Here is a 54,915-nt window from a genome sequence, read left to right as displayed (position 1 = left end):
CCGCGGTGACCGCGCCGGCCGGCCCGGTCTGCATCCTGGCCGGCGCCGGGACCGGCAAGACCCGGGCGGTCACCTCCCGGATCGCGCACCGGGCGCTCACCGGGGACATCTCCCCCCGGCACGTGCTGGCCGTCACATTCACCGCCCGGGCCGCCGCCGAGATGCGGGCCCGGCTCACCGGGCTGGGCGTGGGCGGCGTCCAGGCCCGCACGTTCCACGCCGCGGCGCTGCGCCAGGTCCGCTACTTCGCGCCCCGGCTGCTGGAGGGCCGGGCCATGCCCGAGCTGCTGGACAGCAAGGTCCGGGTGGTCACCCTGGCCGCGGCCAAGGTGGGCCTGCGGGCCGACCGGGCCGCCGCCCGCGACCTGGCCGGTGAGATCGAGTGGGCCAAGTCGTCGCTGGTCGAGCCCGGGGAGTACGTGGTGGCCGCGGCCAAGGCGCTGCGCGACACCCCGCACGAGCCGGCGAAGGTGGCGGAGGTCTTCGACGCGTACGAGCGGCTCAAGCGCGGCAACGGCGTGATCGACTTCGAGGACATGCTGCGCGCCGCGGTCTGGGGGATCGAGGAGCACGCGGACGTCGCCGAGCAGGTCCGCGGCCAGTACCGGCACTTCGTGGTCGACGAGTACCAGGACGTCAACCCGCTCCAGCAGCGGCTGCTGGACGCCTGGCTCGGCGGCCGGGAGGACCTCACCGTGGTCGGCGACGCCAGCCAGACCATCTACTCGTTCACCGGGGCGACCTCGTCCTACCTGATCGACTTCCCGCGCCGCCACCGCAACGCGACGGTGGTCCGGCTGGTCCGGGACTACCGTTCCACCCCGCAGGTGGTCGGGCTGGCCAACGCGGTGATCTCCCAGGCGCGGGGCGCCGAGGCCCGGCTCCGGCTGGAGCTGCACGGCCAGCGCCCGCCCGGCCCCGAGCCCGACCTGCGGATCTTCACCGACGAGCCGGCCGAGGCCAATGCCGTCGCGGCCCGTTGCCGGGCGCTGGTCGACGGCGGCACCCCGGCGCGGGAGATCGCGGTGCTGTTCCGCACCAACGCGCAGTCCGAGGCGTACGAGAAGGCGCTCACCGAGGCCGCGGTGCCGTACGTGGTGCAGGGGGCGGAGCGCTTCTTCGAGCGCCCCGAGGTGCGCCAGGCCATGATCGCGCTGCGCGCCGCCACCCGGTCGATCCCGGGCGAGACCCCGCTGCCGGCCGCCGTCGTGGAGGGGCTCGCCGCGGTCGGCTGGGCGCCCGACGCGCCCCCGGCCGGCGGGGCCGCGCGCGAGCGGTGGGAGGCGCTCGCCGCTCTGGTCCAGCTCGCCGAGGAGTACGCGGCGACGCCCGAGGTGGTGCCGATCGGTGAGGCCGCCGCGATCGAACGCCCCGTCACCCTGGGCGACTTCAACGAGGAGCTGGCCCGGCGGGCCGCCCAGCAGCACGTGCCCACCGTGGAGGGGGTGACGCTCGCCTCGCTGCACTCGGCCAAGGGCCTGGAGTGGGACGCCGTCTTCCTGGTCGGGCTGGCCGAGGGCACCCTGCCCACCACGTACGCGAAGACCCCCGAGCAGGTCGAGGAGGAGCGGCGGCTGCTCTACGTCGGAGTCACCCGGGCACGGGAGTGGCTCTGGCTGTCGTACGCGGCGGCCCGCTCGCCCGGCGGCCGGGCCCGGCGGCCGTCCCGGTTCCTGCCCCAGCTGGACCGCTCCGGCGGCGGCGAGCGGGCCGGCGCGGGCCCGGGCGCGGCCCGGCGCACCGAGCGGCGGCGAGCCCAGGTGGTCTCCTGCCGGATCTGCGGCGCCACCCTGCTGGCCGGGGCGGACCGGAAGCTGGGCCGCTGCCCGACGTGTCCGTCCGATCTGGACGAGGAGCTCTACGAGCGGCTGCGCGAGTGGCGGCAGCGGGTGGCCGGAGCGCAGAAGGTGCCGGCGTACGTGGTCTTCACCGACGCCACGCTCACCGCGCTGGCCGAGCGGAGGCCCGGCCGCACCGAGGAACTGATCGCGATCGCCGGGATCGGCCCCCGCAAACTGGGACTTTACGGCGATACGGTGCTGGCCCTGGTGGCCGGTGCGGGAGTGGACGAGGTCTGCCCGCAGAAAAGTTTCGAAATCTAGCCGTAAATCGTTTGCCCTCGCCCCGAGGCGAGGAATAGCCTCAGGACACACCTCGCGAGCGGCGCCATTCTGGCTGCTCACGGGGGACGAGTCCAAGGTCGGCACGAGGAAAGACGAGGAGGTGGCACCCGTGGAGATCTTCACCTATGAGCGTTCGGCGGCGATGCCAGCTGCCGTCGCTCCCCTGTCGTCCGTCCGGGTGGCCCTTGCCGCTCGACCGTCGACTCCGCAGGTGCACCAGGCCCAGGTTCAGGCCGAGCTGAACCGGACCGTGGCGCCGCTGGCGGGGATCGAGGGGACCAGTGGCTTCACGGGCATGGGCATCGATGGCGCCAAGAAGCGCACGGATGTCCGCGGCGTTCCACCTCGAGGTAGACCGGTCTGATCCACCAGACCACCGGCTCACCTCGAGGCCGCGGAACCCGCATACCGGGATCCGCGGCCTCAGTTTTTTTTGCACCGCCGTAGTGCCGTCAGAAATGCGATCCACGAGATCGAAGTGAGAGAGAGGTGACCGGAGGATGAGTCTGGCGTTGGCCCCACTCGACGTGAGCGTCGAGGTGGAGGCGAACCTGCCCTGCCGGAAGTTCGACCCCGACCTGTGGTTCTCCGACTCGCCTGCCGAGCTCGAGCTGGCCAAGTCGCTCTGCGGGGACTGCCCGCTGCGCGTCGAGTGCCTCGCCGGTGCGGTGGAGCGGTCCGAGCCCTGGGGCGTCTGGGGCGGCGAGATCTTCGAGCGTGGCGCGGTCGTCCCGCGCAAGCGGCCCCGTGGCCGTCCGCGCAAGGAGGACCTCGCCCGTGACGCCCAGCTCCGGGTCGAGGCGGAGGCGCGACTGGCGGCCAGTGGGCTGTCCGAGTCGCGGAACTCCGTCCGGCTGGCAGCCTGACACAACCCCGTTCCAACGTCCCCGCCGGTGACCTTCACCGGCCACGAGAAAGCCGAAATCGATGCTGCACCTGCCGAATGGAACCGAGATGCAACTACTCCACGAAGCGTTGTCCCGGGCTCGAATGCGCCGGCCTCAGGCCGGCACCACCACGAGCACTGAGGCGACCCGTTCCGCCCGTACCGTCGCCATGCGTGGCCGCAGCCAGTCGGCCCGCGACCTGGGCGCTCTCTAGATCCCTACACCACAGAAGGGGCGGTGACCGGATGGTCACCGCCCCTTCGGCGTGCGCGTCGGTCAGCTCACCGGGGCGAAGCCGGGCAGCCAGCGCTCCAGGATCGCCCGGTAGGGCGCCTTCGCCTCCAGCTGGCAGAGCACCCCGATCGAGCCGAGCGTCACCCGGTGGATCATCAGGTAGTTCGGCGGCAGGTTGAGCTGCCGGCTGAGCTGGTAGGTGGGGGAGCGCGGGCTGGCCAGCCGGGCCGCCTGGGCGCGCAGCCACGCCCGGGTGAACCGGAACTCGTCCGCGGCGATCGGCTCGAGCATCGGCCGGAGGAAGTCCAGCACCCCCTCGGCGTCGATCGGCTCGGTGGGGCTGACGAAACCCTCGTCGCGCAGCCCGGCGACCACCGCGTCCGCGTCGTCGCGCAGCGCCAGCGCGGCGATCCGGCCGATCGGCTCGGGGGTCCCCGCCGGCATCCGCGCCACCGCGCCGAAGTCGATCACACCGAGCCGGCCGTCGGGGAGCAGCCGGAAATTGCCCGGGTGCGGGTCGGCGTGCAGCAACCCGGCCCGCATCGGCGCGGAGAGGTGCAGCTCGGCCATCAGCCGCCCGGCCTCGTCGCGCTGCTCCTCGGTGCCCTCCCGGATGATCTGCGACAGGGGGGTGCCCTCCACCCATTCGGTGATCAGCACCCGGGGCGCGGCGTCGAGCACCTCGGGGATGTAGATGTCCGGGTCGCCGGCGTACGCCGCCGCGAAGGCGCGCTGCGACTCGGCCTCCAGTTCGTAGTCCAGCTCCTCGGTGATCCGCTCGCGCAGCTCGGCCAGGAGCGGCTTGACGTCCAGCCCGGGCTGGATCGCGCGGAACATGCCGCCCAGCCGCGAGAGCTGCTTCAGGTCGGCGAGCAGGGCGTCCCCGGCGCCCGGGTACTGGATCTTCACGGCCACGTCCCGGTGGCGCGGGCCGCCGTTCGGCCCGTACCCCGGGTCGCGCCAGATCGCGCGGTGCACCTGGCCGATGCTGGCGGCGGCGGCCGGGGTGTCGTTGAACTCCACGAACCGGTCCCGCCAGTCCGGCCCGAGCTGCTCGGCGAGCACCTTGTGCACGGTCGCCGCCGGCAGCGGCGGTGCGGCCTCCTGGAGCTTGGTGAGCGCCTGCCGGTAGGGAGCCGCGATCTCCTCGGGCAGCGCCGCCTCGAAGACCGACAGGGCCTGCCCGAACTTCATCGCCCCGCCCTTGAGCTGCCCGAGCACGCTGAACAGCTGCTCGGCGGTGCGCTGCTGGATCTCGGCGGAGATGACGTCGGACGCGAGCCCGGTGACCCGCTTGCCCATGCCGAGGACGGTCCGACCGGCGAAACCGAGCGGCAGAGCGGCGAGCTTGGCGGTCCGGGACACGGCCCGGCGCGGGATGTCGGTCACCCGGTCATTGTTACCGACTCGGCGGGCCCGCTGCTGCTGTGCGGCCGGGAGCGGGTGCGTCGAACCGGATCGGGCGACGCCCGGAGCACCCGCAGGAGGGGTGCGGCGGCCACCGGCGATGCCGGAACCTGCCCGGCTGCCCGATTTCGACCGCGCAACCGAGCGTTTCCGGGGTGCCCCCGTCGAGGTGGGTCAACGCCTCGGCCGCCGCGTAGGCCGCCGCGGCCAGCCGGGTGGTGGTCGCGCAGACCGGCTCGCCGTCGCCGGCCGCGAGCTGGGCGGCGAGGGCCGGCCAGTCCGGGTCGCGGTCCGTGCGGTGCAGGTCGAGGCAGTGCAGGCAGGGGCCCACCGGCGGGCGGACCAGCGGGCCGATCACCGGCACGCCGCCGCGCAGGTCGACCAGGAGGTGGGGCTGACGGCGGCGCGCGTAACCCGTGGCGAGCAGAGCCGCCGGGCGGTCGGCGCCGAGCTGGACGACCAGGTCGGCCCGGCCCGGCCGCAGCGGCGCGGTCGCGGTGCCCGGCGCGCACCGGGCCAACGCCGCGCGGACCGCCGGCGCCAGCGGACGGCCCAGCTCCGCACCGGTGAGGCCGGTGCCCACCAGGTCACCGGGGCGGACCGGGCCGGCCAGGTCGGGTACGACGTGCCCGACCCCGGCCTGCGCCAGCGCCACGGCGATCGCCGCGCCGAGCCGCCCGGCCCCGCTGACCAGCACGCGCGCGGCCCGCCGGCGGCGCAGCAGCCGGGCCGGCGTGCCGGGCAGGGTGGGCGCGGCCAGGGCCAGGGCGTCGGCCTCCCCGGTGAGCCGGGCCCGGACCGGCCCGGTGAGGTCGCGGGGGAGCAGGCTCTGCGCGGGTACGACGAGAGCGGCGGCCCGGAGCGTGTCGAGCAGCATCCGGGCCTCGGCCGGTGGGACCCGCGCGGCGGTGGCGGCGGTGAGAATCTCCCGCTCGCTACGGGTGCCGTCGAGCAGGTCGAGCAGGCGGGCGGCGCCCGGGCTGGTCACCTCCAGCAGCACGGCCCGGCCGGGTTCCACCCCGAGCTGGAGGGTGTGCCGGTCCCGCCACAGCCGGGTCAGGCCGGGCAGCAGCGTCGGACGGGCGAGGGGCACCGGTTCGGTCACACCACGCATCGTGACCGCGTCCGCGCTGTCCGTCGATCGTTGTCCACAGGTGCGCCGGGCCGTGGCCAGCGTTGTCCACAGGAAAACCCGGGTTGTCCACAACCCACCGGTAGCCGGTGTCGGCTACACGACGAGGGAGGGGTGGCGACCGCCACCCCTCCCCCGTGCGACCCGGACGGGTCAGACCTTGGCCTTGCCGAGGATGCGGTTCACTGTTGTGCCGCACACCGGGCACTTGCCCTTGGCCATGTTCATGCCGGTCTTCGAGACCTCCACGCGGCCCTCGAAGTCCCGCTTCTCCTTGCACTTCACGCAGTAACCGTTGTAGGTCTGGGCCTGGTCGGCCACGGTAGCCCTCCTCGTCTCGTCCACCGGACGCCTCCGGCGGGTTTCCCTGCGGCGGGCCACGGGTGGCGCCGGCGCCGGGGGTTCTCCGCGATCACGCACGTGACCGCTGGTTGGCGGACCCTACCCAGGTCTGGGCGGTTCCATGTCAGCTGTGCGTCGACTCTGTGAGTAAGTCGACGTCGAGAGTGTGCATGCCGCGTTACGTCGGATAAGTCAGTTTCGCGGGGACACGCCGGGTGAATGCCCTCAGATCCCCCTTCGGGGCGGCCCCACCGCGACAACTCGTCCGTAGATCACCTAACGTTGACAGGGGCCCGCAGGTGATGGTCAACTGCCGCCGCAAAGATTTTTTTCAGGACTCCTGACGACCAACCACCATTTTCCGGGCGCGTGTCGTCGTGTTGACTCTTGCGGACCCCTGGTCAGTACGCATTAGCTTTCCCTCGTGACAGTCAGCCGAGGCTGCGCGGACCAGTGATGGCCGGGACGCGGAAGCCCGTCGTCGAAGTACGGCGCAGCCAGCGCCGGCGACGCACGGTGTCCGCGTACCGCGACGGTGAGCGCGTCGTCGTGCTCATCCCGGACCAGTTCTCCCGTGCCGAGGAGAGCGAGTGGGTCGACCGGATGCTGGCCCGGCTCGCCGCCCGCGAGGGCCGGCTCGCCCGCTCCGACGCCGAGCTGCTGGCCCGGGCCACCCGACTGATCAACCTCTACCTGTCCGAGCACGGTCGGCTGGCTGCCCCGGCCAGCGTCCGCTGGGTGACCAACCAGAACGGCCGCTGGGGCTCCTGCACCCCCGCCGACCGCACCATCCGGATCTCCCACCGCATCCAGGACATGCCCGAGTGGGTGATCGACTACGTGCTGCTGCACGAGCTGGCCCACCTCATCGTGCCCAGCCACAACGCCGCGTTCTGGGCCCTGGTCAGCCGCTATCCGAAGTCCGAACGGGCCCGCGGCTACCTGGAGGGCGTAGCCGCCACCTCCGGCGTCCCCCTGACCGACTGACGCCCAGCCCCGCCTCCCAGTTCTCGCCGGGACGCACGGCGGCGCGGCGGCATGGCGGTTCGGGGCGTCTGGGTGGAACGGGTGGCGGGTTAGGGTCGTCGGGTGGCTCGACGTGTGGTGGTGGCGTTGCTCGGCCCGGTGGGCTGGGCGCCCCCGGGGATCGACCCGGCGCGGTGGCGGAGCGCGCTCGCCGAGGACGTGGTCGACCTGCTGGCCACGCTGAACGAGGTCGAGACCGCCGTGGCCGTGACGCCGGAGGACCGCTGGCTGGCCGACGCGGTGGTCTGGCCCGGCACGGCCGTGTACGAGGTGCCGGAGCTCACCGTCGCTGCGGTGTTCGCCGCCCTGACCGGGTTCGACCAGGCGGCCGTGGTGGTCGCCGACGCGCCCGACGTGCCGGGGCTGACTCTCGGCAAGCTGCTCCGGCCGCTGACCAGCCGCCCCGTCGCGGTCGCCCCGGTGGAGGGCAGCGGGGTGGGGCTGCTCGGGGTGGCGGCCCGGCTGCCCGCACCGGAGTGGTTGCCGGCGCTGGACCTGGACACCGCGGCGCCGGCCGAGGTGCGTGCCGCCGCCCCGCGCCCCGGGGACGTGGCGGTCACCGCCGGCTGGCGGCGGCTGCGCGGCCCGGCCGATCTGGCCACCCTCGACCCGGCCTTCGAGGGCTGGGAGGCGACCCGGGCGCTGCTCTCCGGCCAGCCCGGCTGACGAGCGCCGGAAGCTGCGCCGGGGTCCACGAGCGCCGGAAGCTGCGCGGGGGCCCGCACGGCGTGCGTGCGGGCCCCGGCGACGTGCGGTGTCAGGACTTGTCGTCGTCCTCGCCCGGGGCCTGCTCCTCCGGCGCGCCGGGTGCGGTGAAGTCGAAGTTCGCCAGCTCCTCGTCCAGGTCGCTGGTGGTCGCGGCGAACGCCTCCGGGTTGGCGAAGTCCTCGTCCGACGGGAGCAGGTCGGGGTGGCCCCAGACCGCGTCCCGGCCGGCGATCCCCCGGTGCTCGGTGAGCGCCGACCAGAGCACGGTCGCCTCGCGCAGCCGGCGCGGCCGCAGTTCCAGGCCCACCAGGGCGGCGAAGGTCTGCTCGGCGGGGCCACCGGCGGCCCGGCGGCGGCGGAACGCCTCGCCGAGGCGGACCACGTTCGGCAGCCGGTCGCCCGCGGCGCTGTCCACGACGTGGCACACCCAGCCCTCGACCAGGGCGAGCACGGTCTCCAGCCGGGCCAGCGACGCCTTCTGCGCCGGGGTGTCCTCGGGCGTGAAGATGCCCTCCAGGGCGATGGCCTGCATCGACTCCGGGTCGGTCGGGTCGACCCGGCCCATCGCCTCCTCGATCGCCTCCCGGTTGACCCGGATGCCCGCGGCGTAGTTCTCCACGGCGGCGAGCACGTGCCCGCGCAGCCACGGGACGTGCTGGAAGAGCCGCTGGTGGGCGGCCTCGCGCAGGGCGACGTAGAGGCGGACCTCGTCCTCGGGCAGTTCCAGGCCCTCGCCGTACGCCCGGATGTTGGCCGGGACGAGCGCGGCGGTGCCGGCGGGGCCGAGCGGCAGGCCGATGTCGCCGGCGGAGAGCACCTCGGCGGCGAGCGAGCCGAGCGCCTGGCCGAGCTGGCCGCCGAAGAGCGCGCCGCCCAGCGTGGCGACCATGGACTGCATCGGGCCGAGCTGGGCCCGGGCCTCCGGCGGCACCAGGTCTCCCATGGCGCCGACCATGCGGCTGGCCACCGGGTCGCAGAGCTTGCGCCACACGTCGAGGGTCTTGTAGATCCACTCGTTGCGGTTCCAGGCGACCGAGGTGCGGATGCCGGTGGGCCACGAGGTCGCCGGCTCCAGCCAGAGGTCGGCGATGCGCAGCGCCTCCTCCACCGCGTTGCGTTCGAACGGCGAGACCGCCGGGTCGCCGGCGGCGGCGAGCTGGCTCGCGGCGACCTGCCGGGCGAGGTCCCAGTTGACCGGCCCGCTGCCCGGCGCCGAGAGCAGGTGCTGCAACTGCGACATGAACTGCTGCATCTGCGCGGGATCGTTGGGGTCTGGTGGTTGCCCACCCGGGAGCGCGAAGCCGAACGGAATATCAGGCACGACGTCTACGGTACGCGGGCCGCGCCGCAGGTCGTGCGCGTCGGCGTTGCGCTGAGGGCGAAGTCCTGCGGTCACCGCGCCGGACGTTCCGGGCCGGATCGGTACGCTCTGGCGCATGAGACGTCGCGGCGTGACCGTACTCCTCGGTGCACTGCTCACCGCCCTGCTCAGCGTCGGCGTGCTGAGCGTGCCGATCCCGTACGTGGTGCTCGGTCCCGGCCCGACCGTCAACACCCTGGGCAGTGAGAACGGCAAGGAGATCATTCAGGTCTCCGGCCGGGCGACGTCCACCTCGGCCGGGCAGCTCCGGCTGACCACGGTGGGTGTGCAGCCCACCGTCCGGCTGCGCTCGGCGCTGGCCGGCTGGTTCTCCTCCGACGAGGCGGTGGTGCCGCGCGAGCTGGTCTACCCGCCGGGGGAGTCGCAGGAGGAGGTCGAGCAGCGCAACGCGGAGGACTTCCAGAACTCGCAGACCAGCGCCGAGACGGCGGCCCTGCGGGAGCTGGGCTACCCGATCCGGGTGCTGGTCAAGACGGTCACCGCGGGCGGCCCGTCGGTCGACGTGCTCAAGCCCAACGACGTGATCACCTCGGTCGACGGGCAGCCGGTGACCAGCGCGGCCCGGCTCACCGAGCTGATCCGCGCCAAGCCCGCCGGCACGGCGCTGAAGATCGGCTACACCCGGGCCGGTGCGCCGGCCACGGCCACGGTCAGGAGTCGTGAGCAGGACGGCCGGCCGCGGATCGGCATCGAGATCGACCAGCAGCAGCCACACCCGTTCACCCTCAAGATCGACCTCGGTGACATCGGCGGCCCCAGCGCCGGGCTGATGTTCGCCCTGGGCATCGTCGACAAGCTGGAGCCGGCCGACCTGACCGGCGGGAAGGTCATCGCCGGCACCGGCACCATCGACGACGAGGGTCGGGTCGGCCCGATCGGCGGCATCGCGCAGAAGCTGGTCGGCGCCAAGGAGGCCGGGGCGAAGGTCTTCCTGGTGCCCGCCGACAACTGCGCCGAGGCGGTCCGCAACCCGCAGCCCGACCTGCCGCTGCTCAGGGTGGGGTCGCTGGACGACGCGTTGACGGCCCTGGAGAAGCTGCGCGCCGGGGGGCAGCCGACCCGCTGCTGACCGGGCCGCGCGGGGCCACCGGACGATCGTGACGTGACCTTGACCCGACGTGTTCAGGAACACCCCGTACTCTGGGTGCCTGGTCGGAGCCGATCACATCGAGCGTGCGGAGCCAACAGTGGTCATGCGGAGCAGCCCCCTTCCGAGGATGAGCCGGCGCGGACGCGTCACCATCGGAGTTCTGATCGGGGTGTTCGTGCTCTTCACCCTGCTCGGGTGGGGGGTCAACGCGTGGACCGACTGGCTCTGGTTCGACGAGGTCCGCTACACCCAGGTCTTCACCGGCGTGCTCGCCACCCGGCTGCTGCTGTTCCTGGTGATCGGGCTCGGCATGGCGGTCATCGTCGCCGGCAACCTGTGGCTGGCCTACCGGCTGCGGCCGCAACTGCGCCCGCACTCCGCCGAGCAGGCCACGCTGGAGCGCTACCGGATGCTGCTGAGCCCCCGGCTCGGCACCTGGATCGCCCTGGCCTCCGCGGTCATCGGCCTCTTCGCCGGCCTCTCCGCGCAGAGCCGGTGGAGCCAGTGGCTGCTGTTCCGCAACGGCGGCAGCTTCGGTGTGAAGGACCCGGAGTTCAACGTCGACATCGGCTTCTACGTGTTCCAGCTGCCGTTCTGGCGCTACCTGCTCGGCGTCGGCTTCACCGCGGTGGTGCTCGCCCTGCTCGGTGCGCTGGCCGTGCACTACATCTTCGGCGGGGTGCGGCTGCAGGGCGTCGGGGACCGGATGACCAACGGCGCCCGGGCCCACCTGAGCTCGCTGGTCGCGGTCTTCGTGCTGCTCAAGGCCATCGCGTACGTGCTGGACCAGCGGGCCATGCTGCTGGAGTACAACGAGGGCGCCAAGCTCTACGGCGCGGGCTACGCCGACATCAACGCGCTGCTCCCGGCGAAGGAGATCCTCGCCTGGATCGCCGTCGTGGTGGCCGTCGCGATCATCGTGTTCTCCAACGCGTGGATGCGGAACCTGGTCTGGCCGGGCATCGCGCTCGCCCTGCTCGGCGTCTCGGCGGTGGCGATCGGCGGCATCTACCCGTGGGCGGTGCAGACCTTCGAGGTCAAGCCGAGTGCCCGGGACAAGGAGGCGCCGTACATCGACCGCAGCATCAAGGCGACGAGGGCCGCGTTCGGGCTGACCGACACGAAGAACACCGGCTACGCGGCGAACAATCTCGTCCCGCCGGCCAACCTGGCCACCGACACCTCGGTGGTGCAGAACGTCCGGCTGCTCGACCCGCAGCTGGTGTCCGAGACGTACACACAGCTCCAGCAGGTCCGCGGCTTCTACGACTTCGGCCCGAAGCTGGACATCGACCGGTACGCGGTGGGCGGCAAGACCTCCGACTACGTGGTCGGCGTACGGGAGATCAACTACGGCGAGCTGACCTCGCAGCAGAGCAACTGGATCAACCGGCACACCGTCTACACCCACGGGTACGGGCTGGTCGCGGCGCCGGCCAACCAGGTCTGCGGCAACGGCACGCCGTACTTCGTCTCCGGCTTCCTCGGCGAGGCGAGCAAGGAGACGCAGGGCTGCTCGTCGCCGTCGGAGCAGATCCCGGCCCAGCAGCCGCGGATCTACTACGGCGAGCGGATGGAGGCCGACGACTACGCGATCGTCGGGCAGACCGGGGACCGCAACGTCGAGTTCGACCGGCCCACGTCCACGGGCGGCGAGCAGTACTACACCTACACGGGCGAGGGCGGCGTCGAGATCGGCTCGTTCCCCCGCCGCCTGCTCTACGCGATCAAGGAGCAGGAGTCGAACTTCCTCCTGTCCGAGGCGGTCAACGACGACTCCAAGCTGCTGTACGTGCGCAACCCGCGGGACCGCGTGGAGAAGGTGGCGCCGTTCCTCACCCTGGACGGCGACCCGTACCCGGCGGTGGTGAACGGCCGGGTCCAGTGGATCGTGGACGGCTACACGACGGCCGCGACCTACCCGTACGCGGAGCGGGTGAACCTGCAGGCCGAGACGGCCGACGAGCTGACCGGCCGCGGCACCTTCCAGCTGGCCCGGGAGAACGTCAACTACATCCGCAATTCGGTGAAGGCGACGGTCGACGCGTACGACGGCACGGTGAAGCTGTACGCGTTCGACGACACCGACCCGGTGCTCAAGGCGTGGAACAAGGCCTTCGGCGGTGACCTGGTGCTGCCCAAGGGCGACATTCCGGCGGAGCTGGCCGAGCACTTCCGCTACCCGGCCGACCTGTTCAAGGTGCAGCGCAACCTGCTCGCCCGGTTCCACGTCACCGACCCCGGCGACTTCTACTCCGGCCAGGACTTCTGGCAGGTCCCGAACGTGCCGGACGCCCCGGACAGCGGGGCGAAGCAGCCCCCGTACTACCTGTTCACCCAGTTCCCGGGGCAGGAGGGGCCGCGCTTCCAGCTCACCTCGGCGGTCACGCCGAACCGCCGGGAGAACCTGGCCGCGCTGATCTCCGGGTCGTACGTGGACGGGCGCCCCCAGCTGGAGGTGCTGGAGCTGCCGGACCAGACCCGCATCTCCGGGCCGGTCCAGGTACACCAGCAGATGACCAACAACGGCGACATCCGGCAGCAGCTCAACCTGCTCTCCTCGGGTCAGTCCCAGGTGCAGTACGGCAACCTGCTGTCGCTGCCGTTCGGCAACGGGATGCTCTATGTCGAGCCCGTCTACGTGAAGAGCAACAGCCAGAACGCGTTCCCGCAGTTGCAGAGGGTGCTGCTGTCGTACGGCGACGGCGGCTCGTACGTGGTGCTGGCGAACAACCTCAGCGACGGCATCAAGCAGCTCGTCGAGCAGGGCAAGCGGGCCCCCGGCGGCCCGCCGCCGCCCACCTCGGGCGGGACGAACCCGCCGACCGGCGGCACCAGCCCGCCGGTGCTGAGCGGGGAGCTGGCCCAGGCGGCCGGCCGGGTGCAGAGCGCGATCATCGAGGTCAAGGCCGCGCAGGCGTCCGGCGACTTCGAGCGGTACGGGCGGGCGCTGAAGACGCTCGACGAGGCCATGGCCGCGTTCCAGGAGGCGCAGGGGGCGGCGAACCCGTCGCCCGGTCCGAGCCCCAGCGGCAGCCCCGCGGCGTCGCCGCCGGCGTCGCCCTCGTCGTCCCCGACACCGAACGGCTGACGCCGAGCCGACCACGCGAGCCCGTGGTCCGTGACCCGTAGCGGTCGCGGACCACGGGCTCGTGTCGCAAACCGGACGGAACACCCGCAACCCCGAGCCCGCTTCCACCGTCATCAGAGCAGGTGGGCGTGAGGGGAGGCGGGAGTCCAGATGCGCGATGTGAACACGTTCGACGACTTCTACCGCAGCACATCGGGGCGGGCGCTCCGGTACGGCCGCGCGGTGGCTGACGACGCCGGTGACGCCCAGGACCTGGTCCAGGAGGCGTACGCCCGCGCGTGGCGGCAGTGGGGGAAGCTGGCCGCCCACCCCGCGCCCGAGGCCTGGCTGCGTCTGGTGATCAGCCGGCTGGCCACGGACCGGTGGCGGCGGCTGCGCGGCTGGCGGCTCGCCGCCAGCCGCACCGGCCCGCCGGCCGACGTCGGGCCACCCGGCGAGGACACCGTGCTGCTGGTGGGGGCGCTGCGGCAGCTGCCGGCCCGGCACCGGCAGGCCCTCGCCCTGCACTACCTGTTCGACCTGTCGGTGGAGGAGATCGCCCGGGAGGCGGGGGTCCCCACCGGCACCGTGAAGTCCTGGCTGTCCCGGGGCCGGACCCGGCTGGCCGAGCTGCTGCCCGGCGTGGCCGCCGAGGAGCTGGAGGTCAACGATGTCGCGTGAACTGACCCGCCTCTACCAGGCGCTCGCCGCGGAGACCGACGAGCGCGTGCTCGCGGCCCCGGACCGGGTGCGCCGGGGTGCCGACCGCCGGGCGCGGCAGCGGGCCGCGGTCGGTGCGCTGGCCGTCGCCGCGGTGGTCGCCGGCACCGCCGCCGGGGCGCAGCTGGTGCTCGCCGCCGGACCGGACCCCGAGCCGGCGCCGGCCGCCACCACCGACAGCGCGGCGCCCACCCCGACCCCGCCCGCGCCGCTGCCGAGCCACACCTCCCCGGCGCCCTCCGCGCGTACCCCGGACGCGCCGCCGAAGACGAGCGGCCGGCCGCCGGCCGCCGGCCCGACGAGCATCCCGGACCGGGCGTTCTTCACCCTGGCCGCCGCCAACGACACCGGCGTCGGCGACGAGTTCATCCCGGGACCGGTGCTGCCGGCGCTCTGCGGCGCCAGGCCCGGTGAGGCGGGGACGGTCACCCGCCGCGCCCGCAGCCTGGCCTTCAAACTCACCGGCACCCCGAAGGGGTACGTCCCGGACGGCAGCTACCGGCACAGCATCACCGTCTACCGTCCCGGGCGGGCCGACGACGCGCTGGCCGCGCTGCGGACGGCCGTGCGGGACTGCCCCGAGCAGCCGGTCCCGGACTCGTCGGGGGTGACGCAGCGCCAGCGACTGCTCCGCGACACCGGGTACGGCGACGAGTCGGTGCTGTTCGAGACCCGGACGCTGTCCCGGGACGTCAACGGCGACCCGACCGGCGGCGACGAGGTCCACCTGGTCCGCGCGGTCCGCTCCGGTGACGTGGTCACCGTGGTCTGGGAGCAGGGTTGGGAGGGCACCTCGACCGAGCGCGCCCAGTTCGACGCGGACAGCCGCCGGGCGGTCGAGGCGATCCGGAGGTGGCTGGCCTGACGGGCCGTTTTGCGCCTCGTGGGGCCCGTACGCTACGGTTAACGAGCCGACGCGGGGTGGAGCAGCTCGGTAGCTCGCTGGGCTCATAACCCAGAGGTCGCAGGTTCAAATCCTGTCCCCGCTACTTGTTCACGAAGGGCCCCGGAGTTCACTCCGGGGCCCTTCGTCATGCCGGGCGCGGCCCGGCGCGGCGGATCGGGTAACCCGGCTGATCTCCACGGCGGACATGAGATAGGCTGTACGAGCCGACGCGGGGTGGAGCAGCTCGGTAGCTCGCTGGGCTCATAACCCAGAGGTCGCAGGTTCAAATCCTGTCCCCGCTACTCGTTCACGAAAGGCCCCGGAGGGAACTCCGGGGCCTTTCGCTTTCTCCGGGCGACGTGATCCGGCCCGTCCGTCCTGCCGCGGTTGCACTTCTCGGCGAGGATGGGTGCATGTCTGGTTGGAACAGATGGTGGGGCCGCCTCAGCGCGGTCCTCGGTGCGGTCGTGCTCTCGGTGTTCGTGCCGGTCGCGGCCTGGGCCTCCACGGGTACTGGCGAGCTGGTGGTGGAGGCCGCCCGGCGGCGGTCCCGGGGCGGCTTCGGCTTCCTCGGGCTGCTCTGCTGCCTGGTGGTGGTCGTGGTGATCGTGCTGCTGGTGCTGCGCCTCATGCGTGGCCGGCGCGGCGGCCCGCCGCGCTGACGGAACCGGTCCGCCCGCCGCGCCCCCGGGGCGCGGCGGGCGGCCTTTCACTGGGCCAGGGCGGCGGTCGCCTGCGCCATGAACCGCGAGGTCGCCGTCCGGGCGCCCGAGCGCTTGGCGCGGATGCTCTCGGCCGCGTCGATGAGCAGGTTACGCACCTTGGCGTGCCCCTTGGGCGGTGGCGCGGGCGCCGGCCCGGCCAGCTCGTCCAGCTCGGCGCCGAGGGCCACCACCCGCTTCTCGGTGCGGTCGGTCACGCCGTCGACGACGTACGTGCGGACCGGCACGGCGGCGTTCAGGCCGCGCTCGATGCCGAGGATCCGGCCCGCGGCCACGTTGGTGGTCAGGAAATTGATCACGTCGACCACCACGCCCGGGTGGCGGCTGCCCCGGTAGGCGGCCCAGTACATCGACGCCCGGGGCCACTGCGCGGCCGGCGGGCCCGGGAAGGCCGCCAGGCCCAGCTCGTCGTCGGTGAGCCGTTGCAGCTCCGGCAGCTGGTGCGACCAGGCGAACGACGCGGCCGCGTGCCCGGTGACCACGAGCTGGCGGGCCAGCTCGCCGCTGTCGGCCTGCTCGACCAGCGCGGCGCTGGGGGTGGCCCGGTCGTAACGGGCGACCTCCCAGAACTCGAACCAGTCGAGCAGCTCCCCGGAGCTGAAACCGAGCTGCCGCCCCTGGTACAGCTCGCCGCCCTGGCCGCGCAGCCAGAGCCACAGCGCCCGGTAGTCGCCGGACGGGTCCATGGTGCCGGCCACCCGGTTGCCGGACGTGCGGGTGACGCGAGCGGCCCACCGCGCGTACTCCCGCCAGGACATGCCGGTGTGCGGCTCGGGCAGCCCCAGCCGGCGCAGCAGGTCGCGGTTGTAGACCAGCGCGGCGCTGGTCTGCGCGGCGGGCACCGCCACGGTCCGCTCGTCCACCCGGCCGTACCGGGCCAGGTGCTCGGGCAGGTCGCGCAGGTCGAGCCGGTGGTCGGCGACCCAGGCGCTGAGGTCGAGGACGATCTGCCGGCGGGCGTACTCGGTGAGCAGGGTGTCGTCGATCTGGAACAGGTCGGGCACGTTGCCCCCGGTGGCCTGGGTGGCCAGCCGGTCGTAGTAGCCGCTGAGCCCCTGCCAGGTCACCCGGAAGCTCACCCGGGGGTTCTGCTGCGAGTAGAGGCGCAGGGCCTTCTCGGTGGCCTCGGCCCGCCGGGTCCCGCCCCACCAGAACACCGACAGCTCGATCGGGCCGTCCTCGACCGGGGAGCCCTCCTCCTCCGGGCCGCAGCCGGCCAGCCCGCCGGCGAGCAGCGGCAGCCCGGTCAGCGCGCCGAGCAGCCGCCGCCGGCCGATGCCGGGACGGGGTACGGACTGCGGTGCGCGCACGGGTCTCTCCCGGGGTGCGGGCGGCTGCTGCGGACGGATCATTTACACAGTCCCCGGGCTCGGGTGTCAACGCCGGCCGCCCCGCACCGCCCACGGCGCCGGCCCGGAGAGGCCGGCGCCGCGGGCGGAGATCAGAAGGGCCACTGATCGCGGGACCCGGCCTCCAGCAGCGGGATCATCGCGAACGCGGCGTCGGACAGACCGCCGAACGTGTGCCGGTTGCCGGCGGTCGGCGTGTGCCCGACCCGGTATCCGGCCAGGTTCCAGGTGTACACCGGAACCCGTGCGGGCACCGCGGCCGCCACGTCCGTCGAGCCGTGCCAGTGGGCCTGCTCGTCGGTGAGGATCACCACCCGGTCGTGCCGGTCGTAGTGCGTCCGGACCGCCTTCTCGGTCTCGGTCCCGCCGCCGTAGAAGTAGCCGCCGTCCTTGAACCGGCGCACGGCAGCCAGCACCGACTCTCCCGCCACGGTCGGGAACACCCTGCTGGCGTTGGAGAACGACACCACGGTCGGGTCCTGCGCCCGGGCGCCCAGCGCGAGGCCGAACACGGTGGCCGCGTCCCAGCAGCGAAGCGACCCGTCCTTGCTGAACCCGCTGGTCATCGACCCTGAGGTGTCGATCAGGATCAGCGTCCGGCCGTCCAGTGCGGGCACGTTCGCGAGCGCGTGCTGCAACGCCTTCTCCAGCGGGTACGACCACCGCAGGCTCGGCGCGGCGTTGTACGCCGACAGGAAACGCATCGGCAGGACACGCGACCTCGCGACCTCGCCGGGATCGGACAGCTTCGTCGCCACCGTCTCGGCGACCGCGTCACTGACACCGGCCCGGTCGAAGTTGCGCAGATTCCGCAGCAGCGCCAGGTAGCCCATGGTCGGTACGACCGCCTCCCAGGCGGCGGCGTCCATGGTGGTCTGCCGCCAGCCGGCGAGCGCCTCCCACGTCATGCCGGCCGCGCCGAGCACCGCCGGGTCGGTGACCTCCCGGCGCCGCTCGACCGGCAGCGCCATCAGCTCGGCCCGGGCCGCCAGCACCGTGAGGGACGCCGGCAGCGGGTTGTCGCGCTGGTGCCGCCGGTCGAGTGCGTGCCGGAACAGGTCGCCCTGCCGCTCGTCCTTCGCCGTCGGGTGGGTCAGATCGACGACGTCACCGAACCGCACGGCGCTGCCCTCGGAGTCGTACTTGAGCAGACTGCGCTCGTGATACAGCCGCACGACGGCATCCGCGATGCCGCGCTTGACCGGCTTCGGCAGCGCCCGGCCGTAACGCCCCAGCCAGTACGCCAGCGCCTCGCCCGGCTCGTCGGCACGCTGCAAGGCGGCGTCCACGACGGCCCGTGAGCCCGGGATGCCCGCCGCGACCTGCGCCCGTGCGCCCTCCAGGGCCGCCACCACCGACGCCGACCGCAGCATGGCACCCGTGCGCAGCCACCGCACGAACCGGGCGAACCAGTCGGGGTCGGCGACCGCCACGGCGGCGACCAGATCACGGAACCGGGCATCCCGGTCGGCAGCGCCCTCGTAGAAGGTGTCCTCACCGACCATGTTCGACACGCTCAGCAGGAAAAGCTCGGCGCGCGGCTCGCGGGTGAAACCCGGCGCGCCCTCGGCGGTCCGGGTCCCGGCGGCCCCGTGCCGGTTGCGGGGCAGCTTCAGGTTGAACTTGGCCATCGGGTCCCCATGGCGGTCGCAGCCGGGAGGACGCCACCGCACCGCACACCCGAGGTCGAAGTCGGTGACGGACTGTCCGCCGCTCTGTCCGATTGAGCCATCAGCCCGAGGGCCTCGGGGGACTCGAACCCCCAACCTGCGGATCCCGAAGTAGCCGTCGCCTGCGCACCGGGTGTGCGGCGTGGTGGCGCCTCCCGAGATCGGAAGCCGGCGACGGACGGGCTCTTCACCGGGGTCGTGGACCCCTCCAAGATGTAACCGTCACCTTCGCACCGGGAGGTGCGCGCACGACGCTAGGTGCGGTAGCGGTAACGGGCAACAGGGTTTGCCATCTCGTGATCATGAGCGGGGATGACGATCACGCCGCATACCCGAGATCAAGATTGGCCACGGCGTCAGCGGGCTCGAACCGCAGGGCCTCGACGGCCCCTCACCGAAGAAGTAGCCGTGGCCGTCGCACCGGGTATGCGGCGTGAAGGCGCATCTCCCGAGATCGGAGCGGCGACGGCGACCGGCCCTTGCGGGCCGTAGGTGACCTGGGCCACTGGTCGACACCGCCGGAAGGCGGCGGCGGGATTCGAACCCGCGTCTCCCCGTTATGAGCGGAAGTAGCCGTTGCCTGCGCACCGGGAGGTGCGGAACGGACGGTAGGGGACGTCTCGCATCTCGGCAAGCCAAAATCCCCGTCGGTCGGGGTGGCCGGTGGCCGGGCCGGGCACCCCGCTCACGCATGGTGTACTAGCGCCGTGGAACTTCTGCACTCGGGCAAGGTTCGGGACGTCTACGCCGACGGCGAGGACCTCATCCTGGTCGCCTCCGACCGCGTCTCCATCTACGACGTGGCGCTGCCGACCCCGATCCCGGACAAGGGCCGCCTGCTCACCGCGCTGTCGCTGTGGTGGTTCGAGCAGCTGGCCGACCTGGTGCCGAACCACGTCATCTCGGCCACCGACGTGCCCGCGGAGTTCGCCGGCCGGGCCATCCGCTGCCGGCGGCTGGACATGGTCCCCGTCGAGTGCGTCGCCCGGGGCTACCTCACCGGGGGCGGCTTCGCCGAGTACCGGCGCACCGGCGCGGTCTCCGGCGTCGAGCTGCCGCGCGGCCTGGTGGAGGCGTCGATCCTGCCCGAGCCGATCTTCACCCCGTCGACCAAGGCGCCCAAGGGCGAGCACGACGAGCCGATCACCTACGCCGAGGTGGTCGACAAGGTGGGCGCGGAGACCGCCGAGCGGCTGCGGCAGATCACCATCGACGTCTACCGGCGGGGTGCGGAGATCGCCGCCGACCGGGGCATCCTGATCGCCGACACCAAGATCGAGCTGGGGTGGGCGCCGGACGGCACCCTCGTCCTCGCCGACGAGCTGCTCACGTCCGACTCGTCCCGGTTCTGGCCGGCCGAGTCCTACCAGCCGGGCCGCGCCCAGTTCTCCTTCGACAAGCAGTACGTGCGGGACTGGGCCACCGGCGGCGGCTGGGACCGGCAGCCGCCGGCCCCCGAGGTGCCCGCCGAGGTGGTCGAGGCGACCCGGGCCCGGTACGTCGAGGTCTACGAGAGGCTCACCGGCAACCGCTGGGCCTGAGGCACGCGGGAGGTCCAACGCGGCGCCCCGGTCCACCCGTACGATCGGCAGACGTGCGTGACATTGCCGTGTTCAGCGGGACCGCCCACCCGGACCTCGCCGCCGAGATCTGTGCCCACCTCGACGTTCCCCTGCACCCGGTGCGGGTGTCCCGGTTCGCCAACGACTGCCTGGAGGTGCAGTTGCAGGCGAACTGCCGGGAGCGCGACGTCTTCCTCATCCAGCCGCTGGTGCCACCGGTGCAGGAGCACCTGGTCGAGCTGCTGCTCATGATCGACGCGGCCCGCGGCGCGTCCGCCGGCCGGATCACCGTGGTGCTGCCGCACTACGCGTACGCGCGGTCGGACAAGAAGGACGCCCCGCGCATCTCCATCGGCGGCCGCCTGGTAGCCGACCTGCTCACCTCGGCCGGCGCGCACCGGGTGCTCGCCATGACCCTGCACTCGCCGCAGGTGCACGGCTTCTTCAGCGTGCCGGTGGACCGCCTGCACGCGCTGCGCGAGCTGGCCGCCCACTTCAGGGGCCGCGACCTGAGCAACACCGTGGTGGTCTCGCCGGACCTGGGCAACGCCAAGGAGGCGGCGGCGTTCGCCCGGATGCTCGGCACCCCGGTGGCGGCCGGGGCGAAGCAGCGGTACAGCGACGACCGGGTGCAGATCAGCACGATCATCGGTGACGTGGCGGACCGGGACGTGATCGTGCTGGACGACGAGATCGCCAAGGGCAGCACGGTGGTCGAGCTGATGAGCCACCTGCGCGAGCGGCAGGTGCGCTCGATCCGGCTGGCCTGCACCCACGGCCTCTTCTCCAGCGGCGCGCTGAAGCGGCTGAGCGAGCAGGACGGGGTGCTGGAGATCGTCTGCACCAACACGGTGCCGATCCCCGAGGAGAAGCGGGTGCCGAAGCTGGAGGTGCTGTCGGTGGCGCCGGCCCTGGCCGAGGCGATGCGGCGGATCCACAACGGCGAGTCGGTGAGCGCCCTCTTCGGCTGAGCCTGCGCGCGGCCCGCCCGGTCAGTCGTCGGTCGGGCGGGTGACGGGCTGGGCGGCCAGCGCCGCGGTGATCCGGACGAGGGTGCCGGCCTCGCCGGTCTCCACCGCCATGGTGTCGCTCAGCTCCCGGGCCAGCCAGAGCCCCCAGCCGCCGGCCGTGTCCGGGGCCGGCCTGGCGCGCTCGCTGAGCCGCCGCACGCTGATCCCCTGGCCGTGGTCGGCGACCTCGCAGACCAGCTCGGCGGGGCGGCGCCACAGCCGCAGCCGGCCCTGGCCGCCGCCGTGCCGGACCGCGTTGGTGATCAGCTCGTTGACCGCCAGCACGAAGTCGTCCAGCCGTTGCCCGGTCAACCCCGCCGCGTGCGAGCACGAGGTGACCGAGTGCCGTAGCGCGGTCACCTGGGCCTGGTCGAAGGCCTCGGCGATGAGGAGGGAAGGTTCGATGGGCACAACCGTACGCGGTGCGGGGGGTTCTGCGTTTGTCATGGCCCTGTCCCGGCGCTGGCGTGCGGTCATTTTCGCGGCATTTCCACCGTACGTCAGGGTTTCTCGCGCCGCACCTCACGGCCCGCCCGTGCACGTCTGTGGCAGGGTGTCCGGCATGCCGTCGTCCCCGGGTGGCCTGGAGGTCCCGCTCTGGCGGTCCATCGCGGTGTTCCGCTTCGCCTCGCTGGCGTACGTGGGTGTGCTGGTGCTCCGCGACGCCGACCGCTACGCCCACCCGGTCGCCGCCGGCGGCGTACTCCTGGGGATGCTGGCCTGGTCCGGGGCGACCACGGCCGGCTACGCGCGCCCGGCCGGACGGCGCTGGCCGCTGCTGCTGGCCGACCTCGGCGTGGTGCTGGCGATCATGCTGGCCACGCCGTGGGTGGTCGGCCGCGCGGCGCTCGCGGCCGGCGTGCCCACCCTCACCGTCGCCTGGCTGGCCGGGCCGGTGCTGGCCTGGGCGGTCTCCGGCGGCCGGCGGCGCGGGGCGGTGGCCGCGCTGGTGCTCGGCGGGGCCGACCTGGCCACCCGGGAGCGGATCAGCCAGTCCTCGCTCACCGGGGTGATCCTCATGCTGCTGGCCGGCGTGGTGGTGGGGCACGTGGCCCGGCTCGCCGTGGAGGCCGAGGCGCGGCTGCAGCGGGCGGTGGAGCTGGAGGCGGCCACCCGGGAGCGGGAGCGGCTGGCCCGGGACATCCACGACTCGGTGCTCCAGGTGCTGGCGCTGGTCCGGCGGCGCGGGGCGGACCTGGACGGCGAGGCCGCCGAGCTGGCCCGGCTGGCGGGCGAGCAGGAGGCCGCGCTGCGCACGCTGATCGGCCGGGCGGGCGCCGCGCCGGACGGCCCCGGCGACGCCCGGGACCTGCGCGACCTGCTCGACCGGTACGCCTCGACGACCGTCCAGGTGGCCGCGCCGGCCACCCCCGTGCCGCTGCCCGCGCGGGTGGCCGGGGAACTGGCCGCCGCCGTCGGGGCGACGCTGGACAACGTGGCCCGGCACGCCGGCGGGCGGGCCTGGGTGCTGATCGAGGACGAGGGGGAGACGGTGACCGTCTCGGTACGCGACGAGGGGCCGGGCATCCCGGACGGGCGGCTGGCCGAGGCCGCCGCGCAGGGCCGGCTCGGGGTGGCGCAGTCGATCCGCGGCCGGGTGGCCGACCTCGGCGGCGAGGTGCGGATCATCTCCGCCCCGGGCGCCGGCACCGAGATCGAGCTGACCGTGCCGAGGGGTGACCGGTGAGCATCCGGGTGATGGTGGTCGACGACCACCCGATGTGGCGGGAAGGCGTGGCCCGCGACCTCACCGAGGCCGGTCATCTGGTGGTGGCGACCAGCGGGGAGGGGCGGCAGGCGGTCCGGGTGGCCGCGGCGGCCCGCCCCGACGTGGTCGTGCTCGACCTGCAACTGCCGGACGTCTCCGGCGTCGAGGTGGTCCAGGGCCTGCGGGCCGTGCTGCCCGAGGTGCGGGTGCTCATGCTGTCGGCCAGCGGCGAGCCGCAGAGCGTGCTGGACGCGGTGAAGGCCGGCGCCACCGGCTACCTGCTGAAGTCGGCCGCGCCGGCCGAGTTCCTCGACGCGGTGCGCCGCACGGCGGCCGGCGAGCCGGTGTTCACCCCGGGCCTGGCCGGCCTGGTGCTGGGGGAGTACCGGCGGCTGGCCGCCGCGCCGGCCGCCCCGCACGACGAGGCACCCCGGCTCACCGAGCGGGAGACCGAGGTGCTGCGTCTCGTGGCGAAGGGGCTGTCGTACAAGCAGATCGCCGAGCGGCTCGGCCTGTCCCACCGGACGGTGCAGAACCACGTGCAGAACACGCTCGGCAAGCTCCAGTTGCACAACCGGGTCGAGCTGACCCGGTACGCGATCGAGCGGGGCCTCGACGACTGAGGCTCAGCTCGCCTCGGGCGGCCGGGTCTCGTGGATGGCCAACTCCTCCGCGGTCGCCCCGCCACCGGCCGCTCCGGCGTCGTACGCGACGTTGTCGGTCTCCTGGTCGGTGTGCGCGCCCTCGTCCGGCTCGACCAGCCGGCCCACCTCGTGGTCGGCGACGGTGCCGAGCTGGCCGTGGTCGTAGACGGAGACCGGGGAGTTCGGGTCGGAGGTCGGGCCCGGGTCGATCACGTCGGCGTCGAGCTGGGCCTGCGCGGCGGCCTCCTCGCTGTCCGCCTCGGCGGCGATGTCCGGGTCGACCGTGCCGGCCAGCGGGTCGTCGGCGGGTCGCTCGTACTGTTCGCGCTGGAGCTTGTAGTCCAGCGACTCGCCGTCGAGCTGCTCCTCGGCGGTGGTGCCGAAGCGGTCCACGGCCACGGGGGTGCGGTCGCCGGGCAGCGGGGCCGGCTCCGGCCCGTCCGCCTCGCGCCCGGTCAGGACGTCGTCGTTGGCGCTCGAGTCGTCGTCGGCGGTGTCGGGCAGGCCCTCCGCCTCCGGGTCGGACACGGGGGTGGGGAACTCGTTGTCGCGCATGACGGGGAACTACCCACTGGGCAGGCCCGACTAACCGCAGCCGACGGGGTGGATCGGGAGGAACGGGGCGAAGAGGGCGGTCAGTTCCGGAGCCCGGCCTCGTCCTCGGCGTGCAGCACGCACCAGACCACCTTGCCGTCCGGAAGCGGCGTGCTGCCCCAGCGCCGGGCCACCGTGTCGATGAGCAGCAGCCCCCGGCCGCCCGTGGAGGTGACGGGGGCCAGCCCGGCGTACGCCGGCCGCCGCGCCGAATGGTCCCGGACCGCCAGGTGCAGGGCGCCGTCCCGGGGCGCCACCCGGACCGTCATGGGCGTCCCGGCGTGCGCCACCACGTTGTTGACCATCTCGGTGACCGCGATGGAGGCCGGCTCGGCCAACTCCGGCACGCCCCACCGGGCGCAGCCCTCCGTCACCAGCGCCCGCGCCTCCCGGGCCGCCGCCACCACCGGGGGCAGGTCGGCGGCGAGCACCGCGGCCAGCGGCGCGTCGCGCAGCGCGGCCCGCGCCGAGTCGAGGGACCGGTGGACGGCCGCGCCGCCGTTCGGCTCGCCGGCCGGATCGCACACCAGCAGGCCGGCGGCGGGCCAGTCGACGGCCGCGCGGTGCACCTCGTCGAGCAGGCCCCGGGCAGCCGGGTCGGCGATCCGCACCCGGGACAGGTCGACGATCGCCGCGCCCGGACGCTGCCAGAGCCGGGCGAGCAGCGCGCCCCGGACCGCGTCCAGCCCGGCCAGGTCCAGCACGCCGGTCAGCCGGACCACCGCGGAGGACTCGTCGGTCTCCACCAGGCAGCGCACGTCCGTCGGCATGATCGTCCCATTGTGCATGGCCGCCCCCCGTCGCGCATCAGTCCGGTCGGCGGGACTCATCAGCGGTCCGTCCGGGAACGCCGGCTCATCGCCGCCATGGTGCCGACCGCCGTGCCGGCCGCCGCCAGCCCGAAGGCCGCCGTCAGCCGGAGAAGCTGCCCCCGCCGGCCCTGCCAGCCGTCGGTCCGCTCGGCCCCCGCGTCGGCGTGGAACACGTTGCCGGTGGCGTCCAGGCGTACCCCCGGGCCGAACTGGGTGCGCGCCGTGTACCAGCCGAGCGCCCGCTCGGCCAGCGCCGGGGCGAGCCGCCACTGGAGCCCCATGAGCCGGGCCGCGCCCCCGGCGTACGCCTCGCGGCGGGGCCGGCGCAGCAGCCGGACGATCGTCTCGGCCACCAGGTCCGGCGGGTAGACCGGTGGGGGCGGGGTCAGCTCCCGCCCGGTGTGGTTGGCGGCGTGCCGGAAGAACGGCGTGTCGATGCTGGCCGGCAGCACCGTGCAGAGCGAGATGTGGCCCCGGCCGGTGACCCGCAGCTCCTGCCGGACCGTGTCGGCCAGCCCCCGGATGGCGTGCTTCGTGGCGTTGTACGCCGACTGGTACGGCATGGCCACCTCGGCCAGCACCGAGGCGTTGTTGACCAGCACCCCGCCACCGGCCGCGTCGAGCCAGGGCAGCGCCGCCCTGGTCCCGTGCACGGTGCCCAGCAGGTTCACCTCGACCACCCGGCGGAACTCGGTCACCGGGATCTCGTCGAAGAGCCCCACCGTGCCCACCGCCGCGTTGTTGACCCAGGCGTCGATCCGCCCGAACTCGGCCGCCGCCCGCGCCGCGAGCCGCTCCACGGCCTCCGGGTCGGTCACGTCGGTCGGCACCACCAGGGCCCGCCCGCCCAGCTCCCGGCAGCGGTCGGCGACCCGGCGCAGCGCCTCCTCGGTCCGGGCGGCCAGCACCACGTCGGCGCCCCGCCGGGCCAGCGCGTACGCGGTGGCCGCGCCGATCCCGCTGGAGGCGCCGGTGATCACGACGGTGGCGTCGTCGAGGCTCCGGGTGAGAGGCATTCTCCGCCCGTACCCCCGGTCCGGCCGGGTCATGCCGCCGGAGTCGCCCGGATCACGGTTGCCGCGCGCCCGCCCGGGGCAGAGTGTGACCAACCCGACCGGGCCACGCGCTGTCACATCCGTGCGACGGTGCGCCGGTCCGCTCCCGATCTGCCAGGTTTCGGCGCACCGGGGCCGGGTTAATGGGACCCTCTGACCGGAGGACCCACTGCTCGCGAGAACGCATGGAGGTGCACCATGCGCGTCGGCCTTGTGTGCGCGCACGCCGGCCCGTCCGTCGACGGTCCCACCGTCGGGACGCACCAGCACATCGCGCGGGTGGCGGCCGAACTCGCCGCACGGGGCCACGACGTCCGGGTGTACGAGCGCCGCGACGCGCGGGGCCAGGAGTCCGTGGACCTGGACGGCTACCACCTGGAGCGGGTCCCCGTCGGCCCGCCCGCCCCGCTGCCCACCGCCGACCTGGTGCCGTACGTCACCGAGTTCGGCCGCTGGCTGGCCCAGCGGTGGTCCGACGACTGGACCCCCGAGGTGGTGCACGGGCACTACTGGGTCGGTGGGCTCGCCGCCGCCCACGCCGTGCGCGAGACGGACATCCCGGTGGTGCAGACCTTCCACTCCCTCGGCGTCGAGCAGCTTCGCCACCTGGGCGGGCGGTACGACGGGCCGGGGGAGCGGATCCCGCTGGAACGGGCGCTGACCCGGGCCGTCGACATCGCGGTGGCCCAGTGCAACGACGAGGTCGACGAGCTGACCCGGATGGGACTCCAGCGCACCTCGGTGGCCATGGTGCCGACCGGGGTGGACACCGCACAGTTCCACCCCGACGGCGAGGCGGCACCTCGCGACCAGCGGGCCCGCATCCTCTCCGTCGGCGGGCTCGCGGCCGGGCACGGCCAGGAGGACCTGATCCGGGCCATGCGGCTGGTCGGCGACGCCGAGCTGGTGATCGCCGGTGGCCCGCCGGCCGAGCAGCTCGCCGACCACGCCGAGGCGCGCCGGCTGCGCGAGCTGGCCGAGCGGACCGGGGTGGCCGACCAGGTGAAGCTGGTCGGCGCGGTCCCGCACGACCAGATGGCCACCTGGTACCGCTCCGCCGACGTGGTCGCCTGCACCCCGCACTACTCGTCGGCCGGCCGGGTGTCGCTGGAGGCGATGGCCTGCGGCGTCCCCGTGGTCGGCTACGCCATGGGCGGCATCGCCGACGCGGTGGTCGACGAGGTGACCGGCAAGCTGGTGCCGCCCGGGGACGTGCGCACCCTCGGGGTCACCCTGCGCCGGATCCTCGCCGACAACGCCGGGCGGTTCGCGTACGGGCACGCCGCCGTGGACCGGGTCCGGTGCAGCTACACCTGGGAACGGACCGCCGGCGCGCTGGAGCGGCTCTACGAGCGGGTGATCGGGCGCCGGAAGCCGCCCGAGCCGGTGGTCGAGGTCACGCGCCCCGTCGAGGTCGCCGCCGACCAGCGCGGACCGGTCGAGGCGGCCTGACTCAGCGCCGGGCGCGGACGGCCGACCCGGCGCCGATCATGGAAGGCTCCCGGTTGCGCGCCACCGCGTGGTGGTGCTGCGGCTCGGCGTACCGGGTCAGGCCGACCACCGCGGCCAGCGTGGCCAGGAAGCCGACGCCGGCCAGCCACTCCCGGCCCGGCCAGATCCGGTCGTTGAGCAGCAGCAGGCCGACGATCGCCGCGGGCACCGCCCCGGCGGCGTCCATGGCGGCCACGGCGGCCGTGGTCGAGCCGCGCTGCATGGCCAGGCCGAGCAGGAGCTGGCCGACCACCGAGTGGGCGATCAGCAGGTAGAGCAGCGGGTCGCGGACGAACGCCTCCGCCGAGTCGGCCGAGGCGAGCGGCCGGGCCGCCACCGCGGCGGCGGAGAACGCCATCCCGGCCAGCGAACCCAGCGCCACCGAGCCGGGCGCGCCGTGCAGGCGGGCGGCGAAGAAGCCGAGCACGGCGATCACCCCGAGCGCCACCGCCAGGCCGACCAGCCCGGCCGTGCCGAGCTGCCGGGACGGCGCCGGCTCGGCGGCCAGCACCAGCGCGATGATCCCGCCGAACAGGAGCACGAGCAGCGCCACCTCGGCGGCCGGTAGGCGCCACTTGAGCACCAGCACGCCGAGCACGGCGGTCACTCCCAGCCCGGCCGCCACGCTGGCCTGGACCAGGAACAGCGGCAGGTCCCGGCGGGCCAGGAAGGCCAGCACGAAACCGACCACCTGGCAGGCGAGCCCGACCAGGTAGGTCCGGTGGCCGGCGAGCCGGAGCAGCAGCCCCGGGTCGAAGGTGTGGTGCACGGTGGTCCGCGCCGCGGCCACCGACTGGAGGAGATTGGCGAAGCCGTACGCGACGATCATCGCCGCCAGGAAGCACCAACCGGAGGACACCACCTGGCGAGGATAGAGGTTACCGGCGGGTCAGCGCGCGGCCGGCCGGCCGAGCCGGGCCAGGATGTCGTCGTGCAGCGCGCCGTTGCTGGCGACGGCGCTGTGCTCGCCCGAGCCGTCCCCGGCCGGGGCCGGCCGCCCGGCCAGGTCGGTGACCGTGCCGCCGGCCTCGGTGACGATCGGGACCAGCGCCGCGATGTCCCAGAGCGACAGCTCCGGCTCCACCATCACGTCCAGCGCCCCCTCGGCCAGCAGCATGTAACCGTAGAAGTCGCCGTAGGCCCGGCTGCGCCAGGCGTCCCGCATGATCTGGAGCACGGCGTCCAGCCGGCCGGCCTCCTCCCAGCCGGTCAGCGAGGAGTAGCAGAAGCTGGCGTCGGCCAGGGTGGTCACCCCGGACACCCGGATCGGCACGCCGGAGGCCGCGTCCGGGCCGGCGAAGGCGCCCGCGCCGCGGGCCGCCCACCAGCGCCGGTGCAGGGCCGGGGCGGACACCAGGCCGAGCACCGGCCGGTCACCCTCCAGCAGCGCGATCAGGGTGGCCCACACGGGTACGCCCCGGACGAAGTTCTTGGTGCCGTCGATCGGGTCGACGACCCAGCGCCGCCCCCCGGGGCCGGTGGCGGGCTGCTCCCCGTACTCCTCGCCGAGCAGGCCGTCCCCGGGCCGGTGGGCGGCCAGCAGGGCGCGGATCTCCCGCTCCACGGCCGTGTCCGCGTCGGAGACCGGGGTCAGGTCGGGCTTCGACTCGACCCGCAGGTCGAGGGCGCGGAACCGGGCCGTGGCGACCGCGTCGGCGGCGTCGGCGAGCCGGTGGGCGAGGGCGAGGTCGTCGGCGTACCCGGTCATGCCGGACACGCTAGCGGCGCCCTCGCCACCCGGACGGGCGGGTGGCCCGGGTTCCGCCGGTCAGGAACCGGCGAGCGGGTCGCCGGGGTTCCGCTCCGGCTCGCGCGCGTCGCCCTCGCCGCTGCGGGAGGCCAGCAGCCGGCGGTACGAGGCCAGCCGGCGCTGGTCCGCCTTGCCGGCGGCCACCCAGGCGTCCAGCGCGCAGTCCGCCTCCTCGGCTGTGTGCTGGCAGTTGGCCGGGCAGTCGACCGTCGCCTCCACCAGGTCCGGGAAGCCGTGCAGCAGGCTCTCCGCGGAGACGTGCGCCAGCCCGAAGCTGCGCACGCCCGGGGTGTCGATGATCCAGCCCGGTGCGTCGTGCGAATCGCGGTGCGGGGGCAGCCCGAGCGCCACGGCGCTGGTGGAGGTGTGCCGGCCCCGGCCGATCGCGCTGACCGTGCCGACCGCCCGGTCGGCCTCCGGCACGAGGCGGTTGACCAGCGTCGACTTGCCCACCCCGGAGTGCCCCACCATGACCGAGACCCGGCCCGCGAGCAGCGCGCGCAGCGCGGCCAGGTCGGAGTCCGGCCGGATCAGCACGTACGGCAGCTCCAGCTCGGTGTAGTAGCCGAGCACCGCCTCCGGGCCGGCCAGGTCGGCCTTGGTGAGGCAGAGCAGCGGCTCGATGTCCGCGTCGTACGCGGCCACCAGGCAGCGGTCGATGAACCCGGTGCGCGGCGGCGGGTCGGCCAGCGCGCTGACGATCACGAGCTGGTCGGCGTTCGCCACGACCACCCGTTCGAGCCGCCCCTCGGCCGTGGTGGCGTCGTCCTCCGCCGTCCGCCGCAGCACCGAGCGGCGCTCGGCGATCCGGACGATCCGGGCCAGCGCGCCGGGGGCGCCCGAGGTGTCGCCGACCAGGCCCACCCGGTCGCCCACCACCACCGACTTGCGGCCCAGCTCGCGGGCCCGCATGGCGGTCACGGTCGGGGACCCGGGCCCGGCGTCGGGGAACACGCAGGTGTAGCGCCCCCGGTCGACGGCGATCACGAACCCGTCCACGGCGTCCTCGTGACGGGGCCGGGTGCGCGTGCGCGGGCGCGACGACCTGCCGGGTCGGACCCGGACGTCGTCCTCGTCGTATTCCCGCCGCTTCGTCGCCAGGACGTCCCCCCGTCGTCAGCTCTTGCCGGTCACCATCCCCGACCATAGTGCCGGGAACTCCGGCATGGTCTTCGAGGTGCACGACACGTCGTCGACCTCGATGCCGGGGACCGCCAGCCCGGCCACCGCCGCGGCGTGCGCCATCCGGTGGTCGTCGTAGGTGCGGAAGGTCCCGCCGCGCAGCGGGCGGGGCCGGATCTCCAGCCCGTCGGTGGTCTCGGTGAGGTCCGCGCCCAGCGCGGTGAACTCCTTGGCCAGGGCGGCGACGCGGTCGGTCTCGTGCCCCCGGATGTGCCCCACGCCGGTCAGCCGGGACGGGGAGTCGGCCAGCATGGCCAGGGCGGTCAGCACCGGGGTCAGCTCGCCGACGTCGGAGAGGTCGGCCTCCAGCCCGCGGACCGTGCCGGTGCCCCGCACGGTCAGCCCGGCGGTGCCCAGCGTCACCTCGCCGCCCATCCGGTGCAGCAGCCCGCGCAGCTGCTCGACCGGCTGGAGGCTGCTGCGCGGCCAGCCCTGCAGGGTCACCTCACCGCCGGTGACCAGGGCGGCGGCGAAGAACGGCGCCGCTCCCGAGAGGTCGGGCTCGATCTCCCAGCCGCGCCCGGTCAGCGGGCCGGGCTCGACCGCCCAGACGTCGGGCGTGGTGTCGTCGACCGCCGCCCCGGCGGCGCGCAGCATCTGCACGGTCATCCGCAGGTGCGGCGCGGACGGCACCGGCGGCCCCTCGTGCCGGACCACCACGCCGCGGTCGAAGCGCGGCCCGGCCAGCAGCAGACCGGAGACGAGCTGGCTGGAGGCGGAGGCGTCGATGACGACCTCACCGCCGGTGACCCGGCCGGCGCCGAGGACGACCAGCGGCAGGCTGCCGGCCGGCGGGGCGTCGATGCGGACGCCGAGGGAGCGCAACGCGCCGATCAGCGGGCCGAGCGGGCGGGTCCGCGCGTGCGGGTCGCCGTCGAAGGTGACCCGGCCCTCGGCCAGGCCGGCCACCGGCGGCAGGAACCGCATCACCGTCCCGGCCAGGCCGACGTCGACGTGCGCCGGGCCGACCAGCGGGTGCGGCCGGACCAGCCAGCGGTCGTCGTCGGAGATGGACATGTGCGCGCCCAGTTCGCGCAGGCCGCCGGCCATCAACTCGGTGTCCCGGGCGCGCAGCGGCCGGTCGAGCGTCGACGGGCCGGTGGCCAGCGCGCCGAGCACCAGGGCCCGCGCGGTCATCGACTTGGAGCCGGGCAGGCGCAGCGTCGCGGCGACCGGGTCGCTCGCGGTCGGCGCGGTCCACGGCAGCGGCGGCCGCGTCGCGGTCAGATTCCCCACGCTCACATTCTGCCAACTCCGCGGGCCGGTGGAACCGCCCGTCGCCCCTGCTCCCGGTTGGCGGGACAGCCGGAACGCCGGCGGCGGGTTAGCGTTGGCGCATGTGCGGGAGGTACGCGACGACCCGGAGCGCGGGCGACCTGAGCGCGCTGTTCGAGTCGTCCGACGAGACCGGCGGGGTCGGCCCGGACTTCAACGTCGCCCCCACCGATCCCGTGCCGCTCGTCCGGCTGGCCCCGGAGGGGCACCGGCTGCTCTCCGTCGGCCGCTGGGGGCTGGTGCCGCACTGGTCCCGCACCGCCGCCGGCGCCGCCCGCATGATCAACGCGCGGGTGGAGACGATCGCCACCAGCCGGGCGTACGCCCCGTCGTTCGCCCGCCGGCGCTGCCTGGTTCCGGCCGACGGCTGGTACGAGTGGGTCCGGCAGGCCGACGGCCGGCGGCAGCCCTACTTCATGACCCCGCGCGACGGCTCGGTGCTGGCCCTCGCCGGCATCTGGTCGGTCTGGGAGCCGGCCGGCGAGGCCCGGCTCACGTTCAGCGTGCTGACCACCGCGGCGGTCGGTGAGCTGGCCGAGGTGCACGACCGGATGCCGCTGCTGCTGCCCCGGGAGCGCTGGGCGTCCTGGCTCGGCCCCGCCGCCGAGCCCGCCGAGCTGCTCGCGCCGCCCGCCCCGGCCTGGTTGGCGGGCCTGGAGATCCGCCCGGTCTCGCCCGCGGTCGGCGACGTCCGCAACGACGGCCCGGAGCTGACGGCCCGGGTTCCCCTGGCGCGTGCGGAGGCCGACACGGAAATGACGCTGTTCTGATCACTCTCAGCACATTGTCGTGTGCTGATTTGCCGGGATGCGCCTGAAACGTCGCCCGGCCGTTTAGCCATGTTTACCGGAGGCCCTTGTCCCCGCCTGCGCAAGTGCGATAGAACACAGCGCCGGTGTTGGGCGTCTGTTCGCACGGGGCGGATGACACCCATCGATCATTCATGATCTTTGCCGGTCCCACGGGGGAGGTGGGTGTATTGACACGGGCACGCATGCCCCGCCCGCACGAGGTGGCCGCCGCGCGGCGAGATCCGCGACTGCTGCGGGCCCTGCGCGAGCGGCGCCACGACGAGGCGTGGCGGACCAGAGGAACCTGCCAGAGCGTGGATCCGGAGACGTTCTTTCCGGCGCCCAACGAGCCGGCCGACGCGGCCGTGGCGCTCTGCCGCAGTTGCGACGTCCAGGGGTCCTGCCTCGCGTGGGCCCTGGAGGTGGGCGACTGTCACGGCGTCTGGGGCGGCACCACACCGCGCGAGCGGCGGGCCATGCTGGTCGCCTGGCGCAGTGAGGTGCAGCCGGATCCGGACGCGCTCGACGAGGCCGGCCCGCCGGTCCGCGACCGCCTGCTCACGCTGGTGCCGTCGAGCTGATTCCGTTCGACCGTCGCCCGCGTCTCCCCGTCGGGAAACGCGGGCGACGGCGTTTCCTGGTCCCGGCGACTGTCCCGCACGGGCCGGACGCAGAATGGGCCCGTGCGGCACAGCGACGAGATCGGGACACCCCGCGGCCCGGCCCGGGTCCACACCGACCCACCGGTGGCCGGCGGCGCCACCGTGCTGGTGCTCGGTCACGGAGCCGGCGGCGACGTGGACGCCCCGGACCTGGTGGCGGTCCGGGACGCGCTGGTCGACGCCGGGGCGGGTGTGGTCCGGGTGACCCAGCCGTACCGGGTCGCCGGACGGCGCGCCCCCGCCCCGGCGGGACATCTCGACGAGGCGTGGACCGCAGTGCTGGCCGAACTCCGCGCCCGGCACCCGGAGGCGGCCCGATGGGTGGTCGGCGGCCGTTCCAGCGGCGCCCGGGTCGCCTGCCGCACCGCCCACGCGGTCGGCGCGGCCGGCATCGTCGCGCTCGCGTTCCCGCTGCACCCACCCGGGCGGCCGGAGCGCTCACGGGCCGATGAGCTGCGCACCGGCCTGCCCACGCTGGTGGTCAACGGCGACCGGGACCCGTTCGGGGTGCCCGAGGCCGGGCCCGGCGTCGAGGTGGTGACCCGTCCGGGCGAGCGGCATGACCTCCGCGGCGACCCGGCGGCCACGGCAGCCGTCGTGCGCGACTGGCTCCGCGCCCAGGGCTGGCTCCCGGCCTGACCTCGCGACACTCCGGGGTGGCGGCGGGGTGGCGTGACCGTCGGTGGCGGCGGGTCGTTGCTACGGATGGTGTCGGGCGCCCGGTTCGGGCGTCCGGGGCCACCCTCCCAGGCCCTTCCTGGTCCCAGCGTCGGTCGCGGCCGAGGCCGGGACCAGGAACGGGTGGGCGGCGTGGAATGTCCGGCCCGGCGGCGAGCGTTACTACCCCCGGATGCATTTTCCAGCCGAGGGGGGGTGACCGGTGCCGACCGAGACACGGAGCCGGGAGCGGGACGAACGGGACGCGCGGCAGCTCAAGCGGCTGCTGGACGCGCCGGACTGGCCCGCGACGGCGTCGGCCGTGAGCACCAGCACAGAGTCCGGAAGTGAATCTGCCGACAGGTGGGTACGCGTATCCTCGGCGGGAAAGCATCCGACGCGAGGGGACGTGCGGTTGACGACCGAGAAGACGGACGAGCGCAGGGCCCGCTTCGAGCGGGACGCGATGCCCTTCGTCGACCAGCTCTACGCTGCCGGGCTGCGGATGACCCGCAACCCGGCGGATGCCGAGGACCTGGTCCAGGAGACCTACCTGAAGGCGTACGCGGCCTTCCACCAGTTCGAGCAGGGCACGAACCTGAAGGCCTGGCTGTACCGGATCCTGACCAACACCTACATCAACTCCTACCGGAAGCGGCAGCGCCAGCCCGTGCAGGCGCCCACGGACGAGATCACCGACTGGCAGCTCGCCGAGGCGGAGTCGCACACGTCCAGCGGGTTGCGCTCGGCGGAGACCGAGGCGCTGGACCGGCTGCCGGACAGCGACGTCAAGGAGGCCCTCCAGCAGCTGCCGGAGGAGTTCCGCATGGCGGTCTACCTGACCGACGTCGAGGGCTTCTCCTACAAGGAGGTCGCCGACGTCATGAACACGCCGATCGGCACCGTGATGTCGCGGCTGCACCGCGGCCGTCGTAATCTGCGCAAGCTGCTCGAGCAGTACGCGGCGGAGCGGGGTTTCACCTCCGCGCCGTCGAAGGGTTCGACCGCCGCCGCCAGCCGGGAGGTGTGACCGTGAGCTGTGGACAGCCGCACGAGACGGACTGCCGTGAGGTGCTCGCGGAGGTCTACCTCTACCTGGACCTGGAGTGCGGTGAGGAGCGCCGCGTCCTCATCCGGGAGCACCTGGAGGAGTGCGGGCCCTGCCTGCACGAGTACGGCATCGAGCAGGAGGTGAAGGCGCTGGTCGCCCGCTGCTGCGGCAACGAGACCGCGCCGGAGCAGTTGCGCGAGCGGCTGCGGGTCCGCCTGACCGAGCTGGTGGTCTTCGAGACCACCGAGTCCCGTGAGCTGGCCGACTGACGGCAGCGGGAAACGAGCTGTAGACACCGGTGGCCCGGGTCCGTCTGGACCCGGGCCACCGGTGTGTCCGGCCTTGGGGCCGGCGCCGACTCCGATCCGCCGGATCAGGAGTTGGGGCGCTTGCCGTGGTTGGCGCCGCTCTTCTTACGGGCCTTCTTCTTACGGGCCTTCTTCGCCATGCTGTGCCTCCTTGTGCTGGTCACGGTCCGGCCGCGGGCGAGCGCGGCGGAGGTCGCGTGCCGGTTCCCGGGCGCCGGGAGCCGACCGCGCTGATGCTAGTGCCGACGGCGGTCGCGGGGGACCGGCGGGGGCGGAAACCGGCGTGCCGGGCGCGCTGTGCCGGGGCGTGAGCGGGCTCATGGTTGGATACCGTTCGCAGGAACAGCGGTGGAGAGGGAGGGCCCGGAGATGGCCGAGGAGATCCGCGCCGAGATGGTGGCGAACGTCTGGAAGGTCGTCGCGTCGGCCGGGGACACCGTGTCCGAGGGGGACACCCTGGTGATCCTGGAGTCGATGAAGATGGAGATCCCGGTGATCGCCGAGTCCGACGGCGTGGTGCAGCAGATCGCGGTCAACGAGGGCGACGTCGTGCAGGACGGTGACCTGATCGCGGTGATCGGTTGAGCGGGCTGCGGGTCCGGCGGGCCGAGCCGGCCGACTTCCCGGCGGTGGCCCGCCTGACGGTCGCCGCGTACGAGGCCGATGGACAGCTCAAGGGCGAGACGGGCTACGCGCCGGTGCTGGCCGACGTGGCCACCCGGGCGGAGAGCGGTGAGGTGCTGGTCGCCGTCGACGAGGTGACCGGCGAGGTGGTGGGCGCCGTGACGTTCGTGCTGCCCGGCACCCCGTACGCCGAACTCGCCGGCCCGGGTGAGGCCGAGTTCCGGATGCTCGCGGTCGACCCGGCCGCGCAGGGCCGGGGCGCCGGGGCGGTCCTGGTCGGGGCGTGCGTGGCGCGCGCCACCGAGCTGGGCTGCGCGGCGGTCGTGATCTGCGTCCGCAGTGGGATGGCCGCGGCGGCGCGGCGGCTCTACGGGCGGCTGGGCTTCGTGCGGGCGCCGGAGAAGGACTGGGCCCCGGTGCCCGGGGTGGAGCTGCTCGGCCTGCGCCTGGACCTGACGCGCCCGGCCTGACCGGGGCCGTCGACGCGGGCGGGGCCGGTCAGGAGCCGTCGGCGATCTTCGCGAGCAGCTCGTCGGCGACCTCGAGGGCGATCTTCTTGCGCTCGTCGTCGCTGATGCCGGGGGTGCGGACCGCGAACCAACTGCTGTGCACGGCGAACAGGGTGAGTGTGGCGCGCAGCTGGGCGGCCGGGGAGTCGTCGCCCCGGCACAGCTCGTGCGCCAGCCGCATCATCCGGTCGCGCATCTGCTGCCCGGCGGCGAGGCTCTTGAGCACCGTCTGGTTCTGCTCGAAGAACCGCATGACCGTGGGCAGCTCACCGGCGAACATCGCGTCGGCGTACCGGCTCAGCAGCGCGCGCCGGGTCGCCAGCGTCGCCGGCTGGGTGCCGGCCCACTCGATCAGCTCGTCCATCCGGCGCAGCCGGTCGTCGACGAAGCTGCTGACGATCTCGTCCTTGCTCTTGAAGTGGTAGTAGAGGGCGGCCTTGGTCACGCCGAGTCGCTCGGCGATCTCCCGGAGCGAGGTCTTCTCGTACCCCTGCTCGGTGAAGAGCTCCAGCGCGACGGCCTGGATGCGTTGCCGCGTGCCGCCTGTGCTCTCCCTCACCCGCACACCACCCAATTCGCTTGACGGTTCCTACTGACCAACTTACCGTCCGGCTAGTAAGGTAACTAGCCGGACGGCAAGTAAGTAGGTCACAGATCTTCGGGGGAGCTTACCCATGAGTCAACCAGCCCAGGTGGCGACCAGACCCAATGTCCGGGTCGTTCTCTTCGGCCTGATGATCGCGATGATGCTCGCGATGCTCGACAACATGATCGTCAGCACCGCGCTGCCGCGGATCGTCTTCGAGTTCGGCGGGGCCGACCACTTCACCTGGGTGGTCACCGCGTACGTGCTGGGCACCACGGTCTCCACCCCGATCTGGGGCAAGCTCGGTGACCTGTACGGCCGCAAGACCGTCTTCCTGACCTCGGTGGTCGTCTTCCTGGTCGGCTCCGCGCTGTGCGGCATGTCCGGGTCCAGCGTCTTCGGCGGCGCCGACACCGGCATGATCGAGCTGATCGCCTTCCGGGCCGTCCAGGGTCTCGGCGCGGGCGGCCTGATGGTCGGCGTCATGGCGATCATCGGTGACCTGGTGCCGCCCCGTGAGCGGGGCCGCTACCAGGGCATGATCGCCGGCATCATGGCCATCGCCATGGTGGCCGGCCCGCTGGTCGGCGGCTTCATCACCGACCACCTCTCCTGGCGCTGGGCGTTCTACGTCAACCTGCCGCTCGGCGGCGTGGCCCTGCTGGTGCTCGCCACCACCATGCACCTGCCGAAGTACCGCACCGAACACAAGATCGACTGGCTGGGCGCCGCCCTGCTCTCCGTCGGCATCACCGCGATCGTGCTGGTCACCACCTGGGGCGGCAACGAGTACGACTGGACGTCCCCGCAGATCCTCGGCCTCGCCGCGCTCGCCCTGGTGTCCCTGGCGGCGTTCGGTCTGGTCGAGCGGCGCGCCCCGGAGCCGATTCTGCCGCTGAGCCTGTTCGGCAACCGGAACTTCGCCCTCATCTCGGTCATCGGCTTCCTGCTCGGCTTCGCCATGTTCGGCGCCATGAACTTCCTGCCGCTCTACCAGCAGACCGTGCAGGGCGCCTCGGCCACGAACAGCGGCCTGCTGCTGCTCCCGCTGATGTTCGGCATGCTGGTGGTCTCGCTGGTCGTCGGCCGGGCCATCACGAAGACCGGGCGCTACCGGGCCTTTCCGATCATCGGCGGCGTGGTGATGACCGCCGGCATGGGCCTGCTGACCCAGCTCGACCTGGGCACCAGCAAGACCGTCTCGTCGCTCTACATGGTCGTGCTCGGCGTCGGCATGGGCTTCCTCATGCAGACCTCGATGCTGATCGCGCAGAACAGCGTGGAGCAGAAGGACCTGGGCGCGGCGAGCGGTGCGGCCACCTTCTTCCGGTCCATCGGCGGCTCGTTCGGCGTCTCGCTGTTCGGCGCGATCTTCGCCAACCGGCTCGCCGACTCCGCCGCCGGTCCGGCCTTCGCCGGGGGCGGCGGCGAGGGCGGCGCCATGAACCTGGAGAAGCTCAAGGAGCTGGCCGGGCCGGTGCGGGAGGTCGTGCTCGGCGGGCTCTCCGACGCCATCTCGCACGTCTTCTTCTGGGCGGTCTTCTTCACCGTGGCGGTCCCGGTGCTCGCCTGGTTCATCAAGGAGGTCCCGCTGCGCTCGGCGAACGAGGCCCCGCCGGCCGACGCCACCCCGGAGGACCAGGCCGAGGCCGCTCTCGGCAAGTCGCCCGTCGCCTGACCACCCGCCGCGGCCACGCCGACCCGTCCTCGGGTACGGCGTGGCCGCGCCGGGTCCGGGGGTCAGGCGCGGCGGAACAGCGCCGTGAGGCGGCGCCACAGGCGGCCGAGGGCTCCCGCCGGAATGGCCGGGGCGGGTCCGGCGCTGAGGCTCTCGGCCACGGCGCGGGCGGACGGGTCGAGGTCCGGGGTGGCCAGGGCCAGGTGGGCCAGCGACACGGCGATCGGCACCGGGCGCTCCCGGGCCACGGCCGCCACATCGGCGAGCCGCTCGGCCGCCACCCGGGCCACGTCGGTGCGGACCGCGGGATCCACCCAGGCGGCGGTGACCAGGGCGAACATGGCCGCCTCGGTGATCCAGTCCTCCACGCCCCAGAGCAGTTCCAGCAGCACCCGCCGCCGGGTGGATCCGTCCCACGGCTCGTCGGTGCGGTGGTGCAGCAGGCCGAGGCAGGCCCAGACCTGCACGCAGCGCACCCACAGCGACGGGTCCTGGCCGGCGAGCACCCGCCCGAGGGCGGTGGCCGGCGCGGCCGGCGGGTGCAGCAGCACGCCCAGCAGGTCGGCGAGGTCCAGGGTGGCCAGTCCCACCGCGGCGTCGTACGCGGCCGGCGGGTGCGGCCAGGCCGGGTGGGCGAGCTGCCGGATCCGTTCCGCCGCCTCGGCCGACGGGGTGGGCAGGGTGGGCGCGGCCACCGTGCCGTCGTACCGCCAGAGCTGGCAGGTGGTGGCCCGGCGGGGTTCGCGCGGATCCGGGTCGGCCACCGCGGCCACCTCGACGGCCAGCCCCGGCGCGGCCACGGCCGCGGTCCGCATGGCGCTCGGCGGTTCCAGCCCGTCGAGGCGTACGGCCACCGGGGCGTCGGCGGCGAGCGCCTGGCGCAGCGCGTCCAGCACCGGGCCGCCGGCCGGGGTCACCTGGCCCAGCCACGGGCGGCCGCGGCAGCACTCGGCCAGGTCGCCGTGCTCGTGGGTGTCGTCGGGGTGGTCCCGCACGAAGTCGGCGAGGGCCACCAGGTGGGCCACGTCCCCGTCGCGCTGGAAGCGCAGCCGGTGCGCGGTGTGCACGGCGCAGTCGAAGGTCGGGTCCTTGGCCAGGGCCCGGTCGATCCAGTCCAGCGCCTCGTCCAGCCGGCCGTGGTCGGCCAGCGTGCCGGCGATGTCGGCGTAGACCGCCAGGTCGTCGGGGTCGAGGGCGACGGCCCGTTGCAGCGCGGCGAGCGCGTCCCGCGTTCGGCCGGCGCTGCGGTACGCGTAACCCAGCCACACCTCGCCGAGTTTGGTGGGCTGTGCGCGTACCCCTCGGGAGGCCCAGGTGACGGCGAGGGCGATCTCGCCGAGGCGCCGGGCCAGCGCGGACGCCGCGCCCAGCAGCAGCGGGTGGGCCGGGTGCACGGCGACCGCGTTGCGGGCCAGGGTGAGGTACGGGCGCAGTGGGTCCCGCAGCCGGCGGGGAACCGGGTCGGGCGCGGTCGCGCAGACCTGCATGAGGATCCGGGCGGTGCGCTCCGGGTCGAGCCGTTCGGGCAGGTCGGGCGCGGTCACCCAGGGCACGGCGGCCCATTCGACGGCGGGGGCGTAACCGGTGGCCGCGGCCAGCAGGTCGAGCCCTTCGGCGGGCCGGCCGGCGGCGGCGAGCAGGTGGGCGCGGGCCACCACCGCGCCGACGAAGGCGTGGTGGCCGAGCGGGAAGAGGTCCAGGTCGCCGCCGCTGGCCGCGGCGAGCCGGGCGAGCGTCTCGTGCACCTCGGGCAGCGTGGGGGCCCGGACGAGGGCGGCGGCCACGTGTTCGGCGGCGTGCCGGAGGTCCCCCTCGGCCAGCGCCAGTCGGGCCAGCGCGAGTTCCTCCTCCGCCGAGAGCGCGGGATCGTCCTCGGGCACGTCGTCCTCTCGGGTGGTCGGTCCGTCAGCCGGGCAAGCCTAGGGGATCATGCGGCCAGATGGTGATCCACTGCGCACTCCTGCTCGTTCCATTGCTCGCTACGGCCGAAAGGTGCAAGACTGAGCACCGAACGCGCGGCAACCGCGCAGGAGGGGGTCTTCCGTGACGCGTCCAGGGGCCGGGATGGCCGCCGACATCGACGAGCAGCCGGCCGGCTACGACCGCCTGCTCTCCGCCGAGCACGCCGGGGCGATCGCCCGGGTCGCGGCGGTGATCGCCGAGCGCCGGCCCCGCCACGTGGTCTTCACGGCCCGGGGCACCTCCGACCACGCGGCGCTCTACGCGGCCTACCTCACGGAGATCCGGCTCGGCCTGCCCGCCGGGCTCGCCTCGCCCAGCGCCGTCACCGTCTTCGGCGCCCGGCCCGACCTCTCCGACGCCCTCGTGGTCGGGGTCAGCCAGAGCGGCGGCTCGCCCGACCTGGCCGAGGTGCTGCGGGTGGCCCGGGAATCCGGCGCGCTCACCCTGGCCGTGACCAACAACCCCGAGTCGCGGCTCGTGGGCACCGCCGAGCTGAGCGTGGACATCGCCGCCGGGCACGAGCGGGCCGTCGCCGCCACCAAGACCTACACGGCCGAGCTGCTCGCGCTGCTCATGCTCATCGAGGGGGTACGCGCCGGCGACGGCGTGCTCCCCGCCGAGGAGCGGGCCTGCCTGGCCCGGCTGCCCGAGCTGGCCGAGCGCACCCTCTCCGACGCCACCCCGGCCCAGCTCGCCCCGCGCTACCGGTTCGCCGGCCAGCTCGTCACCACCGGCCGGGGCTACGCGTACCCGACGGCCCGCGAGGCGGCGCTGAAGCTCATGGAGACCTCCTACCTGCCGGCGCTCGCCTTCTCCGGCGCCGACCTGCTGCACGGCCCGCTCGCCATGACCGACCCCGACGTGCCGGTGCTCGCCGTGGTCGGTTCCGGTCCCGGTGGGCAGTCGATGCGCGAGGTGCTGCCGCGGCTCGGCGAGCGCCGCGCCGACGTCGTGGTGGTCGGCTCCGCCGACGTCGAGGCGACCGCCCGGATGGCCGTGCCCGAGGTCGACGAGCGGTACGCGCCGCTGCTCGACATCCTGCCGCTCCAGCGGCTCGCCCTGGCCCTGGCCCTGGCCCGGGGCGAGGACCCGGACGCCCCGCGCGGCTTGAAGAAGGTCACGGCGACGATGTGAGGCCCGGCGTGGCACGCTGTTCAGCGTGTCCACCCTCCGTGACCTCGCCGAGGAGCACACCGCGCTCCGGCCGGCCGACATCGACCACCTGCACCGCATCGCCGGCGACTGGCAGCTCCTCTCCGACCTGTCCTTCGCCGACCTGCTGCTCTGGGTGCCCGTGGACGGCGACGGCACGTTCCTCTGCGTGGCCCAGGTCCGCCCGACGACCGCGCCGACCGCGTACCTCGACGACCAGGTCGGCCGGATCGTCGGCGGGCCCGAGGTGGCGCACCTGGAGGTCGCCCACCGGCAGGGCCGGATCTGGCGGGAGGGCGACCCGGTCTGGTACGGCGACGTGCCCGCCCGGCACGAGGCCATCCCGGTGCGGCTGCGCACCGCCGACGGGGAGTCCGGCGAGGTCGTGGCCGTGGTCGGCCGGGACACCAACCTCTCCACCGCGCGCACGCCCAGCCAGCTCGAACTGAACTACCTGACCACCGCCGACGACCTGGCGCAGATGATCGCCGACGGCACGTTCCCGCCGCCCCGGCACCCGGGCGAGACCACCTCGGCGCCCCGCGTCGGCGACGGCCTGGTCCGGCTCGACGCCAACGGCAAGGTCACCTACGCCAGCCCCAACGCGCAGTCCGCGTACCGCCGGCTCGGCTACGCCTCGCACCTCGTGGGGGAGGACCTGGCCAAGCTGCACCGCAGGCTCGCCAGCGACCCGCTGGAGGGCACCGACGCGGCGAACGCCGTGCTCGCCGCGCTGCGTGGCGACGCCCCGCCCCGGCGGGAGATCGACGCCCGGGGCGCCACCATGCTCACCCGGGCGCTGCCGCTGATGCCCGCGGGCGTGCCGATCGGCGCGCTGGTGCTGGTCCGCGACATCACCGAGGTGCGCCGCCGCGACCGCGCCCTGATCACCAAGGACGCCACCATCCGGGAGATCCACCACCGGGTGAAGAACAACCTCCAGACCGTCGCCGCGCTGCTCCGCCTCCAGGCCCGCCGGGTGTCCATGCCCGAGGCCCGGGTCGCCCTGGAGGAGTCGGTACGCCGGGTCGCCTCCATCGCGCTGGTCCACGAGACGCTCTCCCTGTCCAGCGACGAGGCGGTCGAGTTCGACGGCATCGTCGACCGGGTGGCCAGCGCGGCCACCGAGGTGGCGGCCACCGAGGTGACCGTCGGCATGCGCCGCCAGGGCAGCTTCGGCGTGCTGCCCGCCGAGATCGCCACCTCGCTGGTGATGGTCCTCAACGAGTTGTTGCTCAACGCCGTCGAGCACGGCTTCCCGCCGGCCGGGGAGGAAAGCGCGCCCGGCCCCGCCGAGGGCGCGCCGGAGCCGGCCGTGGTGGTCACCGCGCACCGGTTCCGCAAGCAACTGCACGTCTCGGTTGCCGACAACGGCCGGGGCCTGCCCGCGCACTTCGACGCCGAGAAGGGCGGCAACCTCGGCCTCCAGATCGTCCGGGCCCTGGTCACCGGCGAGCTGCGCGGCACCATCGAGCTGCGCAACGGCGCCGAGGGCGGCACCGAGGCCATGCTGGTCGTCCCCCTGGCCCGCGGCACCGCCGACCGCCTCGCCGGCTGACCGCACCCGGTCACCGGGTGAGCAGGGCGACCGTGAGGCCGGGGCGGGGCCACACCTGGCGGACCGTGAAGGCGTCGCGCAGGGCGTCGCCCTTCGCGCCGGGCACCGCCGCGAGCGGGTCGGCGCGCCGGCCGGTGACCACCAGCCAGACCCGGTCCACGCCGGCCAGGCACTCCGCCGGGCGGTCGCACTCGGCCGCCCAGAGGTCCGCGCGCTGCCGCTGGTCGCGCACCACCAGCACGTCGCGCGGCCGGCGCGCCCCCAGGTGGTACGCCAGCCCGAGGTCCGGGAAGAGCCAGCTGTCCCGGGGCGAGTAGACGACCGCGTCGCCCGGCTGCTGCTGGTCGGCGACGATCCGGGCCACGCCCGCGTAGTCCACCGGGGCGGTCCGCGGCCACTCGTGGGTGCGCCGCAGCGCCGCCTGGTCCGGCAGCCCGAGCAGGCCGGCCAGGGTCACCACGGCCAGCGCTGGCGCCAGCCGTACGCCGGCCAGCGCTGCCCCGGCCAGCAGGCAGGCGAACGGCACCGTGAAGGTGAGGTACCGGGTCACCCAGAGCGGCACCGCCGAACCGGCGGCGAAGAGCAGCAGCACCGGCAGCACGAGGGCGGCCCCCGGCAGGAGCGCCCGCCGGCCGAGCCGGGCCGCCCCCAGCGCGGCGAGGCCGACCAGCAGGCCGCCGACCACGCCGCTCTGCGCCAGCGCGCCGGGCAGCGCGGCCAGGTCGTCGACGCGGACCAGGCGTACCCAGTCGAGTTGGCGGCCGCGCTGGCCCCGGGCCACGAGCACCAGCGGGGCGACCAGCACGGCCGCCGGCAGCAGTGCCACCAGCCAGCGCCAGAACAGGCCCCGGCCCGTCGGGCCGGCCCGCAAGGTGTCGACCCGCGCTCCGGTGTCCGGGGCGGCCTCCCGGGCTCTGGTGTCCGGGGCGTCCTCCGGCGCGCTGGCGTCCCGGGTCAGGTCTGAGCCGTCGGGCAGCGGCTCCAGGCCGGCCGCCCGCCGGCCCCGTACAGCCGCCAGCAGCACCACCAGGGCGTGCGCGGCGAGCAGGGTGAGGGCGATCAGGTGGAACAGCCCGAGGGCGGCGACGGCCACGGCGTACCCGGCCCAGCGCCGCCAGGCCGGCCGGCGCAGCGCCCCGACCAGCAGCAGCGTGGCGAGCACGGCGAACAGGGTGGCCGGCGCGTACGGGCGGGCCTCCTGGCCGTACCGGGAGGTGGCCGGCAACACGGCGAGGAGCAGGCCGGCGAGCAGCCCGGCTCGGGGGCCGACCAGTTGCGCGCCGAGCCGGGAGGTGAGTGCGGCCGCACCGGCCATGGCCAGTGCGGACGGCAGCCGCAGCGCCGTCGGCGAGGTCCCGGCGAGCGCGGTCCAGCCGTGCATGACCAGGTAGTACGGCCCGGTGGCGGCGTCGATGGTGCCGGCCAGCCGGACCAGGTCGGGGACCGGGCGGCTGGCCGCGCTCCAGGTCGCCAGCTCGTCCCGCCACGGCTGCGCGTGCCCGATCCCGGCGAGGGTGACCGCCAGCGTGAGCAGGCCGGGGATCGCCCACACCGGCCAGTCCCGGCCGCGGGGCGGCGTGGGCTCGGCGGACGGGATCACATTCCGCAGCGTCACACGGCGGCGGCGCCCGCAGGGCCGGTCCGCCGATTTGTCTCCACCCCCGGCTGCTGTCGCCACGCTGCCGGATCCCGGACAGCCTTCGCCGTGCCGGCGTCCCGCCACCTCGGAGATTGGTGTTGGGCGCCTTTCGAGCTGAGTCGCTGGTGATGTCACCCCCCGCGATCGGCCTTGCCACGCCTCGCCGCCCGGGACGTCACCTGGTGATCCGCGGCCTGGCCCCTGCCGTCCCGGCCTTCGCCGTCCGGGCCCTTCGCCGTCCGGGCCTTCGCGGTCCGGGGTGTTCGCGGTCCGGGGTGTTCGCGGTCCGGGGTCTTCGCGGTCCGGGGTCTTCGCGGTCCGGGGTCTTCGCGGTCCGGGGTCTTCGCGGTCCGGGGTCTTCGCTGTCCCGGGCCTTCGCGGTCCGGGGTCTTCGCTGTCCCGGGCCTTCGCTGTCCGGGCCTTCGCTGTCCCGGCCCTTCGCCATACCCGCGGGCCTCGTCGTGCCGGCGGGCTTTGTCGAGCCGGCGAACATCCCGCCGTCCCGCCCTTCGCCGTCCCGCGATCGTCGACGGCGATTTCCCGCGCGGCGCGGTGGCACCGCTGAGTCGTCTGAGACGTCAGCTCGAAAGGCGGTCGCGAGGTCGCCTAAGCCCGGGCGGGCCCCCGGACTACGCCTTGACGGTGATCCCGTGCGCGTCACACGCCGTGACCAGGCGGGGGACGGCCTCGTGCAGCGAGCGCCGGTACGACTCCGCGCCCGGCCCGGTTCCGCCGACCCGCTGGCTCAGGCCGACCGCCAGCACCCCGCTGGTCTTCAGGTCCTCGTGGGCGGAGTCCTCGAAGAGGCCGCCCACCCGCCTCAGCTCGGCCGGGTCCACCCGCTCACCCCGGTCGGCGCGGACCACCACCTCGGCCGAGCGGCAGGCCGTCACGCCCGGGTCGTCATCCGTCGTGCCGACCAGGCGGTATGCCAGCACGCCGCCGGCGGCGAGCACGAGGAGGCCGATCAGCACGGCGAGGAGGACCGGCCGACGGCTGCTTCGCGGTCGGCCTACGGTGGCGGGAGCCTCGACGGGCTGCTGCGTCACGGCAATCTCCAAAGTTGATGATGAAAGGCGGCGGACGGTACCACCCGGCACAGCCCGGCTGGTGCCCGTGATGTGGGATCACGCACTCGGTCATTGGCCGGTCATCGACGGCTGTGGGAGCATGTGGCCTATGACCGCCGCTGTCATCCGCCGCTTCGTGGCCCGTCGCCACGTCGATTACGGCCGTGTCCGCAGCGCGATCTGTCCGGCCCACTGACGACGCCCGACCCATCCGTCTCGGGCGCGTTCCGCGCCGGCCGTCATCGACATCGCCGTCCTCGGCCCTCACCCAGGGCCGGCCGCCGCGTCCGCGCTTTCAGGCACAGCAGACATCGGAGGACGCCGCGATGGCGGTCAGCAGCACTACCACGACCCGGCCCGACGCCCCGGCACCGGCAGCGCGGGCCCCCCGCCGGCCGCGTGGTGAGGGCCAGTGGGCGCTCGGGCACCGCGAGCCGCTCAACCCCAACGAGCGGATCAAGAAGGACGACGACCCGCTGAACGTGCGGGCCCGGATCGAGAACATCTACGCGCACCGGGGCTTCGCCTCGATCGACCCGCAGGACCTGCGCGGCCGGTTCCGCTGGTGGGGCCTCTACACCCAGCGCAGGGCCGGCATCGACGGCGGGCGCACGGCGGTGCTGGAGCCGCACGAGCTGGAGGACGAGTTCTTCATGCTCCGGGTGCGGGTGGACGGCGGTGAGCTGAGCCTGGCCCAGCTCCGGGTCGTCGCGGACATCTCCCGGGAGTTCGCCCGGGACACGGCCGACATCACCGACCGGCAGAACATCCAGTACCACTGGATCCGGGTCGAGGACGTGCCGGAGATCTGGCGCCGGCTGGAGGCGGTCGGCCTGCAGACCACCGAGGCGTGCGGCGACTGCCCCCGGGTCGTGCTGGGCAGCCCGGTCGCCGGGGTCGCCCGGGACGAGGTGCTCGACCCGACGCCCGCCGTCGACGAGATCGTCCGCCGGTACGTCGGCGACAAGGCGTACTCCAACCTGCCCCGCAAGTTCAAGACCTCCATCTCCTGGCTGGTCGACACCCCGTACGAGGCGAACGACATCGCCTTCCTCGGTGTCGAGCACCCCGACCACGGTCCCGGCTTCGACGTGTGGGTGGGCGGCGGTCTGGCCACCAACCCGATGCTGGCCAAGCGCCTCGGCGTCTGGGTGCCGCTGGCCGAGGTGCCGGACGTCTGGGCCGGGGTGGTCGGCATCTTCCGTGACTACGGCTACCGCCGGCTGCGCAACCGGGCGCGGCTGAAGTTCCTGGTCGCCGACTGGGGCGTGGCGAAGTTCCGCGAGGTGCTGGAGAAGGAGTACCTGGGCCGGGCGCTGCTCGACGGCCCGTCCGCGACGCTGCCGGCGAAGCCGGTCGACCACATCGGCGTGCACCCGCAGCGCGACGGCGGCAACTACGTGGGCGCCGCCCCGGTGGTGGGGCGGGTCTCCGGCACCCAGCTCGCCCGGCTCGCCGACGTGGCCGAGGCGCACGGCAGCGGCCGGGTGCGGCTCACCCCGTACCAGAAGCTGCTCGTGCTCGACGTGGCCCCGGAGCGGACCGACTCGCTGGTGGCGGAGCTGCGCGGGATCGGCCTGGAGGCCCGACCGTCGGCCTGGCGGCGCGGCACCATGGCCTGCACCGGCATCGAGTTCTGCAAGCTCGCCATCGTCGAGACGAAGCGGCGCGGCGAGGAGCTGGTGGCCCGGCTGGAGGAGCGGCTGCGGGACTTCGACGCGGACATCTCCATCCACCTCAACGGCTGCCCGAACGCCTGCGCCCGCACCCAGGTGGCCGACATCGGCCTGAAGGGCCAGCTCGTGGTGGGCCCGGACGGCCGGCAGGTGGAGGGCTTCCAGGTGCACCTCGGCGGTGGCCTGGGCATGGCCGCGGGGCAGACCGCCGGCTTCGGCCGCAAGCTGCGCGGCCTGAAGACCACCGCCGACGAACTTCCGGAGTACGTGGAACGGCTGGCCCGCCGCTACCTGGCCGGCCGGAGCGAGGGCGAGAGCTTCGCCAACTGGGTGATCAGGGTCGACGAGGAGGAATTGCGATGAGCGATGCCCGATCTGCGCCTCTCTACTGCCCGTACTGCGGGGAGGAGGACCTGCGGCCGCACGAGGCCGGGCACAGCGCCTGGGAGTGCCACGCCTGCGCCCGGGTCTTCACGGTCCGGTTCACCGGCCTGCTGAGCCGGGCGGTCAACCGATGAGCCCGCTGCGCTCCGCCACCGGCCTGGGCCTGGTCGGGGTGGGCGGGGCGGCACCGGCCGACCCGGCCCGACGCGACCCGGAGGAGCTGCGCGCGCTCGCCGAGCGGGCCGGCCGGGAGCTGGAGGGCGCCCCCGCGCTGGAGATCGCCCGCTGGGCCGCCGAGACCTTCGGCGACCGGTTCTGCGTGACCAGCTCGATGGCGGACGGGGTGCTCGCCCACCTGGTCTCCCGGGTCGCCCCGGGGGTCGACGTGGTCTTCCTGGACACCGGCCTGCACTTCCCGGAGACGCTCAAGGTCCGCGACGAGGTGGCCCGGCGGCTCCCGGTGACCGTGCGCTCGATCCGGCCCCGGATGACCGTGGGGCAGCAGGACGGCCAGTACGGCCCCCGGCTGTTCAGCAAGTCCCCGGACGACTGCTGCCAGCTGCGCAAGGTGGAGCCGCTGGAGCGGGCGCTGACCGGCTACGACGCCTGGGCCGCCGGGCTGCGCCGGGACGAGTCGCCGACCCGCGCGAACACGCCGGTGGTGGCCTTCGACGCGCGGCGCGGCAAGGTCAAGGTCAACCCGATCGCGGCGTGGAGCCAGCGGGACGTGGACGCCTACGTGGCCCGCTACGACATCCCGGTCAACGAGCTGTTCGCCCGCGGCTACGGCTCGATCGGCTGCTGGCCCTGCACCCGCCGCACCCGGGCGGGGGAGGACCCGCGGGCGGGCCGCTGGGCCATGTTCGAGAAGACCGAGTGCGGCCTGCACACCTGACCGCCGAGCCGCCGGTGGTGCTGGTCGCGCACGGCAGCCGGGACCCGCGGGCGGCGGCGGCGACCCGGGCCCTGGCCCGGGCCGTGGCGGCCACCCGTCCCGGCGTCCCGGTGCTGCCGAGCTGGCTGGACCACACCGACCCCGGTCCCGCCGCGGTGCTGCGGGACCTGGCCGCCGCCGGCCACTCCCGGGCCGTGCTGGTGCCGTTGCTGCTGACCGCCGCGTACCACCGGAAGGTCGACGTCCCGGCGGCGGTGGCGGCGGCCCGCGCGCAGGGCGCGGACATCGAGGTACGGGTGACCGACGTGCTGGGGCCGGCGGACGGGGTGGTGGACGCCCGGCTGCTGGCGGGGCTGCGCCGGCGGCTGGCCGAGGCGCAGCCGGGCCGATTCGACGGCGTGGTGCTGGCGGCGGCCGGCACCCGGGATCCGCGGGCGCGTGGTTCGGTGGGGCGGGTCGCCGCCGCGCTGGGCGCCGAGATGGGCGTGCCCTGCCAGGTGTCGTACGCCTCGGCGGCGCCCCCGGGGGCCGCCGTCGCGGTGTCCCGGCTGCGCGCGGCGGGTGCCCGCCGGGTGGCCGTGGCCGCCTACTTCCTGGCCCCGGGCCTGTTCCACGACGCGGTCCGCGCGTCGGCGGAGCGGGCCGGCGCCGTGGCGGTCGCCGACCCGCTGACCGACCTGCCCGAACTCGCCGACCTGGTGCTGCGCCGGGTCGACGCCGTGCCGGTCGGCAGCCCGGTGTGACGCGGGTCGCCATCATGATCAGCGGGGGTGGCGGCCGGGTAGCCGGGGGATCGTGTGCGGACAGCAGAACGCCCCGGCCGGGATCCGGCCGGGGCGTTCGCGTGCGTGCGAATCAGGCGGAGTGAGCGCGCAGCACCCGGAGCCCGCCGCGGCGCTTCACCGCGCGGCGCTCCTCCTCGCTCATCCCGCCCCAGACGCCGGCGTCCTGACCGGACTCCAGCGCCCACTGAAGGCAGTGGTCGGTCACCGGGCAGCGCCGGCAGACGGCCTTGGCCTGCTCCACCTGCAGGAGGGCCGGGCCGGACGTCCCGATCGGGAAGAACAGCTCCGGGTCCTCGTCGCGGCAGACGGCATCGTGGCGCCAGTCCATGGCGGCAACACTCCTCATTCTCAAAATGGGTGGCCAGATTACGCTTCGTTGCTATTCCTATATGCATCCGCATTGCCGATCAGTGACGGTCAGCATCCATCAATTCGGCGCTGCGTGAGCAGGCTTGCGACCCCGTGGACCTGCTGGAACAGCTCAACCTGCCGAGCATATCCAGGCAATGTCCCGGTAACACGACTTCGCTTGTGAATACTTTCACGAACTGTCTCGATGTCAAGGGTGGCGCTCGGAAAAACTCCGAACAGTGAGCGGGCTCACCACCCTTTTGTCCGGGTTTCAGAGCGCTCTGGTTACCCGGCGTGCCACAGTCGAGGATCAATATAGTACGGTCTGCGTGACGTTGCTGACATTTCCGGCACCTTCCCTCGGCGTGGCGGCCTCCGCACGAAGCGGTTGCGGTGGCCCGCGTCAACCGACGGCAGTACCCGAGACCTAGCAGATTACTCTCAGTGCGGCAGGGATGGATGCGAATCTGACTTTTTCCCGCTCGCCGAGGTAGTCACCGTCGAGCTGGAAGGCCAGCGGACGGGCCGAGAGCAGGGTGAACTCCGCCACGTCATGCAGCCGGAGCACCTGCCGGCCGTGCGGATCGGGTTCCCGGGCAAAGAACTGGGTCACCGTGCGTGTCGTGCTCGCCACCTTGAGCTGCCGCATCGCGAGCACGTCCAGCCCGAGGTCGAACGACGCCTCCGGGTTCGGGTTGATCTCCCGATCGCCCAGGTAGGTCCACGGGGCGGTGTTCTGGATGATGACCGTCCCGAGGTCGGTCTCGGCCGCCTCCCCCGGGCGCTCCAGCGAGATCGACGGATGGCGCCGATCCGAGGCGAGGAAGTACTGGCTCACCGTGGAGCGGAAGTAGAGCGCCGGCGTGGACACCCGGCCCCGCTTGCGGGCCCGCTCGACCCGCTGGATGACGGCCGCGTCGATGCCGAAGCCCGCGCAGAAGGTGAAGTAGCGGTCGTCCGCCCGGCCCAGCCCGATGGTGCGGGAGCGGCCCAGCCGCAGCCCTTCCAGGATCATGCTGGTCCCGTCCGGCCACTCCCGCGGCAGGCCCAGGGCCCGGGCGAAGACGTTGGTCGACCCGCCCGGGACGGTGGCCAGCGCCGGCAGCCGCTCTGCCAGGGTCCCCCCGGTGCGGAAGGTCGGCGGCTCGGCGGCCATCAGGCCGTTCACCACCTCGTTGACCGTGCCGTCGCCACCGAGCGTCACCACCAGGTCGACGCCCTCCTGTGCGGCATCCCGCGCCAGGTCCATGGCATGACCCCGCCGGCGGGTGTACCGCACCGACAGGTCGACTTCGCTGCGCAACGCCCGGACCAGCACGTCCCGGCTGCGCTCGCTGGTGGTGGTGGCCTTCGGATTGACCACCAGGACGGCCCGCATGGGCGGCACTGTACCGCGCCTACCCACGGGTATCGTGTCGCGCGTGACGATCGACTCCGGGCCGGTCCCCGGCACGCTCCGCTGGGCGGTGCTCCTGCTGCGCGCCGAGGCGGTGGCGCTCGGCCTGGTCGCGGCGTGGCTGATCTGGTCCGACCTGACGGCGCGCACCACCGACCTGACCTCGGCGCTGCTGGTGACCGCGTTCGCGGTCGCCGGGGCGGTCGCGCTCTGGGCGCTCGGCGCCGCGCTGGCCCGCCGCCGGTCCGGGGCCCGGGCCCCGGCCATCGTGCTCCAGCTCATGCTGCTGCCGGTCGGCTGGTACATGATCCAGGGCGGCCTGGGCTGGCTGGGCGTGCCGCTGATGGCGCTCGGCCTCGGCGTCACCGGCCTGCTGGTCAGCACGCCGACCAACCGGGCGCTCGGCTTCGACTGACGCGGCGCCGGCCGGGAGGGTCAGTAGCCGGAGGCGCGGCGGGTGAGCAGGGAGATGGTGGCCCGGCCGTCGGCGGCCCGGGCGCTCGCCGCCGTGGTCAGCGCGGTGAGCACCTTCCAGGCGAAGGACGACTCCGAGGGGAGCGTGGCGCCCCGCACGGTCGGCACGGTCACCTCGACGGTGAGCGCGTCGTCGGTGACCGCGAAGCGGCACTCCAACTCGGCGTCGCGGGTGGCGATGGCGAGCAGCATGGCGCACGCCTCGTCGACGGCGATGCGCAGGTCCTCGATCTCGTCGAGGGCGAACTGGAGCCGGGCCGCGAGACCGGCGGTGGCGGTGCGCAGCACCCCCAGGTAGCCGCCGTCGGCGGGCACCGTGAGGTGCACGATGTCGTCGTCCGTCATCGGCTGGCCGGTCAGTTGAGTCACGCCTCATCCCCCCGGTGCGGGACTCTACCCGGTCAGGCGTCCGCCCGCGTGGGGGCGGCCGTCGCCTGCGCCGCGAGATCGTGCAGCGCGCTGCCGGCCAGCCGGTACGGCACCCACTCGTCCATCGGGGCGGCGCCGATCGCGGCGTAGAAGCGGCCGGCCGGATTCCAGTTGATCATCCACCATTCGAGGCGCCGGTAGCCGCGCTCGACGCAGATCGCGGCGAGGGTCGCGAGCAGCAGCCGGCCCGCGCCGGTGCCGCGGGCGGCCGGCCGGACGTACAGGTCCTCCAGGTAGATGCCGTGCACGCCCTCCCAGGTGGAGAAGTTGAGGAACCAGAGGGCGAAACCGATCGGCTGGTCGGCGGAATCCACGGCGACGTGGCCGAACAGGGCCGGCGCGGGGCTGAAAAGCGCCGCCCTGAGCTGTTCCTCGGTGAGGTGGCACTGCTCGGGGGCGCGTTCGTAGTCGGCGAGTTCGTGCACCATCGCGACGACGGCCGGCACGTCCTCGGGACGCGCCGGCCGGATCGTCGGTGCCTGGGCGGGCAGGCTCACGCCTGCTTGGTCTCCCAGAAGATCTTGGAGATCTCGTCGATCTTCTGCAGCAGCTGGTCGGCGACCGCCGGGTCCATGCTGCCCTTGGCGCCGGCCGAGCCGGCGAGCTTGGTGGTCTCGTTGAACAGCTGGTGCAGGTGCGGGTACTTCTCGAAGTGCTGCGGCTTGAAGTAGTCGGTCCAGAGCACCCACAGGTGGTGCTTGACCAGGTCCGCCCGCTGCTCCTTGATCAGGATGGCGCGCGTGCGGTACTCCGGGTCGGTGTTGGCCTGGTACTTCTCGCAGATCATTTTGACCGACTCGGCCTCGATCCGGGCCTGCGCCGGGTCGTAGACGCCGCACGGCAGGTCGCAGTGCGCACTGGCGGTCACACGGGGCGTAAGGATGCGGGGAAGGCGCATCAGGGTCCTCCATGGGATGTTTGCGATGATCCAAGACGACACTACTCCTGGAGATGCTCCCCGGCGGGCGGGAGGTGAAACCCCATGGGTGCGGTGGATCACCAGTTGCGCGGGCTGCTCGTGCCGGTCCTCGTCACCGGCCCCTCCATGGCCCCGACCCTGCGGCACGGCGACGCCGTGCTGGTGCGGACCGGGGGCCGCCCGGTGCGCCCCGGCGACGTGGTGGTGGCCGTCTTCCGCAGCCGCCCCGACCTGCTCGTGGTCAAGCGCGCGGTTCGCCGGCAGGACGGCGGTTGGTGGCTGCGCGGCGACAACGACCTGGTCACCGACGACTCCCGGGCGTACGGGGTGGCCGACGTGCGGGGCCGGGTGGTCCTCCGGTACTGGCCGCGTCCCGGGCGGGTCACCGGCGGACCGCGTCGGATATGACCCCGATCACACCCTGGTGCGGCATGCCTGACTATGCTCGGAAAGTGCCCGGGTGACCCCCCGCACCGCCGCCCCGCTGGCCGCTGACCACGCGTGCCGAGCCGGCCGGTCCGTCTGCTCGACAGATCCTGGAGTCACCAATGTCTTCGTCCACCCCGGACCCCGCTGATCCCGTCTTCCGGCTGCACCTCGGCGGCAAGATGGCCGTCGCCTCGACCGTGCCGCTCACCAGCCGGGAGGACCTCTCCCTCGCGTACACCCCGGGTGTGGCCCGGGTCTGCGAGGCGATCGCCGCCGACCCCGACCTGGCCGACGACTACACCTGGGTGTCGCACACCGTCGCCGTGGTCACCGACGGTTCCGCCGTACTCGGCCTGGGCAACATCGGCCCGCGTGCCGCGCTGCCGGTGATGGAGGGCAAGGCGGTGCTGTTCAAGCAGTTCGCGGGCGTGGACGCCGTGCCGGTCTGCCTGGACACCCAGGACGTGGACGAGATCGTGGCGACGGTGCGGGCGCTCGCCCCCTCGTTCGGCGGGATCAACCTGGAGGACATCAGCGCCCCGCGCTGCTTCGAGGTGGAGCGCCGGCTGGACGAGGCGCTTCCCATCCCGGTCTTCCACGACGACCAGCACGGCACCGCCATCGTGGTGCTGGCCGCCCTGCGCAACGCCGCCACCCTCCTCAACCGCAAGCTGGGCGACCTGCGGGTGGCCGTCAGCGGGGCCGGCGCCGCCGGCGTGGCCGTGACGAAGATGCTGGTCGCCGGGGGCGTCAACCCGGACCAGGTGGTGGTCTGCGACTCCAAGGGCATCATCGGCCGGCACCGCGAGCTGACCGGGACCAAGGCCGAGCTGGCCGAGACGACCAACGCCGACGGGCGGCAGGGCGACATCACCGAGGCGCTGCGCGGCGCGGACGTCCTGGTCGGCGTCTCCGGCGGGCAGATCCCGGAGGCGGCGGTGGCCGGCATGGCGCCGGGCGGCATCGTCTTCGCGCTGGCCAACCCCACCCCGGAGGTGCACCCCGAGGTGGCCGCCCGGCACGTGGCCGTCGTGGCCACCGGGCGCAGCGACTACCCCAACCAGATCAACAACGTGCTGGCCTTCCCCGGCGTGTTCCGG

The 54,915-nt window shown here is 74.0% G+C and carries 55 protein-coding genes and 3 tRNA genes (2 of these 58 running past the window's edge); 34 read left to right on the top strand and 24 right to left on the bottom strand.

The window, feature by feature from the left end:
• The 3 genes from ABZS80_RS14605 to ABZS80_RS14595 form a co-directional block, all read left to right on the top strand.
• Positions 1-2,102 carry the 3' portion of an ATP-dependent DNA helicase UvrD2 gene (locus ABZS80_RS14605; protein WP_355056161.1) on the top strand. The gene continues 58 nt to the left of window position 1, outside the view, so 2,102 of the gene's 2,160 nt are visible here — the last part of the coding sequence; the start codon falls outside the window, past its left edge; its stop codon occupies positions 2,100-2,102.
• A gap of 130 nt (positions 2,103-2,232) precedes the next feature.
• A complete protein-coding gene (locus ABZS80_RS14600) occupies positions 2,233-2,487 on the top strand; it encodes a hypothetical protein (protein WP_355056160.1) in 255 nt (84 codons plus the stop codon).
• Positions 2,488-2,623: 136 nt separating this feature from the next.
• A complete protein-coding gene (locus ABZS80_RS14595; protein WP_151462818.1) occupies positions 2,624-2,989 on the top strand; it encodes a WhiB family transcriptional regulator in 366 nt (121 codons plus the stop codon).
• Between the two features lie 297 nt (positions 2,990-3,286).
• Here ABZS80_RS14595 and ABZS80_RS14590 read toward each other — a convergent pair whose 3' ends face one another.
• From ABZS80_RS14590 to ABZS80_RS14580, 3 genes are all read right to left on the bottom strand, one after another.
• Entirely contained in the window at positions 3,287-4,633 is a 1,347-nt protein-coding gene (locus tag ABZS80_RS14590) for an AarF/ABC1/UbiB kinase family protein (protein ID WP_355056159.1), read from the bottom strand.
• A gap of 10 nt (positions 4,634-4,643) precedes the next feature.
• Complete coding sequence (locus ABZS80_RS14585; protein WP_355056158.1) at positions 4,644-5,765, bottom strand: TOMM precursor leader peptide-binding protein; 1,122 nt, start codon at positions 5,763-5,765, stop codon at positions 4,644-4,646.
• 171 nt (positions 5,766-5,936) lie between these two features.
• Complete coding sequence (locus ABZS80_RS14580) at positions 5,937-6,104, bottom strand: DUF5679 domain-containing protein (RefSeq protein ID WP_012014940.1); 168 nt, start codon at positions 6,102-6,104, stop codon at positions 5,937-5,939.
• A 477-nt stretch (positions 6,105-6,581) separates the two neighbouring features.
• Between ABZS80_RS14580 and ABZS80_RS14575 the strand changes: the two genes are divergently transcribed.
• Both ABZS80_RS14575 and ABZS80_RS14570 read left to right on the top strand, forming a co-directional pair.
• Positions 6,582-7,112: a M48 family metallopeptidase gene (locus ABZS80_RS14575; protein ID WP_355056157.1), complete on the top strand. Its 531-nt coding sequence runs from the start codon at positions 6,582-6,584 to the stop codon at positions 7,110-7,112.
• Positions 7,113-7,214: 102 nt separating this feature from the next.
• On the top strand, positions 7,215-7,817 hold the full coding sequence (locus ABZS80_RS14570; RefSeq protein ID WP_355056156.1) for a hypothetical protein: 603 nt from the start codon (positions 7,215-7,217) through the stop codon (positions 7,815-7,817).
• A gap of 91 nt (positions 7,818-7,908) precedes the next feature.
• Here ABZS80_RS14570 and ABZS80_RS14565 read toward each other — a convergent pair whose 3' ends face one another.
• On the bottom strand, positions 7,909-9,111 hold the full coding sequence (locus ABZS80_RS14565; RefSeq protein WP_355056304.1) for a zinc-dependent metalloprotease: 1,203 nt from the start codon (positions 9,109-9,111) through the stop codon (positions 7,909-7,911).
• A 184-nt stretch (positions 9,112-9,295) separates the two neighbouring features.
• On the opposite strand from ABZS80_RS14565, the gene ABZS80_RS14560 reads away from it, so the two are divergent.
• The 7 genes from ABZS80_RS14560 to ABZS80_RS14530 all read left to right on the top strand — a co-directional run bounded on the left by ABZS80_RS14560 (position 9,296) and on the right by ABZS80_RS14530 (position 15,668).
• The gene (locus ABZS80_RS14560; RefSeq protein WP_355056155.1) at positions 9,296-10,309 is read left to right on the top strand and encodes a PDZ domain-containing protein; all 1,014 of its coding nucleotides are present in this window, start codon (positions 9,296-9,298) and stop codon (positions 10,307-10,309) included.
• 124 nt (positions 10,310-10,433) lie between these two features.
• Positions 10,434-13,421 (top strand): UPF0182 family protein, encoded by a 2,988-nt coding sequence (locus tag ABZS80_RS14555; protein WP_355056154.1) that lies wholly within the window; start codon positions 10,434-10,436, stop codon positions 13,419-13,421.
• A 150-nt stretch (positions 13,422-13,571) separates the two neighbouring features.
• The gene (locus ABZS80_RS14550) at positions 13,572-14,081 is read left to right on the top strand and encodes a sigma-70 family RNA polymerase sigma factor (RefSeq protein ID WP_151462808.1); all 510 of its coding nucleotides are present in this window, start codon (positions 13,572-13,574) and stop codon (positions 14,079-14,081) included.
• Complete coding sequence (locus ABZS80_RS14545; protein WP_355056153.1) at positions 14,071-14,985, top strand: hypothetical protein; 915 nt, start codon at positions 14,071-14,073, stop codon at positions 14,983-14,985. Before ABZS80_RS14550 ends, ABZS80_RS14545 begins: the two co-directional genes overlap by 11 nt.
• A 50-nt stretch (positions 14,986-15,035) precedes the next feature.
• A tRNA-Met gene (locus ABZS80_RS14540) sits at positions 15,036-15,109 on the top strand.
• Positions 15,110-15,234: 125 nt separating this feature from the next.
• Positions 15,235-15,308 (top strand) — tRNA-Met (locus ABZS80_RS14535).
• A 111-nt stretch (positions 15,309-15,419) separates the two neighbouring features.
• A complete protein-coding gene (locus tag ABZS80_RS14530; protein WP_151465371.1) occupies positions 15,420-15,668 on the top strand; it encodes a hypothetical protein in 249 nt (82 codons plus the stop codon).
• A gap of 47 nt (positions 15,669-15,715) precedes the next feature.
• On the opposite strand, the gene ABZS80_RS14525 is transcribed toward ABZS80_RS14530, so the two are convergent.
• The 3 genes from ABZS80_RS14525 to ABZS80_RS14515 all read right to left on the bottom strand — a co-directional run bounded on the left by ABZS80_RS14525 (position 15,716) and on the right by ABZS80_RS14515 (position 19,336).
• On the bottom strand, positions 15,716-17,038 hold the full coding sequence (locus ABZS80_RS14525) for an ABC transporter substrate-binding protein (protein ID WP_355056152.1): 1,323 nt from the start codon (positions 17,036-17,038) through the stop codon (positions 15,716-15,718).
• A 131-nt stretch (positions 17,039-17,169) separates the two neighbouring features.
• Positions 17,170-18,708, bottom strand: a complete 1,539-nt coding sequence (locus ABZS80_RS14520; RefSeq protein WP_355056151.1) for a TROVE domain-containing protein — start codon at positions 18,706-18,708, stop codon at positions 17,170-17,172.
• A 565-nt stretch (positions 18,709-19,273) separates the two neighbouring features.
• Positions 19,274-19,336, bottom strand: a tRNA-OTHER gene (locus ABZS80_RS14515).
• A gap of 118 nt (positions 19,337-19,454) precedes the next feature.
• Between ABZS80_RS14515 and ABZS80_RS14510 the strand changes: the two genes are divergently transcribed.
• Together ABZS80_RS14510 and ABZS80_RS14505 are read left to right on the top strand one after the other, a co-directional pair.
• Entirely contained in the window at positions 19,455-20,288 is an 834-nt protein-coding gene (locus ABZS80_RS14510; RefSeq protein WP_355056150.1) for a phosphoribosylaminoimidazolesuccinocarboxamide synthase, read from the top strand.
• Between the two features lie 53 nt (positions 20,289-20,341).
• A complete protein-coding gene (locus ABZS80_RS14505) occupies positions 20,342-21,280 on the top strand; it encodes a ribose-phosphate pyrophosphokinase (RefSeq protein WP_355056149.1) in 939 nt (312 codons plus the stop codon).
• Between the two features lie 21 nt (positions 21,281-21,301).
• Here ABZS80_RS14505 and ABZS80_RS14500 read toward each other — a convergent pair whose 3' ends face one another.
• Positions 21,302-21,766: an ATP-binding protein gene (locus ABZS80_RS14500; protein WP_355056148.1), complete on the bottom strand. Its 465-nt coding sequence runs from the start codon at positions 21,764-21,766 to the stop codon at positions 21,302-21,304.
• Between the two features lie 115 nt (positions 21,767-21,881).
• Between ABZS80_RS14500 and ABZS80_RS14495 the strand changes: the two genes are divergently transcribed.
• Both ABZS80_RS14495 and ABZS80_RS14490 read left to right on the top strand, forming a co-directional pair.
• A complete protein-coding gene (locus ABZS80_RS14495) occupies positions 21,882-23,006 on the top strand; it encodes a DUF5931 domain-containing protein (protein WP_355056147.1) in 1,125 nt (374 codons plus the stop codon).
• Between the two features lie 11 nt (positions 23,007-23,017).
• The gene (locus ABZS80_RS14490; RefSeq protein WP_192580024.1) at positions 23,018-23,650 is read left to right on the top strand and encodes a response regulator transcription factor; all 633 of its coding nucleotides are present in this window, start codon (positions 23,018-23,020) and stop codon (positions 23,648-23,650) included.
• 3 nt (positions 23,651-23,653) lie between these two features.
• Here ABZS80_RS14490 and ABZS80_RS14485 read toward each other — a convergent pair whose 3' ends face one another.
• From ABZS80_RS14485 to ABZS80_RS14475, 3 genes are all read right to left on the bottom strand, one after another.
• Complete coding sequence (locus ABZS80_RS14485) at positions 23,654-24,226, bottom strand: DUF5709 domain-containing protein (RefSeq protein ID WP_355056146.1); 573 nt, start codon at positions 24,224-24,226, stop codon at positions 23,654-23,656.
• Positions 24,227-24,306: 80 nt separating this feature from the next.
• Complete coding sequence (locus tag ABZS80_RS14480) at positions 24,307-25,035, bottom strand: ATP-binding protein (protein WP_355056145.1); 729 nt, start codon at positions 25,033-25,035, stop codon at positions 24,307-24,309.
• 59 nt (positions 25,036-25,094) lie between these two features.
• Positions 25,095-26,093 carry an SDR family oxidoreductase gene (locus ABZS80_RS14475; protein ID WP_355056144.1) on the bottom strand — a complete coding sequence of 333 codons (999 nt, stop codon included), beginning with the start codon at positions 26,091-26,093 and terminating at the stop codon, positions 25,095-25,097.
• Between the two features lie 237 nt (positions 26,094-26,330).
• On the opposite strand from ABZS80_RS14475, the gene ABZS80_RS14470 reads away from it, so the two are divergent.
• Positions 26,331-27,584: a glycosyltransferase gene (locus ABZS80_RS14470; protein WP_355056143.1), complete on the top strand. Its 1,254-nt coding sequence runs from the start codon at positions 26,331-26,333 to the stop codon at positions 27,582-27,584.
• A 1-nt stretch (position 27,585) separates the two neighbouring features.
• Here the strand turns inward: ABZS80_RS14470 and ABZS80_RS14465 are convergent, their stop codons facing one another.
• The 4 genes from ABZS80_RS14465 to aroA form a co-directional block, all read right to left on the bottom strand.
• Entirely contained in the window at positions 27,586-28,452 is an 867-nt protein-coding gene (locus tag ABZS80_RS14465) for a hypothetical protein (protein ID WP_355056303.1), read from the bottom strand.
• A 60-nt stretch (positions 28,453-28,512) separates the two neighbouring features.
• Positions 28,513-29,331 carry a histidinol-phosphatase gene (gene hisN / locus ABZS80_RS14460; RefSeq protein WP_355056142.1) on the bottom strand — a complete coding sequence of 273 codons (819 nt, stop codon included), beginning with the start codon at positions 29,329-29,331 and terminating at the stop codon, positions 28,513-28,515.
• 60 nt (positions 29,332-29,391) lie between these two features.
• Complete coding sequence (gene rsgA / locus ABZS80_RS14455; RefSeq protein WP_355056302.1) at positions 29,392-30,327, bottom strand: ribosome small subunit-dependent GTPase A; 936 nt, start codon at positions 30,325-30,327, stop codon at positions 29,392-29,394.
• Positions 30,328-30,489: 162 nt separating this feature from the next.
• Positions 30,490-31,791 (bottom strand): 3-phosphoshikimate 1-carboxyvinyltransferase, encoded by a 1,302-nt coding sequence (gene aroA, locus ABZS80_RS14450; protein ID WP_151465007.1) that lies wholly within the window; start codon positions 31,789-31,791, stop codon positions 30,490-30,492.
• A 101-nt stretch (positions 31,792-31,892) separates the two neighbouring features.
• Between aroA and ABZS80_RS14445 the strand changes: the two genes are divergently transcribed.
• From ABZS80_RS14445 to ABZS80_RS14415, 7 genes are all read left to right on the top strand, one after another.
• Positions 31,893-32,600, top strand: coding sequence for an SOS response-associated peptidase (locus ABZS80_RS14445; RefSeq protein ID WP_355056141.1), 708 nt, complete (start codon positions 31,893-31,895; stop codon positions 32,598-32,600).
• A 209-nt stretch (positions 32,601-32,809) separates the two neighbouring features.
• The gene (locus ABZS80_RS14440; protein ID WP_355056140.1) at positions 32,810-33,202 is read left to right on the top strand and encodes a WhiB family transcriptional regulator; all 393 of its coding nucleotides are present in this window, start codon (positions 32,810-32,812) and stop codon (positions 33,200-33,202) included.
• A gap of 102 nt (positions 33,203-33,304) precedes the next feature.
• Complete coding sequence (locus ABZS80_RS14435) at positions 33,305-33,922, top strand: alpha/beta family hydrolase (protein ID WP_355056139.1); 618 nt, start codon at positions 33,305-33,307, stop codon at positions 33,920-33,922.
• A 241-nt stretch (positions 33,923-34,163) separates the two neighbouring features.
• Positions 34,164-34,970 (top strand): sigma-70 family RNA polymerase sigma factor, encoded by an 807-nt coding sequence (locus tag ABZS80_RS14430; RefSeq protein ID WP_355056138.1) that lies wholly within the window; start codon positions 34,164-34,166, stop codon positions 34,968-34,970.
• A 2-nt stretch (positions 34,971-34,972) separates the two neighbouring features.
• On the top strand, positions 34,973-35,260 hold the full coding sequence (gene rsrA, locus ABZS80_RS14425) for a mycothiol system anti-sigma-R factor (RefSeq protein WP_151465002.1): 288 nt from the start codon (positions 34,973-34,975) through the stop codon (positions 35,258-35,260).
• Between the two features lie 408 nt (positions 35,261-35,668).
• Entirely contained in the window at positions 35,669-35,884 is a 216-nt protein-coding gene (locus ABZS80_RS14420; protein ID WP_089012714.1) for a biotin/lipoyl-binding carrier protein, read from the top strand.
• Positions 35,881-36,393, top strand: a complete 513-nt coding sequence (locus ABZS80_RS14415; RefSeq protein ID WP_355056137.1) for a GNAT family N-acetyltransferase — start codon at positions 35,881-35,883, stop codon at positions 36,391-36,393. Before ABZS80_RS14420 ends, ABZS80_RS14415 begins: the two co-directional genes overlap by 4 nt.
• Positions 36,394-36,421: 28 nt before the next feature.
• On the opposite strand, the gene ABZS80_RS14410 is transcribed toward ABZS80_RS14415, so the two are convergent.
• Positions 36,422-36,997 carry a TetR/AcrR family transcriptional regulator gene (locus ABZS80_RS14410; protein WP_192579993.1) on the bottom strand — a complete coding sequence of 192 codons (576 nt, stop codon included), beginning with the start codon at positions 36,995-36,997 and terminating at the stop codon, positions 36,422-36,424.
• 109 nt (positions 36,998-37,106) lie between these two features.
• Here ABZS80_RS14410 and ABZS80_RS14405 point away from each other — a divergent pair, with 109 nt between their 5' ends.
• Positions 37,107-38,696: an MDR family MFS transporter gene (locus ABZS80_RS14405; protein WP_355056136.1), complete on the top strand. Its 1,590-nt coding sequence runs from the start codon at positions 37,107-37,109 to the stop codon at positions 38,694-38,696.
• Positions 38,697-38,758: 62 nt separating this feature from the next.
• Here ABZS80_RS14405 and ABZS80_RS14400 read toward each other — a convergent pair whose 3' ends face one another.
• Positions 38,759-40,576: a tetratricopeptide repeat protein gene (locus ABZS80_RS14400; RefSeq protein WP_355056135.1), complete on the bottom strand. Its 1,818-nt coding sequence runs from the start codon at positions 40,574-40,576 to the stop codon at positions 38,759-38,761.
• Positions 40,577-40,760: 184 nt separating this feature from the next.
• On the opposite strand from ABZS80_RS14400, the gene ABZS80_RS14395 reads away from it, so the two are divergent.
• Positions 40,761-41,792: an SIS domain-containing protein gene (locus ABZS80_RS14395; RefSeq protein ID WP_355056301.1), complete on the top strand. Its 1,032-nt coding sequence runs from the start codon at positions 40,761-40,763 to the stop codon at positions 41,790-41,792.
• A 25-nt stretch (positions 41,793-41,817) separates the two neighbouring features.
• Positions 41,818-43,368, top strand: coding sequence for a histidine kinase N-terminal domain-containing protein (locus tag ABZS80_RS14390; RefSeq protein ID WP_355056134.1), 1,551 nt, complete (start codon positions 41,818-41,820; stop codon positions 43,366-43,368).
• A gap of 10 nt (positions 43,369-43,378) precedes the next feature.
• On the opposite strand, the gene ABZS80_RS14385 is transcribed toward ABZS80_RS14390, so the two are convergent.
• Positions 43,379-44,968: a glycosyltransferase family 39 protein gene (locus ABZS80_RS14385; RefSeq protein ID WP_355056133.1), complete on the bottom strand. Its 1,590-nt coding sequence runs from the start codon at positions 44,966-44,968 to the stop codon at positions 43,379-43,381.
• 668 nt (positions 44,969-45,636) lie between these two features.
• Positions 45,637-46,056: a hypothetical protein gene (locus ABZS80_RS14380; RefSeq protein WP_355056132.1), complete on the bottom strand. Its 420-nt coding sequence runs from the start codon at positions 46,054-46,056 to the stop codon at positions 45,637-45,639.
• 347 nt (positions 46,057-46,403) lie between these two features.
• Here ABZS80_RS14380 and ABZS80_RS14375 point away from each other — a divergent pair, with 347 nt between their 5' ends.
• The 4 genes from ABZS80_RS14375 to ABZS80_RS14360 are packed head-to-tail and all read left to right on the top strand — an operon-like array spanning position 46,404 to position 49,775.
• On the top strand, positions 46,404-48,116 hold the full coding sequence (locus ABZS80_RS14375) for a nitrite/sulfite reductase (protein WP_355056131.1): 1,713 nt from the start codon (positions 46,404-46,406) through the stop codon (positions 48,114-48,116).
• Positions 48,113-48,271, top strand: coding sequence for a hypothetical protein (locus ABZS80_RS14370; RefSeq protein ID WP_355056130.1), 159 nt, complete (start codon positions 48,113-48,115; stop codon positions 48,269-48,271). The genes ABZS80_RS14375 and ABZS80_RS14370 overlap by 4 nt, the downstream gene beginning before the upstream one ends.
• Positions 48,268-49,032, top strand: a complete 765-nt coding sequence (locus tag ABZS80_RS14365; protein WP_355056129.1) for a phosphoadenylyl-sulfate reductase — start codon at positions 48,268-48,270, stop codon at positions 49,030-49,032. The genes ABZS80_RS14370 and ABZS80_RS14365 overlap by 4 nt, the downstream gene beginning before the upstream one ends.
• Positions 49,014-49,775, top strand: a complete 762-nt coding sequence (locus tag ABZS80_RS14360) for a CbiX/SirB N-terminal domain-containing protein (protein WP_355056128.1) — start codon at positions 49,014-49,016, stop codon at positions 49,773-49,775. Before ABZS80_RS14365 ends, ABZS80_RS14360 begins: the two co-directional genes overlap by 19 nt.
• A 112-nt stretch (positions 49,776-49,887) precedes the next feature.
• Here ABZS80_RS14360 and ABZS80_RS14355 read toward each other — a convergent pair whose 3' ends face one another.
• Both ABZS80_RS14355 and ABZS80_RS14350 read right to left on the bottom strand, forming a co-directional pair.
• Positions 49,888-50,145, bottom strand: a complete 258-nt coding sequence (locus tag ABZS80_RS14355; protein ID WP_088975879.1) for a WhiB family transcriptional regulator — start codon at positions 50,143-50,145, stop codon at positions 49,888-49,890.
• A gap of 450 nt (positions 50,146-50,595) precedes the next feature.
• Positions 50,596-51,546, bottom strand: a complete 951-nt coding sequence (locus ABZS80_RS14350; RefSeq protein ID WP_355056127.1) for a diacylglycerol kinase family protein — start codon at positions 51,544-51,546, stop codon at positions 50,596-50,598.
• A gap of 43 nt (positions 51,547-51,589) precedes the next feature.
• Between ABZS80_RS14350 and ABZS80_RS14345 the strand changes: the two genes are divergently transcribed.
• Positions 51,590-51,979: a hypothetical protein gene (locus ABZS80_RS14345; protein ID WP_355056126.1), complete on the top strand. Its 390-nt coding sequence runs from the start codon at positions 51,590-51,592 to the stop codon at positions 51,977-51,979.
• A 20-nt stretch (positions 51,980-51,999) separates the two neighbouring features.
• Here the strand turns inward: ABZS80_RS14345 and ABZS80_RS14340 are convergent, their stop codons facing one another.
• The 3 genes from ABZS80_RS14340 to sodN form a co-directional block, all read right to left on the bottom strand.
• Positions 52,000-52,407, bottom strand: a complete 408-nt coding sequence (locus ABZS80_RS14340; protein ID WP_151464169.1) for an ATP-binding protein — start codon at positions 52,405-52,407, stop codon at positions 52,000-52,002.
• A 32-nt stretch (positions 52,408-52,439) separates the two neighbouring features.
• Complete coding sequence (locus ABZS80_RS14335; RefSeq protein ID WP_355056300.1) at positions 52,440-52,895, bottom strand: GNAT family N-acetyltransferase; 456 nt, start codon at positions 52,893-52,895, stop codon at positions 52,440-52,442.
• A 65-nt stretch (positions 52,896-52,960) separates the two neighbouring features.
• Positions 52,961-53,365, bottom strand: coding sequence for a superoxide dismutase, Ni (gene sodN / locus ABZS80_RS14330; RefSeq protein ID WP_355056125.1), 405 nt, complete (start codon positions 53,363-53,365; stop codon positions 52,961-52,963).
• 84 nt (positions 53,366-53,449) lie between these two features.
• On the opposite strand from sodN, the gene ABZS80_RS14325 reads away from it, so the two are divergent.
• Positions 53,450-53,794, top strand: coding sequence for a S24/S26 family peptidase (locus ABZS80_RS14325; protein ID WP_355056124.1), 345 nt, complete (start codon positions 53,450-53,452; stop codon positions 53,792-53,794).
• A 140-nt stretch (positions 53,795-53,934) separates the two neighbouring features.
• On the top strand, positions 53,935-54,915 hold the 5' portion of the coding sequence (locus tag ABZS80_RS14320; protein ID WP_355056123.1) for an NADP-dependent malic enzyme. Its footprint extends 195 nt past the window's final position; the window shows 981 of its 1,176 coding nt (coding positions 1-981); it begins with the start codon at positions 53,935-53,937; the stop codon falls past the right edge of the window.

The organism is Micromonospora sp. NPDC005305 (assembly GCF_040607315.1).
In the GTDB taxonomy this organism is placed as follows: Bacteria; Actinomycetota; Actinomycetes; order Mycobacteriales; family Micromonosporaceae; genus Micromonospora.
The sequence above is the reverse complement of the archived record's forward strand: the minus strand, read 5'-3'. Positions and strand labels throughout refer to the sequence as shown.

Excerpts from the sequence above, each read along its gene's own strand:
- ABZS80_RS14595 (WP_151462818.1), top strand. The coding sequence starts at position 2,624 with ATGAGTCTGGCGTTGGCCCCACTCGACGTGAGCGTCGAGGTGGAGGCG.
- ABZS80_RS14585 (WP_355056158.1), bottom strand. The coding sequence starts at position 5,765 with ATGCGTGGTGTGACCGAACCGGTGCCCCTCGCCCGTCCGACGCTGCTG.
- ABZS80_RS14575 (WP_355056157.1), top strand. The coding sequence starts at position 6,582 with ATGGCCGGGACGCGGAAGCCCGTCGTCGAAGTACGGCGCAGCCAGCGC.
- ABZS80_RS14565 (WP_355056304.1), bottom strand. The coding sequence starts at position 9,111 with ATGCAGCAGTTCATGTCGCAGTTGCAGCACCTGCTCTCGGCGCCGGGC.
- ABZS80_RS14560 (WP_355056155.1), top strand. The coding sequence starts at position 9,296 with ATGAGACGTCGCGGCGTGACCGTACTCCTCGGTGCACTGCTCACCGCC.
- ABZS80_RS14555 (WP_355056154.1), top strand. The coding sequence starts at position 10,434 with ATGCGGAGCAGCCCCCTTCCGAGGATGAGCCGGCGCGGACGCGTCACC.
- ABZS80_RS14550 (WP_151462808.1), top strand. The coding sequence starts at position 13,572 with ATGCGCGATGTGAACACGTTCGACGACTTCTACCGCAGCACATCGGGG.
- ABZS80_RS14545 (WP_355056153.1), top strand. The coding sequence starts at position 14,071 with ATGTCGCGTGAACTGACCCGCCTCTACCAGGCGCTCGCCGCGGAGACC.
- ABZS80_RS14530 (WP_151465371.1), top strand. The coding sequence starts at position 15,420 with ATGTCTGGTTGGAACAGATGGTGGGGCCGCCTCAGCGCGGTCCTCGGT.
- ABZS80_RS14520 (WP_355056151.1), bottom strand. The coding sequence starts at position 18,708 with ATGGCCAAGTTCAACCTGAAGCTGCCCCGCAACCGGCACGGGGCCGCC.
- ABZS80_RS14500 (WP_355056148.1), bottom strand. The coding sequence starts at position 21,766 with ATGACAAACGCAGAACCCCCCGCACCGCGTACGGTTGTGCCCATCGAA.
- ABZS80_RS14495 (WP_355056147.1), top strand. The coding sequence starts at position 21,882 with ATGCCGTCGTCCCCGGGTGGCCTGGAGGTCCCGCTCTGGCGGTCCATC.
- ABZS80_RS14490 (WP_192580024.1), top strand. The coding sequence starts at position 23,018 with ATGGTGGTCGACGACCACCCGATGTGGCGGGAAGGCGTGGCCCGCGAC.
- ABZS80_RS14485 (WP_355056146.1), bottom strand. The coding sequence starts at position 24,226 with ATGCGCGACAACGAGTTCCCCACCCCCGTGTCCGACCCGGAGGCGGAG.
- ABZS80_RS14480 (WP_355056145.1), bottom strand. The coding sequence starts at position 25,035 with ATGCCGACGGACGTGCGCTGCCTGGTGGAGACCGACGAGTCCTCCGCG.
- ABZS80_RS14475 (WP_355056144.1), bottom strand. The coding sequence starts at position 26,093 with ATGCCTCTCACCCGGAGCCTCGACGACGCCACCGTCGTGATCACCGGC.
- ABZS80_RS14470 (WP_355056143.1), top strand. The coding sequence starts at position 26,331 with ATGCGCGTCGGCCTTGTGTGCGCGCACGCCGGCCCGTCCGTCGACGGT.
- ABZS80_RS14465 (WP_355056303.1), bottom strand. The coding sequence starts at position 28,452 with ATGATCGTCGCGTACGGCTTCGCCAATCTCCTCCAGTCGGTGGCCGCG.
- hisN (WP_355056142.1), bottom strand. The coding sequence starts at position 29,331 with ATGACCGGGTACGCCGACGACCTCGCCCTCGCCCACCGGCTCGCCGAC.
- ABZS80_RS14445 (WP_355056141.1), top strand. The coding sequence starts at position 31,893 with ATGTGCGGGAGGTACGCGACGACCCGGAGCGCGGGCGACCTGAGCGCG.
- ABZS80_RS14420 (WP_089012714.1), top strand. The coding sequence starts at position 35,669 with ATGGCCGAGGAGATCCGCGCCGAGATGGTGGCGAACGTCTGGAAGGTC.
- ABZS80_RS14405 (WP_355056136.1), top strand. The coding sequence starts at position 37,107 with ATGAGTCAACCAGCCCAGGTGGCGACCAGACCCAATGTCCGGGTCGTT.
- ABZS80_RS14395 (WP_355056301.1), top strand. The coding sequence starts at position 40,761 with ATGGCCGCCGACATCGACGAGCAGCCGGCCGGCTACGACCGCCTGCTC.
- ABZS80_RS14375 (WP_355056131.1), top strand. The coding sequence starts at position 46,404 with ATGGCGGTCAGCAGCACTACCACGACCCGGCCCGACGCCCCGGCACCG.
- ABZS80_RS14370 (WP_355056130.1), top strand. The coding sequence starts at position 48,113 with ATGAGCGATGCCCGATCTGCGCCTCTCTACTGCCCGTACTGCGGGGAG.
- ABZS80_RS14365 (WP_355056129.1), top strand. The coding sequence starts at position 48,268 with ATGAGCCCGCTGCGCTCCGCCACCGGCCTGGGCCTGGTCGGGGTGGGC.
- ABZS80_RS14355 (WP_088975879.1), bottom strand. The coding sequence starts at position 50,145 with ATGGACTGGCGCCACGATGCCGTCTGCCGCGACGAGGACCCGGAGCTG.
- ABZS80_RS14350 (WP_355056127.1), bottom strand. The coding sequence starts at position 51,546 with ATGCGGGCCGTCCTGGTGGTCAATCCGAAGGCCACCACCACCAGCGAG.
- ABZS80_RS14335 (WP_355056300.1), bottom strand. The coding sequence starts at position 52,895 with ATGGTGCACGAACTCGCCGACTACGAACGCGCCCCCGAGCAGTGCCAC.
- sodN (WP_355056125.1), bottom strand. The coding sequence starts at position 53,365 with ATGCGCCTTCCCCGCATCCTTACGCCCCGTGTGACCGCCAGTGCGCAC.
- ABZS80_RS14325 (WP_355056124.1), top strand. The coding sequence starts at position 53,450 with ATGGGTGCGGTGGATCACCAGTTGCGCGGGCTGCTCGTGCCGGTCCTC.